We start from the raw sequence: 56,775 nt of genomic DNA on the forward strand, positions 1-56,775 counted from the left end.
CGCGCGCGTATGAGTAAGCAGAGCCGGGGCAGCGTCAGCGGCGGACGGCGGCGGCTCGGAGGTTGCCGGCCCGGTCGTAGGCGCGGACCACGACGGACTTGGCCCGGGCCGGGATCGCGAAGCCGTGCAGGTATCCGGCGTACCGGGAAATGACCTTGCCGTTGACCACGAGCTCGACGCGCGCGATGCCGGAGGCGTCCGACGCGCGAACCGTGACGAACCGGGCCCGCGGGTAGACCTTCATGGTCGGCGCGGTGTTGTCGGTTCGGACGTAGCGGCGGACCACCGTGACATTTCCGGCACGGTCAAAAGCGCGCAATTCAAGGGCGACCGATCCCGTACGCGGGGAAGTCGCCCACCGGAAGGAGTAGGGCGAGGTGGTGTCGGTCGCCACGAGGCGGCCCCCGGCGTACAGCTGGACGCGGGAAACCCCATGCTGGTCGGAGGCTGCCGCACCCACCGTGACCACGCCCCGGGCCAGCGTCGGCGTCGTGCCGAGCGCGAGCGCCGGACGCACCGTGTCGCCCGCGTAGGGCAACGCCGCCAGAGCCTTCAGCGCGTCCACCCGGCCGCCGGTCAGCGCGTTGCGGATGTCGGCGGCCGCGGGCGCCGGGTCGGTCGAGGCGAGCAGGCCCGCGACCCCGGCCACGAACGGCGTCGCCGAGGAGGTGCCGCAGTATTCGCCGATCACGCCGTTGCGCTGCTGGGCCGGGTTGCAGCCGGGCGCCGTCACGTCGACCCAGCTCGGGCCGTAGTTGGACCACGAGTAGCGGGCGTCGTGCTCGTCCACGCCGCCGACCGAGAGCACCGACGGGATCGCCGCCGGGTAGTGCGGCTGCGACGAGCCCTGGTTGCCGGCCGCCGCGACGACCAGCGCGCCCTTGTCGTCGGCGTAGGTCACGGCGTCGCGCAGCAGCGGGCTGTCGTCGTTGCCGCCGAGCGAGAGGCTGATGATCGTGGCGCCCTGGTCGGCCGCGTACCGGATGCCGTCGGCGATGTCGGCGTAGTTGCCGCCGCCCTTCGCGTCGAGCACCTTGACCGGCAGGATCTTGCAGTTCCAGCAGACGCCGGCGATGCCGATGCCGTTGTAGCCGGAGGCCGCCGCGACGCCGGCCGCCATCGTGCCGTGGCCGTTGTCGTCGCTCGGGTCGTCGTCGTGGTTCACGAAGTCGCGCCCGGGGAGCAGGCGGCCGGCCAGGTCGGGCAGCGTGCTCACGCCGGTGTCGACGATCGCGATCGTGACCCGGGAGCTGCCCTTCGTCGCCGACCAGGCCTCGTTGACCCGGGTGCGCATGACGCCCCACTCGCGGGCGTAGCCGGGGTCGGTGGGCCGGAGCGCGGCCTGGGCCGGGGCGGCGTGCGCCGCGGGAACCGCCAGCGCGCCGGCCACCAGGAGACCCGCCAAGATCCGTCGCATGCCCAACCCCCGGAAACGAAGAGAGCCGGCCATGATCGGCCGGCTCTCTCACGTTCGGTTCGCGGTCTGACCGTTCCGGTCGATCCCGGGTGCGATCGGGTTGCCCCTAACGGTGGCACACGATCTCGAGCCGGAGCTTCACCGGCCCGTTGTGCCCCGCCCCACGCCACCGGACCGGCCATGGCGGTCGGCGTCCACCCACAGCGCCTTGCTCGCGTCGACCTTGCCGTACGTGACCCAGGTCCCGATCTTCGCGCTGCTCGCCTCGATCGCGTACTCGAGCGACCAGTTCCGGTACGTCGGGTGCATGGTCAGCACGAGGCCCGCGATGCCGGCCACGATCGGCGACGAGAACGACGTGCCGGCCTCGCCGGTGCTGTAGTTCCCGTTGTTGTCCATGCCCGCGACGATGCCCGGCGCGGCCACGTCGACCCATTTGCTGTTCGTCGAGTTGAAGTTCGAGAACGACGCCCGCTCGGTGGTGTGCGCGGTGCAGGTCGGGTCGGCGTTGAAGTTCGGACACCGGGTGGTCGCGCCCACGGCGAGCACGTCCGGCAGCGCGGCCGGGTACGAGTGGGCCGAGCTGTTCTCGTTGCCGGCCGCCGCGACCACCAGCACGCCGTTCTGGTTGGCGTAGGCGACCGCGTCGGCCAGGACCTGGCTGTAGTCGGGGCCGCCGAGCGACATGTTGATGATCTTCGCGCCCTGACGGACGGCCCAGGTGATGCCGGTGGCGACCGTGCTGTCCGAACCGGAGCCGGCGCTGTTGAGCACCTTGACCGGCAGGATCTGGCAGGACCAGCAGACGCCGGCCATGCCCTTGCCGTTGTTGCCGCGAGCCGCGATCAACGACGCCACGGTGGTGCCGTGGCCGGCGTCGTCGGCCGGGTTCGCGTCGTTGTTGACGAAGTCGTAGCCGGCCGTCACGGCGCCGGTCAGGTCGCCCACGGGCGTGACGCCGGTGTCGATGACCGCGATCTTCACGGCCGAACCCGTGGTGCTGTGCCAGGCGCTCGGGAGGTTGACCTCCTTCAGCTCGGGCTGGAGGTTCTCGACCCACATCGGGTCGTCGGGGAACGAGTCGTACGCCTTGCGCACGTGGTCGACCTCGACGTACGAGACATTGGGGTCGGCCCGGAGCGAGGCGATCAGCGAGTTGCTCTGCGCGGCCGGGACCACGACGGTGGTCGCGTGGAGCGCGCCGATCTCGCGCCGGGTGACGCCGAGCGCGGACATCCTCCGGGCCACCGCCGCCCCCAAGGTGTTGCCGTTCTTGTAACCGACGACCAGGTGCACCGGCGGCGTGGTCTTCACGTCCGCCTGGGCGCTCGGCTGCGCCCCGGCCAGACCGGCGACGACCGCGGCCGCCGCCACGCCGGCCGTGGCGATTCGTCGTGGTGTGAGCTGCATCTATGCCCCGCTTCTCCCCGTGGATGGCGGGCGACAGCGTACGGGTCGATACGGTGCCGTCCCATAGCTGTTTCACGTTTCGGGATCTTGGGCCATTGAGCAGGTGGAAAGCGTCCTCTACTGTTCCGCTGTGCGGAATCGGAAGCTGTTCTGGTCGATCGTCGGCGCGATCGTGGTGGTGCTGGTCGGCGGCGGCGGGATCGCTTTCGCGGTCAGTCGCAAGTCGCATCCGGTTGCACCGGTCGCCGCTCCGTCGTCAGCCCCCGCGTCGCCGTCCGAGGCGACGCCCGCGCCGACCACGCCCCCGCCCTCCCCGGGCGCCGACATCACCGGGCCGCTCGATCTGGTGCTGCTCGGCGTCGACACCCGGGTGACCATTCCGGACTGGGAGCCGCACTCCGACACGATCATGCTGTTGCACGTCGAGCCCGGGCTGAAGAAGGCATACCTCTACTCGCTGCCGCGCGACCTGCGGGTCAAGATGCCAGCGTTCGCGAAGGCCGGGTTCGGCGGCGGGACGTTCAAGCTGACCGAGGCGATGAGCCGGGGCTCGGCGATCCCGGGGACCAAGAAGCACAGCGTCGAGCAGGGGTACCAGCTGCTGCTGAAGACGCTCACCGCGTACACCGGGATCAAGGATTTCCAGGCCGGGGCGATCCTCAACTTCGGCGGGCTCGAGGCGCTGGTCAACAAGCTCGGCGGCATCGACATGGTGGTCGACGAGAAGGTGAAGTCGCACCACCGCCGGCCGGACGGGACGTTCCGGACGCTGGTGCCGGGCGGCGGCGACTACTCCGGGCCACAGGCGACCTACCTGCCGGGCAAACGGCACTTCATCGGGTGGCAGGCGATCGACTACGCGCGGCAGCGGTACGGGCTGTCCGACGGCGACTACGACCGCACGCGTCACCAGCGGCAGCTCGTCCGGGCGATCCTCGGCAAGGCGATGGACCAGGGCCTCGCTGCCGATCCCGACAAGCTCCAGGGCGTGATCACGGCGCTCGGCAAGTCACTGGTCTACGTCGGGGGACGAACACCTCTCGAGTACGCGTACGCGTTGCGCGACCTCGAGCCGGCCGGCATCACGCTGGTCGGGCTGCCGGGCAGTGGCGTGGGCAGCGGCGGCGGCTACCTCGGCGAGCAGCTGAAGCCCGAGGGCAAGGGCTTCCTGACCGCGGTCGCCCACCGGCAGATCGCGTCCTACCTGGCGAAGCACCCGGCACTCGTCAACAAGTGATCAGGGCTTCGGCGGCGCCTTGGTCCCGTACAGCCAGGCCTGGAAGAACGCGTCGAGCTTCTGTCCGGAGATCTTCTCGGCCAGGTCGATCATGTCCTGGGTGGTGGCGTTGCGGTCGCGGTACTCGCTGGTCCAGGTGGTGAGCAGCCGGTCGAAGGCGTCGTCGCCGATGGTCTTGCGCAGCGCGTAGACGGTCATGCCGCCGCGGTCGTAGACGGCGCTGCCGAACAGGTGGGCCACGCCGGGGTCGCCGGGCGCCTGCGACCAGTCGTAGCCGTCGTACATGTCGCTGAAGCTCTTGGAGACCGGAATGCCGCCGTCGTGCTCCTGCCACAGCCACTCGGCGTAGGTGGCGAAGCCCTCGTTGAGCCAGATGTCCTGCCAGCGCTCGAGCGCGACGCTGTCGCCGAACCACTGGTGGGCGAGCTCGTGCGCGATCACCACCGGGTTCTCCTCGGTGAAGAACCCCCGGCCGTAGCTGGGCCGCGACTGGGTCTCCAGCGCGTAGTGGATGCGGTTGTCGTCGACCACGATGCCGCCGTACGCGTCGAACGGGTACGGTCCGAACTTGGTGGCCAGGAAGTCGGCGATCTCGCCGGTGCGCGCCACCGACTTGGCCGCCGGGCCGTCGGCCGGCATCGACTCCGGCACCGCGTTGATCATCGGTTTGCCGTCGTGCGTGCTCGTCTCCACCCGGTACTTGCCGATGATCACGGTCGACAGATAGCTGGCCAGCGGGGAGCTCTCGGTCCACCGCCAGGTCGTCCAGCCGCCGGCGCTGGTCTTCTCGCCGGGAACGCCGATGCTCAGCGCGGTCAGCCCGTCCGGGACGGTCATCGCCAGCTTGAAGGTCGCCTTGTCGGACGGGTGGTCATTGACCGGGAACCAGGTGCTCGCGGACTCGGGCTGGCCGAGGGCGATCGCGCCGTCGGTGGTGCGCAGCCAGCCGCCGTCGCCGAGCGTCTTGTTCGGGAGTTGCCCCGGTCTTCCGCCGTAGTCGACGACGACGGTGAACGCCTTGCCCTTGGGCAGCCCCTTTGCCGGGGTGATCACCAATTCGTTGCCGCTGGCCTTCGCGGTGGCCGGTGCGCCGTCCACGGTCACGGTCGTGGCGGTCAGATGCGCGAGGTCCAGGTCGAATTGCGACAAATCCTGCGTAGCGGTCGCGGTGATCGTCGCCTTACCCTTTAGATCCCCTTTTTTCGGCTCATATCGGACGTCGAGGTCATATCCCGCGACGTCGTAGCCGCCGTTGCCGTATGTCGGGAAGTAGGGGTCGCCGGCGCCGGGCGCGCCGGGACGGAAGTCGTAGCTCGGTTTGGCTTGCGACCCCGTCGAGCACGCGCCCAGCAACAGCGCCAGGAGGAGAGTTCCCGCTCGCCGCATTTACTTGTCGAGAACCAGCGCGACCTTCTGGAACTCCTTGACGTCGCGGTAGCCGCACTTGGCCATCGCGCGCCGGAGCCCGCCGAAGAGGTTGAGCTGGCCGTCGGCCCGGTTGGCCGGGCCGAACAGCAGCTCCTCCAGCGTGCCGTCGGGCTCGCCGGCGATGCAGAAGCCGCCGCGGGGCAGCGACGGGTGGCTGGCCGACGAGTGCCACCACGCGCCGCCGGCCGGGGCGCCCTCGGCCAGCGACAGCGGCTCGCCGAGCATGACCGCGTCGGCGCCGCAGCCGATCGCCTTCGCGATGTCACCCGATGTGCTGATTCCCCCGTCGGCGATCAGGTGGACGTAGCGCCCGCCGGTCTCGTCCAGGTAGTCGCGGCGGGCGGCCGCGGCGTCGGCGATCGCGGTCGCCATCGGCACCCGGATGCCGAGGACGGTGTCGCTGGTCGACCACTCGTCGGCGCCCACGCCCACGATCACGCCGGCCGCGCCGGTGCGCATGAGGTGCAGGGCCGTCTTGTAGTCGGTGCAGCCACCGACGATCACCGGCAGGTCGAGGTCGGCGATGAATTCCTTGAGGTTCAGCGGCTCGTCCGTCGTCGAGACGTGCTCGGCGCTGACCAGCGTGCCCTGGATGACCAGCAGGTCGACGCCGGCGTCGAGCACGACCGGGGCGAGCGCGAGCGTGTGCTGCGGCGACACCCGGACGGCGACGGTGATGCCGCCGTCCCGCATCGTCCGCACCCGCTCGGCGATCAGATCGGGCCGGATCGGCTCGGCGTAGACCTCCTGGAGGCGCTTCGTGGCGTCGGCGTCCTCGTCCAGCGACGCCAGCTCCTCCAGGATCTTGGAGGGATCCTCGTACCGCGTCCAGAGACCCTCGGCGTTGAGCACGCCCAGGCCGCCGAGGCGGCCCAGGGCGATCGCCGATTCCGGGCTCATGGTGGCGTCGGACGGATGCGCGACGCACGGGATCTTGAACGGGTACGCGTCGACGCGCCACTCGGTGGACACGTCGTCCACGTCGCGGGTGCGCCGGCTCGGGACGATGGCGATGTCGTCCAGGTGGTAACCGCGCTGGGCGGTCTTACCGAGTCCGATCTCCACGACGTCACGCATTTTCTTCAGCCCTCTGTTATCGGGAGTGGTAGTTCGGAGCCTCGACCGTCATCTGGATGTCGTGCGGGTGGCTCTCCTTGAGACCGGCCGCGGTAATCCTGATGAGCTGCCCGCGCTCCTGCAAGTCGGTGATGGTCTCGGCGCCCGAGTACCCCATCGCCAGCCGCAGGCCGCCGACCAGCTGAGCGACCACACGCGACAGCGGGCCGCGGTAGGGCACCTGGCCCTCGACGCCCTCGGGCACGAGCTTCTCCTCCGGCACATCATGCTGGAAGTAGCGGTCCTTCGAGTACGACTTCGCCTGGCCGCGCGTCTGCATGGCGCCGAGCGAGCCCATCCCCCGGTACGACTTGTACTGCTTGCCGTTCACGAAGATCAGGTCGCCGGGGCTCTCCTCGGAGCCGGCCAGCAGGCCGCCCAGCATGACGGTCTCGGCGCCGGCCACGATCGCCTTGGCGATGTCGCCCGAGTACTGGATGCCGCCGTCGGCGATCACCGGGACGCCGGCCGCGCGACAGGCGCGGGCCGCCTCCATCACGGCGGTGATCTGCGGGACGCCGACACCGGCGACGATGCGCGTGGTGCAGATGGCGCCCGGTCCCACGCCGACCTTCACCGCGTCGGCGCCGGCCTCGACCATGGCTTTGGCGCCCGCGAAGGTCGCCACGTTGCCGCCGACGATGTCGGTCTTTGTCTCGCGCTTGAGGCGGGCGATCATGTCGAGCACCTGGCGCTGGTGACCGTGCGAGGTGTCCACGATGATCACGTCGACGCCGGCCTCGATCAGGCCGCGGGCCCGCTTGTAGGACTCGTCGCCGACGCCGATCGCGGCCGCGACCCGCAGCCGGCCCTGATCGTCCTTGGTGGCCAGCGGGTACTGCTCGGACTTGGTGAAGTCCTTGACCGTGATCAGGCCGCGGAGCCGGCCGCTCTCGTCGACCAGCGGAAGCTTCTCCACCTTGTGCCGCTGGAGCAGGGCGAGCGCGTCGTCCTTGCTGACCCCGACGGGCGCGGTGAACAGCGGCGACTTGGTCATCACCTCGCGCACCTTGACGCCGTGGTCGGTGACGAAGCGCATGTCGCGATTGGTCACGATGCCGACCAGCGTGCCGTCGCCGTCCACGACCGGGACGCCGGAGATGCGGTAACGCGCGCAGAGGGCGTCGACCTCACGCAGCGTGTCGTCGGGGCTGCAGGTGATCGGGTTGGTGATCATGCCGGACTCGGAGCGCTTCACGAGGTCGACCTGGGCCGCCTGGTCCTCGGCGGAGAGATTGCGGTGCAGGACGCCGATGCCACCCTCGCGGGCCATCGCGATCGCCATGCGGGCCTCGGTCACCGTGTCCATGGCGGCCGACAGCACGGGGATCGTCAGGCCGATGTTTCGCGTCAGGCGGGTGTTGGTGTTGACCCGGCTCGGCACGATGTCCGATTCGCCGGGCTGGAGCAGCACGTCGTCGAAGGTCAGACCGAGCGGGACCGTACGGGCCGAGTCGCTTTCCACGGAGCATCCTTAACTGCCGGAAGACGGATGGTTCATCGTACCCATCCGGCCGGTGCGCTCTCGTGGACGGACAGGACGTGCGCGCCACCACACATCCGATGAGAGGTGAGTACGGTAAGGGGGTGCAGGATGAGCCCATCGACCCCTTCAACGGCGACCCGACCGACCCCGCAGCCGGGCTCGACGACCTCGGCGACGACGAGGAGACCGAGCCGCTGACCGAGGCCGAGCGGCAGGATGTCCTCGAGGACCTCTCCGACCTGGAGATCTACCAGGCGCTGCTGAGCCCGACGGGCATCCGGGGACTGGTCATCGAGTGCGAGGACTGCCACGAGCCGCACTACTTCGACTGGGATCTGCTTCGCGGCAACCTGCGCCACCTGTTGTCGAGCGGCCGTCCGCGCGTGCACGAGCCGGCCTTCGACCCCGACCCCGATCACTACGTGACCTGGGAGTACGCGCGGGGCTACGCCGACGGCGTGCACGACACACTGACGGAAGGGACCGACGACGAATAGTCGCCGGTCCCCCGTGCGTTGTTAAGCGACCAGACCGGCCCGGAAGCCCGCCGCCACCGCGTGTGCCCGGTCGCGGGCGCCCAGCTTGCGGAAGAGCCGCCGGGCGTGGGTCTTCACGGTGTCCTCCGAGACGAAGAGCTCGCGGCCGATCTCCGCGTTGCTCTTGCCGTCGGCCATCCCGCGCAGCACCTGGAGCTCGCGCTCGGTGAGCGTGAGCCGCCGCCCGGCCGGAGCCGGGTCGGCCACCCCGACCTGGGTCTCGTTGCCCGGCCACGCCACCATCGGCCGGCCGGTGGCCGGGTCGATCGGCGCGTCGCCACGCTGGGCCGGCACCATCGGCGAGTTCGGCAGCATGGCCGGCACCGCCGCGGCGTTCGGCGAGCCGATGCCGATGCCGTTCTGATAGGCGGCGCGAGCCGCCGGTGAGTTGTTGTTGCGCGCGCCGCCGGCGACCCCCGCCGGCTGCGCGTTCGTTCCGTTGATCGGCATGCCCTGCGGCCGGACCGGCAGCAGGAGAAGCAGCAGCGCCTTGGCGACGACGCTGACCAGATCGTGCTCGACGCCACGGATGACCCCACGGGCGCCGGCCGCGACGGCCGCCGCGGCGACCCGCGGGTCTTCGGCGCCGAAGAGCACCAACTGTGCCTGCGGGGCGCGGGCGAGTACGCGCCGGGTGAATCCGACGCTGTCGGGACGGGTCACGGCGGTGTCGGCGAGGACCACTTCGGCCGGCCGTTCAGCCAGCCGGATCATGGCCTCAGTCTCGCTGACCGCGGTCCGGACGACGCCGGTCATGCCGAGCCGGGCCGCGGTGGACGCGACGGTCTGGGCCGCCAGCGGGGTACGGACGCACACGAGGACGGTACGCACAGTGATCCTCCTTCTCTCTCAGAGGAGATCACGCGAGGGCCGCAGCATTACGCGCTTTAGATGGAAAAAATGGGAAAGATCAGTATCAGTTGCTTGGTCGATGTCATGCGGCTCGTGAAGACATCGAAGATGCGGGTGTGAGCCGGGGATCACCGGGGTAACACCGCGGCAGGCCTGAGCAAGGCCCCTCATTACCGAGGAGGGTGTTGGATGTCGAACGTTCGCAGACTGCCCGGGCCCATCGCCGACCTGTGGGACTGGCAGCGACTCGGCCTCTGCCGTGGTCGGGACAGCGCGCAGTTCTTCCACCCGGACGGCGAGCGCGGTTCGTCCCGCAACCGCCGGGAGGCCAAGGCCAAGTCCATGTGCGGCGCGTGCCCGGTGCGAGCCGAGTGCGCCGCCCACGCCCTCGCGGTGCGAGAGCCGTACGGGGTCTGGGGAGGTTTCAGCGAAGCGGAGCGGCTGCGGCTGCTCGCGGTCGGCTGGGAGGACCTCGCCGATCGGCATCACGGACGTGTCGACCTTGCTCGGCTCGAGGCTCGCCTCGGCCGGCCCCACAAGTCGGCCGTACCGGCACAGCGACAAGCGCCGGCGGCCTGAGACCGCTTGGCACGAGGCAGCACCCCGACGACCCGGTCCCCTGATGGGGGCCGGGACGCGTTGTTCGACGGTTCTTCAACAACCGCATCGGTGGACATGCAAGCCACCGTATGAGCGACTTGCGCGACGGAGTCGGACCCTTTGTACGTCCTTCAACCAATGGCACTCAGCCCACGGTGACCTGCACGGAATGCCATCCCGAGGCCCCGTTCGGAGCCGGCGGCGCCGGGGTGCTCGTCTGTGTCTGCCCGGATCCGTCGGTTGCCCGCACCCGGATCGTGTGCTTGCCCGCCGTCGCCTCCCAGCGGTAGCTCCACTGCCGCCAGGTGTCGCTCGAGACCGTCGAGGCCAGCGTCGCCTCGGCCCACGGCGCGCAGTCCACCTGCACCTCGACCCGCCCGATCCCCCGGTGCTGCGCCCACGCGACGCCGGCGATCACGACGGTCCCCGGGTCCCGCTGCGCGCCGTCGCGAGGCGTGTCGATCCGCGACTCGGTCTTGATCGGGGCCTGCTGCGACCACCCGCGCGGCACCCAGTACGCGTCGAAGTCCTCGAACCGGGACAGCTCGATCTCGGTGATCCACTTGCAGGCGCTGACGTACCCGTACAGGCCCGGCACCACCATCCGCACCGGAAAACCGTGGTCGACCGGCAACGGCACGCCGTTCATCCCCACCGCGAGCAGCGCGTCCCGCCCGTCCCGCAGCGTCGCCGTCGGGCTGCCGCAGGTCCACCCGTCCACCGAGCGCTGCACGACCTGATCGGCCCCCGGCAGCGGGTCGGCCTCGTCGAGCAGCTCCTTGATCGGCGTACCGAGCCAGAGCGCGTTCCCGATAAGGTCGCCGCCCACCTCGTTGGAGACGCAGGTCAGCGTGACGTACCGCTCGATCATCGGCCGCTGCAGCAGCTGCTCCCAGGTGATCGTGATCGGGTTGCGCACCATCCCGTGGATCCGCAACTGCCACGTGGCCGGGTCGACCTGCGGCGGGTACAGCGAGGTGTCGATCCGGTAGAAGTCCTTGTTGGACGAGATGTAGGGCGTCGCCCCCGGCGCCTGCACCCCACTCGGCAGCGGCGGCGCGGTCTGCCGCGGCGCCGGGAGCACGACCGCGCTGCGGGCCTTGGTGACCGCCTTGCGCGAGGTGAGCAGCCGCCCGCCGACCCCGGAAACGAGTGCGACGCCGGCCGTGATCCCCAAAGCCCGGAGAAAGCGGCGCCGGCTTTCCGCATTCATCAGCGCGTACGAGTCGGTGCGGCTCCCGTGGTCGTCATTTCCATCGCTGCCCGGCTCGGGGGCGGGCGGCCCGGCCGGATCGGGGCCGGGCGTCGGGTCGGGCGCTGGCTCGGGCGCCGGCTCGGGCTCTGGGCCGCCCCACGGGCCGGGCTCAGGGCCGCGCCGCGGGCCGGGCTCAGGGCCGCGCCGCGGGCCGGGCTCAGGGCCGCGCCACGGGCCGGGCTCAGGGCCGCGCCACGGGCTGGGCTCAGGGCCGCGCCGCGGGCCGGGCTCGAGGCCGGGCTCGGGTCCGCGCGCAAGGCCGCCGCCGGCCGCACTCGTCGCCGGGCTGTGGATGCCCGGGTCGGAATTGTCGTACCCGGGTCGTAACGTCACCCCACCCAGTGCCGGGGTGGGGGAGAGTAGGGCGACCAGCCGATCCGTCACCGCGATCTCGGCGTCGGCCAGTTCCAGCAGATAGTGCAACACCCAGACCGCGACACCCGCCCCGACCAGCGACGGCAGCGCCGCCAGGGGGCCGGCGTCGTGCCGGGTGAGCGCGGCGGCCACCCCGATCACCGCGAACAGCCCGATCCCGATCAGCCCGAGCCACCACCGCCGCACCGCCACCACGCCGACCCCGAACGCGTACGCCGCGAGCAAGATCGCCGTCCCCGTGATCAGCGCAGTCTTGTCATGCACGCCGAAGACCTGGACGCCGAAGTCCTTCACCGCCGGCGGCACGTTGTCGACCACCACGCCGCCGACCGCCAGCAACGGCGCCGACAGAGGCCCGGTCCAGACCGCCACCACCTCGGCGACGCCCACGGCCGCGCCGGCGGCCGCCACGCCGGAGAGCCCGGCGCGCACCGAAAGATTCACACCCTCATCGTGCTCCGCGGGCGGGCCGTTCGACGAACGCCGGAGCCGCTCGTCACCATTTCATAAGAAGTGCCTACAGAACCCCACCCGTTACTGGGTGGGGTGAGAATACGACCCGCCTACGACAATTCCCGGCCGCAATCCACAGGCCGCACGGCAATCCAAAGCGCTCAGCCGACGGGGTCTTCGAGGAGGTGTTCGAAGGCCAGCTCGGCCGCACCGATCAGGGCCGCGTCGTACCCGAGCTCGGGCGTGCGCAAGCGGATGTGCTCGCGGCAGGCCGGCAGCGCTATCGCGTTCAGGCGGCTGCGGATCTGCGCGGCCGCGACGAGGTAGACGTCTCGGAGGGTGCCGCCGAATATCACGGCCTCCGGATTGAAGATGTTGACCAGATTCCCGACGCCGAAGCCGATCCACTCGCCGACCTGGCGCACGGCGAACTGGGCCTGGCTGTCGCCGCGCACGGCCGCGTCGACCACGTCGAGCACCGCCTCGCGGCCCGTCTTCTCGGCCCGGCCGGCGTGCTTGAGCAGGGCATACTCGCCGATCTCGGTCTCCCAGCACCCGCGCGAGCCACAACTGCACTCCCGGCCGTACGGGTTGACCACCATGTGCCCGACCTCGCCGCCGTACCCACCGTGCCCGGCCACCCGCCGGCCGTCGGCGATGATGCCGGCGCCGACGCCCACGTCGCCGTAGAGGTAGACAACGTTGTCGCAACCGACCGCGGCGCCCCGGGCGTACTCGACCAGCGCCGACACATCGGCGTGGTTGCCGACGGTCAGCTTGCCGGCGTCGCCGAGCTCGGAGCGCAGCGCGGCGCCCACCGGCTCCTCGACCCAGCCGATCGTCGGCGCGAGGCGGACCATGCCGTCGTCGCGCCGGACCATGCCGGCCACCGCCACGCCGGTGCCGACGTAGCGGGCGTCGTCGGGCACCGCCGCGCGCATGTCGCGGACGAAGCCCGCGAGCGGCTGCACCGCGTCGAGCACCTGCATCCCGCGCGGCCGGTCGGTCTCCCGCCGGTCCAGGATCTGGCCGCCGAGCCCGACGCGGGCCGCCCGCAGGCGATCCACCTCGATGCTCAGCGCGTACGCGTAGACCTTGGACGACTCGGGCCGGACAACCAGCGAAGGTCGCCCGGCCCGGCCGGTCTCACGCGGCGCCTCCTCGCTGACCAGTCCCGCGGTGGTCAGCTCGGCGGTCAAGGCCCCGATGGTGCTCCGGTTCAGTCCGAGCCGGCTCGTGAGTTCCGCCCGGGAGGTCGCGCCGTGCACGTGCACGTACCGCAAGAGGGTCCCGAGGTTGTGCCGGCGAACGTCCTCCTGGGTGGGGCCGGCCCGCATCAGCGTGCCGTCCCCGAGCCCGGAATCTCCCTCATCGGTTGCCGGTCGAGGCCGCTCTGCGCCGGGCCAGTGCGTCGACGCTGGCGGCGACGAGCAGGATCAGACCGGTCACGATGTACTTCGTGCCGGACGAGTAGCCCATGAGGCCCATGCCGTTGTCGATGACCGTGATCACCGCGCCACCGATGACGGCGTTGATGGCCTTGCCCTTGCCGCCGAAGAGGCTGGTGCCGCCGATGACGGCCGCGCCGACCGAGTACAGCAGGATGTTGCTGCCGCCGGTGTTGGGGTCGACCGAGTTGGCCCGGCTGACGGCCAGGATGCCGCCGATCGAGGCCATGAACGAGCCGATCACGAAGACCGAGATGCGGATCCGGTCGACCGGGATACCGGCACGCCGGGCCGCCTCGGTGTTGCCGCCGACCGCGTAGACGTGCCGGCCATAGGTGGTACGCCCGAGCACGAAGGTCCAGATGATCAGGAAGACCGCGATGATCGGCGCGACGATCGGGACGCCCTTCACCGAGTTCAGCACCGGGTTGATGCTGCGCTGCTGGGTGAGGATCGCGGTCGCCACGAGCAGGATGAGCGCGAGGGCGCCGACGCGCAGGAGCACGATGCCGATCGGGTCGGTGACCAGGTTGCGGGCGGCGCGGCTGCGGACCCGGTTGAACTGCACGGCCGCGTACCCGACGATCGCGATGATCGTGAGGACCCAGCTCACCACCACCGACATGTTCCCGTTGGCCAGCTTCAGCACGAAGGTGTCGTTGATCGAGACGTTCTTGCCGCCGCCGAGCAGCTTCAGCAGGATGCCCTGGAAGGCCAGGAACGCGGCGAGGGTGACGACGAACGACGGAATGCCGAACTTCGACACCAGGAAGCCGAGCACGAAGCCGATCACGATGCCGGTGACCATGGCCGCCGGGATGGCCGTGTACCAGTTCCAGCCGTGGTTGGTCAGCAGGATCGCCATGACCGCGCCACACACGCCGGACGCGTAGCCGGCGGACAGGTCGATCTCGCCGAGCAGCAGGACGAAGACCAGCCCCATGGCGATGAAGACGTACTGGGCGCCTTGCGAGAACAAGTTCGCGAAGTTCAGCGCGCTGAAGAAGGTGTCACGGGCCGAGCCGAAGATGATGCAGAGGATCACCAGGCCGAGGACGGCGGGGAGGCTGCCGAGGTCGCCGCCGCGGACCCGGCCGATGTAGTCGTTGAAGTATCCCGCGACGGTCGGCTTGACGACCTTGACGCCGCCGGCCGTGGTGGTCGTGGTGGTGCTCACTGGTCGCCTCCCGGCGTGATGTCGACGACGTCGCCGCTGAAGTCGGAGGGCTTCTCGGGCGGCAGGCCGATGTTGCCGCTCCGGCCCGCGGTGATCAGCTCGACCACCTGGGAGTGAGTCACATCGGTGGTCTTGACCTGGGCGGCCATCCGGCCGAGGTAGAGCGCCGCGATCCGGTCGGAGACCGCGAAGACGTCGTTCATGTTGTGCGAGATCAGCACGACGCCGAGACCGTTGTCCGCGAGGCGGCGGACCAGCTCCAGCACCTGGGCGGTCTGCGCGACGCCGAGCGCGGCGGTCGGCTCGTCGAGGATCACGATGCGGCTGTTCCAGAGCACCGCCTTGGCGATGGCCACGGTCTGGCGCTGTCCGCCGGACAGGCTGGCGACGAGCTGGCGCAGCGACTTCACGGTGCGGACGGAGAGGCTGGCGAGCGTGTCGCCGGCCATCTGCTCCATGGTCGGCTCGTCGAGGACGATGCCCCGCTTCTTCTCGCGGCCGAGGAACATGTTCTGGACGATGTCCAGGTTGTCGCAGAGGGCGAGGTCCTGGTACACGACCTCGATACCCAGCGCGGAAGCGTCGCGCGGGCTGTGGATCGCCACCTGGTTGCCCTCGAAGGTGACCGTGCCCGAGTCGATGGTGTAGATGCCACTGACGCACTTGACCAGGGTCGACTTACCGGCGCCGTTGTCGCCGACGAGCGCGGTGACCTCGCCGGGGTAGACGCTGAGGCCGACGTCATGAAGCACCTGTACGGGCCCGAAGCTCTTGTCGATTCCGCTGAGCTCCAGAAGGGGTGTCGCGGCCACGGTGGTTCTCCTTCGCTTGGTGACCGGGTTCGTCGTCGTGGCTCCGCCACAGGCGAGAAGGGTGGGGTGGACCCAACTCCGGCGCCGCCCACGCCCGAAGGCGTGAGCGGCGCCGTTGTCAGCCGTTCGGGACTAGCCCGTCAACGTGGTGGGTCAGCTGATGCCCGCGTCCGTGCAAGCCTTCGCGAAGTCGGCGGTGCAGAGCTCGTCCTTGGTGACGAAGCCGTCGGCCACGACGTCCTTGACGTTCTCCTTGGTGATCGACTTCGGGGTCAGCAGCACCGAGGCGACGTCCTTCTTCGACTCCGGGTCGGTGACCTTGCCGGTGGCCGAGGTCGGCTTCTGGCCCTTGGCGATGTCGATGGCGAGCTTCGACGCCGCGTCGGCCTCCTGCTTGATCGCCTTGTAGACGGTCATGCACTGGTCGCCGGCGAGGATGTTCTGCAGGCCCTGAACGGTCGCGTCCTGGCCGGTGACCGGGACCTGGCCGTTGAGCTTGTTCTTCTTCAGAACGGCGATGGCCGCGTTGCCGAGACCGTCGTTCGCCGCCAGAACGCCCTTGATGTTCTTGTTCGAGGTCAGCATCTGCTCGAAGATCGTGCCGCCCTGGGCGTTGTCCCAGTCCGGAACGGACTGGTCCGGGCCCTTGACGAAGTCGCCCGAGTCGTACTTCGGCTTGAGGACCGAGTCGTAGCCCTGCTTGAACAGCGTGGCGTTGTTGTCGGTCGGGGAGCCGTTCAGCTCGGCGACGACCGGCTTGACGGCCTTGTTCGCGGTGAGGCAGTCGACCAGACCCTGGCCCTGCAGCTCGCCGACCTTCACGTTGTCGAACGACACGTAGTAGTCCGCGCCGCCGTTCAGCGTGAGACGGTCGTAGTCGATCGTCGCGATACCGGCGGCCTTGGCCTTGTCCAGCACGGCCTTGCCGGTGCCGGAGTCCAGGTTGACGATCATGAGGACCTTGACGCCGCTCGAGATCATGCCGTCGGCGATGGTCTGGAACTGCGTCTTGTCACCCTGGGCGTTCTGGATGTCGGCCTGGACACCGGCGGCGTCGAACGCCTCCTTGAGGTACTTGAGGTCGGCAGTCGCCCACCGCGCCGAGCTCTTGGTGTCGGGCAGGATGACGCCGACCTTGCCGGTGGCCGTAGTGCCGCTACCGCTGCCGCTACCGGAGTCGCTGCCCTTGTCGTCGCCACAGGCAGCCATGCTGCCGGTGGCCAACAGGCCGACCGCGGCAAGAGCGAACAGTCCCTTACGCATTCCTTGTGTCCTTTCGGGTAATCCGGGCCTTCGATCGGATTCGATGGTGTGCGCTGCCGGGAGTGTCGCTCCCCGAGACGCCGAATGATCAGGAGCTAGTTTGTTGTGCCCGGCAACGTATTCCCGTTGCGGCCCGTCGCACAAGCGGTGCACGCCGGGGATCTCGTAACCCGGCATAACAATCCGGCAACACGGCGGTGATCCAGGGATTTCGGCCCTTCCCGCAGCCTGAGCCCGGTCCCGGGCAATCGCTTCAGGTGGCTCACGTAGTGACGCTAAGTCACTCCCGTGCCCGATCTCTCCCATTCTCGGGAGAAAGATCCGTCCGGCCCGTAACGTTGTCGTAACGGCCACGGATTGATATCCCTTATGTCCGGATCGTGGCGGTAACGGCGTCGGTAAGTGCAATGAGATCACCGGGCGCGAGGGCCACCTGCAGCCCACGGCGCCCCGCCGAGATGAACATCCGGTCAAGAGCGAGCGCCGACGAGTCCACCACGGTGGGCAGCTTCTTGCGCTGCCCGAGCGGGCTGATGCCACCCCGCACGTAACCGCTGCTCCGCTCGGCCGCCGCCCGTTCGGCGAGGGCGGCTCGCTTGCCGCCGGCGGCGTGCGCCAGCGCCTTGAGATCGAGCTCGCCGGTGACCGGCACCACGGCCACCACCAGGGAACCGTCGACCTCGGCGATCAGCGTCTTGAATACCCGCCCGGGCTCGATGCCCAGCGCCAGCGCCACGAGCGCGCCGTAGTTCGGCGCGTCCGGCGAGACGTCGTAGGGGTGCAGTGTGTGGTCGACCTGCTGATCGGCCAGCACGGCGGTGGCCGGGGTGCCGGCCGCGGGCTTCCTTGCCATGGCAAAGAAATGTACTCGCGCGTGTTCTCGCCCGACGAGCGGACATTTTGCCCTTTTGCGCAGGTGAACCTGCCCCTCAGGACGCCCGGCAGAGCAGTGCCATGGGCGCGCCATCGATCCGCGTCAGCACCAAGGACGCCGCCTCCGGGCCACTGAGGCGAAGGTCGCGACGGAGCTGATCGGGCTCGAGGGCGGAACCCCGCTTGCGGATCTCGAGGCGCCCCACGCCGCGTTCCCGGAGCCGGGCGCGGAGACGCTTCAGCGAGAACGGCATGACTTCAAGAACTTCCAACCGGCGCCCGTACGGGGTGAGAGCCGCCCCGTCGGTGTAGACATACGCGATGTCGGGGTCGCCGAGCCGGCCGCCGATCGTGGCGGCGAACTCGGCCACCAGGTGCGAGCGGACCACCGCCGGGTCGGGGTCGTAGAGGAACGCCCCCACCGCGCCGACCGGCGCCCTTTCGTTGCCCGTGCCAACCAATTCGGCGCCCCCGGGCAGCAGGGTGGCCCGGCGCGGGGTGGCGGCGAGCGGGCCGCACCAGAAGGCGGCCTCGACCAGGTCGCCGCCGACGCTCACCCACTCCCCCTCGGCGCCCGGCGGCAGCAGGTCGTGGTCGATGCCCGGGGCCAGCTTCAGCACCGTGCGCGGGACCCGGTCGGCGAGGCCGGCCACGAAGTCCCACGGCGGCGAGTACGACTTCGGGTCGAACACCCGGCCACGACCGGCCCGCCGGCGGGCCGGATCGGCGAAGACCGCGTCGTAGTTCTCGACGGGCACCGTGGTGGCGTCCGCGCACTCGACCTTGACCATGGCGTCGAGACCGAGGGCGGCGACGTTGGCGGCGGCGAGCCCGGCGGTCAACGGATCGGCTTCCACCGCGTACACGCAAATGCCGGCCCGCGCCGCCGCAAGCGCGTCGGAGCCCAGCCCGCACCCCAGATCGGCCAAGGTCTCGACCCCGGCGGCCGCGAGGCGCGCCGCCCGCCGGTCCGCCACCACCGCCCGCGTCGCCTGCTCGAGCCCGGCCCGGGTGAAGAACATGTGCTCGGCCGCCGCGCCGAACTTCGCCACCGCGCGCCGGCGCAGCTCGACCTGGGTGAGCGCGGCGGCGGCCAGCTCCGGGTCGATGCCGCGGGAACGCAGCGCCGACGCCGCGGCCAGCGGATCACCCGCGCTCGCCTCGGCCGCCGAAACGGCCTCGGCCAGCGCATTCATCCCATCGGGGTCCCGCAACCGGGCTAACGTCTCGGGGGTCACGCAGGCATTCTCCCCGGCGTGACGACACTGGCACTCTGGTTGACGGAGTGCTAGTTCCGGCATAACCTCGCGATTAGCACTCTCAACATGAGGGTGCCAGCCGGAAGCCCCGACGGGCGGACGGTTAGGCACCAGGCGGACCGGCACCCGCGACGACGGCCCCGCCCGGTGGCATGAGGCATCGACCGGCCTATATCCAGGGCCGGCGGAAACCTGTACCCAGGAGGGTATGCCCGTGACTACCGCGACCAAGGTTGCGATCAAGCCGCTCGAGGACCGCATCGTGGTCCAGGCGAACGAGGCTGAGACCACGACGGCTTCGGGCATCGTGATCCCCGACACCGCCAAGGAGAAGCCGCAGGAGGGCACCGTCCTCGCTGTCGGCCCGGGCCGGATCGACGACAAGGGCAACCGCGTTCCGATCGACGTCCAGGTCGGCGACACGGTCCTCTACTCGAAGTACGGCGGCACCGAGGTCAAGTACGCCGGCGAGGAGTACCTGGTGCTCTCCGCCCGCGACGTCCTCGCGGTCATCGAGAAGTGACCTACTGACAGTGCTTGCCGCCCTGGCCCGGCTTACCGGGCCAGGGCGGTGGTGCGTGAAGGGACCTATACATGGCGAAGATTCTCAGCTTCTCTGACGACGCCCGGCACCTGCTGGAGCACGGCGTCAACACGCTCGCCGACACGGTCAAGGTCACTCTCGGCCCGCGCGGCCGCAACGTCGTCCTGGACAAGAAGTTCGGCGCGCCCACGATCACCAACGACGGCGTCACCATCGCCAAGGAGATCGAGCTCTCCGACCCGTACCAGAACCTCGGGGCCCAGCTGGTCAAGGAGGTGGCGACGAAGACCAACGACGTCGCCGGCGACGGGACCACCACGGCGACCGTGCTCGCGCAGGCGCTGGTCCGCGAGGGCCTGCGCAACGTCACCGCGGGCGCCAACCCGCTCGGCCTCAAGCGCGGCATGGACAAGGCGGCCGAGGCCGTCTCCAAGGCGCTGCTGGCCAAGGCGGTCGACGTCGACGACCACAAGGCGATCGCCAACGTCGCCACCATCTCGGCCCAGGACTCGACGATCGGCGAGCTGATCGCCGAGGCGATGGACCGGGTCGGCCGCGACGGCGTCATCACCGTCGAGGAGGGCTCGGCCATGCTGACCGAGCTCGAGGTCACCGAGGGTCTCCAGTTCGACAAGGGCTTCATCTCGCCGAACTTCGTGACCGACGCCGAGTCGCAGGAGGCCGCCCTCGAGGACGCGTTCATCCTGATCACGACGCAGAAGATCGCCAGCATCGAGGAGCTCCTCCCGCTGCTGGAGAAGGTTCTGCAGACCGGCAAGCCGCTGCTGATCATCGCGGAGGACGTCGAGGGCCAGGCCCTGTCCACCCTGGTGGTCAACTCGATCCGCAAGACCATCAAGGTCGCCGCGGTGAAGGCGCCCGGCTTCGGCGACCGGCGCAAGGCGATGCTGCAGGACATGGCGATCGCCACCGGCGGCGAGCTCATCGCCCCCGAGCTCGGCTACAAGCTCGACCAGGTCACCCTCGACATGCTGGGCACCGCCCGGCGCGTCGTGGTCGACAAGGAGAACACCACGATCGTCGACGGCGGCGGCAAGACGTCCGAGGTCACCGACCGGGTCGCGCAGATCCGCAAGGAGATCGAGGCGTCCGACTCCGACTGGGACCGCGAGAAGCTCTCCGAGCGCCTCGCGAAGCTCTCCGGCGGCATCGCGGTGATCAAGGTCGGCGCGGCCACCGAGGTCGAGATGAAGGAGCGCAAGCACCGCATCGAGGACGCCATCGCGGCGACCAAGGCGGCCGTCGAGGAGGGCACCGTCCCCGGCGGCGGCGCCGCCCTCGCGCAGATCGTTTCCGAGCTCGACGGCGACCTCGGCCTGACCGGCGAGGAGGCGATCGGCGTCGGCATCGTCCGCAAGGCGCTGGTGGAGCCGCTGCGCTGGATCGCGCAGAACGCCGGCCACGACGGCTACGTCGTGGTGGGCAAGGTCGCCGAGCTGGGTTGGGGCCACGGCCTCAACGCGGCGACCGACGAGTTCGTCGACCTCGCCGCGTCCGGCATCATCGACCCGGTCAAGGTGACCCGCAACGCGGTCTCCAACGCCGTCTCGATCGCCGGCCTGCTGCTGACCACGGAGAGCCTCGTGGTCGACAAGCCGGCCGCGCCGGAGCCGGCCGCGGGCGGCCACGGGCACAGCCACGGTGGCCACGGCCACCAGCACGGCCCCGGCTTCTGAGCAGTCAGCTGTTCCGGAAGGGCGCGCCACTCGGCGCGCCCTTCCGCTTTTCCGCCCAGCGCCGCGCCCGGCCCCAGCGTCCCGCCCGCCTCAGCGCGCCCCCCGCCCGCCGCCCGCCTCAGCGCCTCGCCCGCCTCAGCGCGCCCCCGCGCCCGCCTCAGCGCCTCGCTCCCGCCTCTTCCGCGAGCGATTCATCCGTATCGTCCGGAGTGCGCTCGCCGTGCCAGGAACGCCACAGCGACGCATACGGGCCGTTCGCCGCCACCAGCTCGTCGTGTGAGCCCAGCTCGGTGATGCGCCCGTCCTCGACGACCGCCACCCGGTCGGCGTCGTGCGCCGAGAACAGCCGGTGCGCGATCGCCACCACCGTCCGCCCCCGCAGCACCGCCGCCAGCGATCTCTCCAGGTCGCGCGCCGCCCGCGGGTCGAGCAGCGACGTCGCCTCGTCGAGCACCAGCGTGTGCGGGTCGGCCAGCACCAACCGGGCCAGCGCCAGCTGCTGGGCCTGCGCCGCCGACAGCTGATGCCCGCCCGAGCCCACCACCGTGGCCAGCTCGCCGGGCAACCCCAGCGCCCAGTCGAGCGCGTGCACCGCCGCCAGCGCGGACCGCACCTCGCCGTCGGTCGCGCCCGGCCGCACCATCGCGACGTTGTCGCGCACCGTGCCGATGAAGACGTGATGCTCCTGACTGACCAGCGCCACCTCGGTGCGCAGCTTGTCGAGCGGCAGGTCGCCGATCGCTGCCCCGCCCACCGTGATCGTGCCGCCGGTCGGCTGATGCACGCCGGCCAGCAGGCGCCCCAGCGTCGACTTCCCGGCCCCGGACGGCCCCACGATGGCCAGCCGCTCCCCCGGCTCGAGCGTGAGATCGATGCCGTGCAGCACCTCGCGCCCGGGCACGTAGGCAAACCGCAGGTCGCGCACCTCGACCCGCGCGCCGACCGGGGTGGGCGTCACGGCCGGCGCCGGCTCGGGGTCGCTCTCGGCCACGCCGAGCAGCCGGGCCAGCGACGCCGTGCCGACCTGAAGCTCGTCGAGCCAGCCGAGCAGCCGGTCGACCGGGTCGATCAGCATCTGCGCGTAGACGACCGCGGCCGTCAGCTGCCCGAGCGTGACCGCCCCCTTCAGGTAGAGCAGGCCGCCGACCAGCAGCGTCGCCACCACCGGCAGCACGTAGCCGAGCTCGACCATCGGGAACCAGACCGTCCGCAGGAACAGCGTGTATTTCTCCATCAGCCAGGTGCGGTGCAGGTCGTGGTCGGTGCGTTTGACGCGACTACGCCGGCGGCGCAGCGCGTCCACCGTGCGCGCGCCGTCGACCGTCTCGGCGAGCCCGTCGGTGACGGCCGAGTAGCGGTTGTTCTGCTCGAGATAGGCGGCCGGCGCGCGCTTCAGATACCACCGAGCGCCGACCACGATGATCGGGACGGCGACCAGCAGTGGGAGCGCGAGCAACGGCGAGACGACCACCATCGCCCCGACCACGAGCGCCACCGTGATCAGCGCGATCATCGTCTCCGGCACGGCGAGCCGCACGCACCGGGAAAGAGCATCAACATCCCTGGTCGTACGAGTGAGCAGGTCGCCGCTGCTGGCCCCCTCGACCGTGGAGAGCGGCAGCGCCAGCACCCGCTCGACGAACTCCTCGCGCAGCCGGGCCAGCAGCCGCTCGCCGAGCCGCGCCGACGCCAGGTAGGCGAAGCGGGTCAGCACCGCCTGGAGCACGACGAACCCGGCGATCAGCGCGCCGAGACGGTCGATCACCGCGGCGGCGCCGCCGTGCTGGAGGCTCTCCACCAGGTCGCCGAGCAGCCGCGGCCCGACCAGCCCGGCGATCGCCGCCAGCGCGTGCAGCCCGACGGCGCCCCAGAGCGCCCGCGGATAACGCCGGAACAGGTCGCGCACGTACCGCCGCACCTGGGCGTTGTCGGCGATCGGCAGGCGGCCGCTCACGGCTGGTCCTCCTCTTCTTCCCGCAGCACCACGCGGGCGTAGGCCGGCTCGCGATCGAGCAGGCCGTGATGGGTGCCGGTCGCGACCACCCGCCCGTCGTCGACGAAACAGACTCGGTCGGTGCGGTCGAGCACGAGCGGGCTGGACGTGCAGATCACCGTGGTGCGGCCGGCCCGCGCGGTGATCAGGCGGTCGGCGATGCGGGCCTCGGTGTGCGCGTCGACGGCGCTCGTCGGCTCGACCAGGATCAGCGTCTCGGGGTCGGCGACCAGCGCCCGCACCAGGCGCAACCGCTGCTGCTGGCCGCCCGAGAACGAGCGGCCGCGCTCGGCGACCTCGCCGTCGAGCCCGTCGGGCAGTGCCTCGACGATGTCGGTCGCCGCCGCCGTGTGCAGGGCCGCCGGCAGCAGCCCGCTGTCGTGCGGGTCGAGATCGTCGCGGAGCGGACCGGAGAACAGGTGGGCGTCGTTGTCCGCCACCAGGATCCGCTCGCGGACGGTGGCCAGCGCGAACTCGTCCAGCGGCCGGCCGCCCACGGTGCCGCCCTCGGCGAACCGGCCGAGCCGGTCGGCGATGAGCGCGGCGTCGGCGGGCTGCGCCGAGACGATCGCGGTGATCTCGCCGGGGCGGACGACCACGCCGGACGCCGGGTCGGCCAGATCGCCGGCGAGGCTCTCGGGCGCGGCCGGCGCGGGTGGATCGGGCAGGTCGGTGGTGGCGGTCAGCATGGCCACCACCCGGCGGGAGGCGACATGGCCCCGGGTGAGCTTGTCGAGGGCCTCGGTGAGCTGGCGCAGCGGGGCGACGAGGAACGCCGCGTACGCGTAGAAGGACACCAGCTGGCCGACGGTGATCTGCCCGTTCAGCGCGAAATGGGCGCCGAGCCAGGTGACCAGCACCAGGAAGATGCCCGGCAGCAGCACCTGGGCCGCCTCGAGCAGCGACTCGACCCCGGCCGTGCGGACGCCGGCCGCGCGCAGCTCCTGCGACTCGGCCCGGTAGCGCTCGGCCATCACCGCCTCGCCGCCGACGCCGCGCAGCACCCGCAGGCCGCCGACCAGGTCGGCGGCGCGGCCGGTGAGCAGGCCCTGCTGCTCGCGGGTGACCTGCTGCCGGTGATGCAGCGGCCGGATCAGCAGGCTCACCACCGCCATCAGGATCGGCACGCCGAGCACCACGACCAGGCCGAGCGGCACCGACGTGGTGAGCAGGATGACGGTCACCGTGACCACGGCGACCAGCGAGCCGGTGCCGCGGGCGGTGATGTCGATGGCGGCACCGATGGACCGGATGTCGGAAGTGCCGATCGCGACCACCTCGCCGGTGTCGAGCCGGCGGGGAAGGGCCGAGCCGAGCCGGCCCGCCTGGCGGACGGTGACCTGGACGGTCACGAACATCGCGCTGAGGAAGTTGACCACCGCGAACCGGTGGCGGGCCACTCCGGTGTAGGCCTGGCCGGCGCCGATGCCGAGCAGCGCCAGGCACCAGACGATCAGGTCGTGGCGATCGTGCCGGGTCGCGGCGTCGATGGCCCGGCCGATCAGGGCGGGGACGAGAGCCTGGCAGAGCATCCAGAGCACGGCCAAGACGATCGCGGCGGAGACGGTCAGACGGTAACGCCGGACCAGCCAGCCCAGGTAATGGGTGGCGGACCGGTCGTCGGGGGCGCCGGGGTCGGCGTCGGGCAGCTTTCGCATCAGGAACCCGACGTTACGGGCGGGGTACGACAGTTCGCGAAGCGTTTTCCCGGCCGGTGGTCAGCGGTCGACGGGGCTGAAATCCCAGACGTGCGGCGACCGGGCGACGAGCTTCGCCGGGGGCGCGGGCAGGCTCTCCGGCGTGCCGCGCCACTTCGAGATGACCACGATGCGGTGGTCGGTCGACGAGAAGACCTCACTCGACACGTGCTGCGGCAGCACCTCGATCCGAGGCACCGCCACGTCGCAGACCCAGGTCAGCAGCTCGTCGAAGCCGCTCGCCTGCGCCCGCACCTCCCACATCCGTGCGATCATGCTGGCTTCCTACCCCGCCACGCTGACCGTGGTCAATGCCATTGAGGAGTCTGCGGGCAGATCGAGACGTGAGGGCGCGACCCCGGCGGCCACCAGCCGGGAGCCCAGGGCGGCGACCATGGCCCCGTTGTCGGTGCACAACTGCGGACGCGGAACGCGTACGGCAATCTTGTGCTTTGCCGCTCGTTGCTCGGCCAACTGACGCAGTCGGGAGTTGGCCGCCACGCCACCGCCGATCACCAGCGTCTCCACCCCGTGGGCCCGGCACGCCTCGATCGCCTTGGCGGTCAGCACGTCGCAGACCGCCTCCTGGAAGCTCGCCGAGACGTCCGCCACCGGCACCGGCTCGCCGTCCCGCTCGCGCGCCTCCACCCAGCGCGCGACGGCGGTCTTGAGGCCCGAGAACGAGAAGTCGAAGCGATGCGCGGCAAGGTCTTTGGCGGCGGTCAGTCCACGCGGGAACGCGATCGCCCGCGGATCACCCTCACGCGCCCGCCGGTCGATGACCGGACCGCCCGGGAAGCCCAGCCCCAGCAGGCGCGCCACCTTGTCGAACGCCTCGCCGGCCGCGTCGTCGATCGTGGCGCCGAGCGGGGTCACACCGTTGGTCAGGTCGTCGACCAGCAGCAACGACGAGTGCCCACCGGAGACCAGCATCGCGATCGCGGGCTCGGGCAGCGGGCCGTGCTCCAGAGTGTCCACCGCCACGTGCGCGGCCAGATGGTTGACGCCGTAGAGCGGCTTGTCGGCGGCCAGCGCGTACCCCTTGGCCGCCGCCACCCCCACCAGCAGCGCGCCGGCCAGGCCCGGACCGCTGGTCACCGCGATCGCGTCGATGTCGGCCAGGGTGACCCCGGCGTCGTCGAGCGCACGCTGCATGGTCGGCACGATCGCCTCGAGGTGCGCCCGGCTGGCCACCTCGGGCACCACGCCACCGAACCGGGCGTGCTGGTCCACACTGGACGCCAGCGCGTCGGCGAGCAGGGTGTGGCCGCGCACGATGCCGACGCCGGTCTCGTCGCAGGAGGTCTCGATCCCGAGGACCAGGGGCTCGTCAGGCATTGCGCATCATCACCAGGGCGTCGGTGTTGCTGGGTTGGTAGTAGCCGCGCCGGATTCCCACCGGCTCGAAGTCGTAGGTCGCGTAGAGGTGCTGCGCCGGCGCATTGTCGACCGCGACCTCGAGCAGCGTCTGTTTGATGCCGCGCCGATCGGCCTCGCCGAGCAGGACCTCGAGCATCGCGCGGCCGACGCCCTTGCGCTGCCCGGTCCGGCGGACCGCGATGTTCTGCACCCAGGCCTCGTCGCCGGTCGCGGACAGTCCCGCGTAGCCGAGCAGGTCGTCGTCCTCGGCGGCCACGATGTAGAAGTTGTGCTGCGCGAGCTCGTTCCAGAACATCGCGGCCGACCACTTCTCGGCGCCGAACAGGTCTTCCTCGATCGGCAGCACCTCGGCGATGTGCCACCAGCGAAATCGCTCGATTCGCATCAGGTCAGCACGGGTTTGCGGCCGGCGGGCTCGACCGCGTCCGGGCGGCGGAGATAGAGCGGCGTGAGCGGCTCGCTCGGCGCGGCCGCGCGAATCCGCTCGGCCGCGAGGGCCACGAGGGCGGCGCCGGGCGGATAAAGAAGATGTTCCTCCACGGGTACGCCGAACAGGTCGCCGTATTTGAGACCACCCTCGCCGGCGACGCGGTCGAAGTCGCCCGTGACCTCGGCCGGCTTGGCCACGTCGGGCTCGCCGACCCGGACACCGTCCACATAGGTGGCGAAGTAGACCTCGCGACGGCGCGCGTCGGTGGCGACCAGCACCCGGCCCGGACCGGCGGCCCGGCCGAGCCCGTCGAGCGAGCACACGCCGTAGGTGGGGATGGCGAGCGCCTGCGCCATGCTCGCGGCCGTGGCCAGCCCGACCCGCAGCCCGGTGAACGGCCCCGGGCCGAGGCCGGCGACGATCGCCCCTATCTCCGAGACACGGACGCCGGCCTCGGCCAGCGTCGCCGCGATCTCCGGCGCCAGCTTCTCGCCGTGCGCGCGGGGGTCGACGGTGCGCCGCTCGGCGACGCCGCGCAGGCCGTCCGCGGTGACCTCGACCAGCGCCGCGGTGGAGGCGGGGGTCGAGGTGTCGAGAGCTAGAACGAGCACGTGCCGACCCTAGCGCGCGAGCCCGAACGGCCGGCCGAGTTGTCCACAGCCCCGGCTCCTAGCCCGCCAGCCCGGACAGCAGGTCGGGCTGCCCGCCGAGCTGGTTCCAGTCGATCAGGGGGCGGCCGCCGTCGGCGAGCGCCTTGTTCGCCGCGCTGAACGGCCGGGCGCCGCGGAAGCCCTCGCGATTGAGCGGGCTCGGGTGGCCGGCCTCGAGCACGACGTGCGCCGGGTTGGTCACCAGCACCGCCTTCTTCCTGGCATAACCGCCCCAGAGCAGGAAGACCACCCGCTCGTCCCGCGCGTTCAGGGCCCGGATCGTGGCATCGGTGAACGCCTCCCAGCCCTTGCCGGCGTGCGAGGCCGCGGCGCCGCCGCGCACGGTGAGCACGGCGTTGAGCAGCAGCACGCCCTGCCGGGCCCAGCCGGTGAGGTCGCCCGACGCGGGCGGCACGACGCCGACGTCCTCGGCGAGCTCCTTGAAGACGTTCCGCAGCGACGGCGGGATGCGGACGCCGTCACGCACGCTGAAGCTGAGGCCGTGCGCCTGGCCGGGGCCGTGGTACGGGTCCTGGCCGAGGATCAGCACCCGCGTCTCGGTGGGCGGGCACAGCCGGTAGGCCGCGAACAGGTCCTCGATCGGGGGATAGATGGCGTGCTCGGCGTACTCGGCGGCCACGAAGGCGCCCAGCTTCGCGGTGGCGTCGGCGTCGAGGAAGGGGGCCAGCTCGTCCCGCCACTCGGCCGGCAGCAGGTCAGGCAGGTTCACGTGGTCTCCAGTTCTTCGATGCGCTCGGCCCACTCGCCGCCGTGCGGGACCAGCTCCACCACCCGGGTGTCGTCGTCCAGCCGGTCGATGCGGACCTGCAGGTATTCGTCGTTGAGCCGCTCGACCAGCCCCGCGCCCCACTCCACGACGGTGACCGCGTCCTCGGCGGAGGCGTCCAGGTCGAGATCGTCGATCTCGGCGCGCGGGTCGGGCCGGTCGCCGAGACGGTACGCGTCGGCGTGCACCAGCGGAACCGGACCACGATGCACCCGCGCGATCACGAAAGTCGGCGACGTGATCGGCCCGGTCACCGCCAGCCCCGCCCCGATGCCCTGCACCAGCGCGGTCTTGCCGGCGCCGAGCGGCCCGGAGAGCACCACGAGATCGCCGGCGCGCAGGAGGCCGGCCAGCCGGCGCCCGAACGCCCGGGTGTCCTCGACGGCCGCCAGCCGCACCGTCTTCACGAGATCTTCTCCACCTTCACGAGATCTTCTCCACGAACGGCAGGATCGCGGCGTTGACCTCGTCGGCCTTCTCCAGCATGACGACGTGACCGCTGTCCGCGATCGTCACGAGCCGCGCGTCGGGCAACCGCTTGATGATCTCGTCGGAGTGGCTGACCGGGGTCAGGTAGTCCCGGTCACCGACCACGACCAGCACCGGCACGCCGCGCAGCGCCGCCAGGGCCGGGTAGCGGCTGTGGTTGTAGAGCGTGTTCAGGTATTTGGTGAGCGTCTCGACCGACGTCTTGGAGTTCATCCCCTCCACGAAGGAGACCAACGACGGACTGGGCTTGGCGTCGCCGAACCCATACCGCCGGGTGAGCAGCCAGGCCAGGTCGGAGGAGGCGAACCGGGCCCGGTCGATCGCGCCGCCGCCGAGGTGCGCGGCCGTGCCCCAGAGCGGGAAGAACGGCGCGCTGGCCCGGGCGACCAGCGACGGCAGGGCGAGCTTGGCACGGTCGATCAGCCGGGCCGAGGTGGAGATCAGCACGACGCCCGTGACCCGGTTGCCGAACCACTCCGGGTACTTCTCGGCGAACGCCATGATGGTCATGCCGCCCATCGAGTGCCCGACCAGGATGATGTGGCCGTCCGGCACGGTCGCGTTCAGCACCGCGGCCAGCGACTCGCCGAGGCCGGCGATGTCGTAGTTGCCGGACTTGAGCTTGCTGGACCGGCCGTGGCCCGGCTGGTCGTAGAAGACCAGCCGATGGTCGCCGCGCTCGGTGAACATCTTCCGCTGGAAGTAGAAGGTGCCCATGTCGAGCGCGAAGCCGTGCACGAAGACGATCGTCGGCTTGCTGGTGGGCGCCTTGGGCTCGACGACCTCGACGTGCAGGTGGGTGCCGTCGGCGGCGGTGACGGCGAGCTCCGCGTCGCTGGGCGAATCGGTGAACGGCTCATCAACGTACGGGTCGCCGGGCGCGTTGACCGACCGGCGCACCAGCGTGCGCTCCACCGCGAACGCCGTGGCCAGCCCCGCCGCCACCAGGCCGACCGCGGCCCCGGCGATGCCGACCTGCTTGGCCCGCCGGCGCGGGATCTTCGGGCTCACGCAGGCACCCCCGCCGGCCGGCGCACACTCTTCCCGCTCACGCCTGCACCCCGGCTGTGCCGTCGTAGAGGCGTGGGACGCGGGTGCTGCCGAACCGGGTCACGATCTCGTAGTTGATCGTGCCGACGACCTCGGCCCAGTCGTCGGCGGTCGGGCCGCCGTCGTCGCCGGGGCCGAACAGCGTCGCCACGTCGCCCGCCGCGACCTCCTCGTCGCCGACGTCGAGCACGATCTGGTCCATGCAGACGCGGCCGGCCACCGTGTGCCGTTTGCCGCCGACCTGCACCGGCCCGGCGTTCGAGGCGGCGCGCGGCACGCCGTCGGCATAACCGAGCGGGACCAGCGCCAGCGTCGTCTCCCGCTGGGTGAAGTAGGTGTGCCCGTAGGACACGCCCTGCCCGGCCGGGACCCGCTTGGTCTGCGCCACCCGGGCGCGGGCGGTCATGGCCGGCCGCAGCCCGAACGTCTCCCCCGCGATCGGCGATAGCCCGTAGACGGCGATACCCGGCCGCACCAGGTCGTAATGGGAGTCGGGCCTGGTCAGCGTGGCCGCCGAGTTGGCGATGTGCCGGTAGCGGGGACTGATGCCGAACCGCTCGGCGACGGCCAGCCCGTCGGCGAACGTCGCCAACTGGTGATCGATCGTCTCGTGGCCGGGGGCATCCGCGTACACGAAATGGCTCCAGACGCCGACCACGTCGATGTCGCCGTCGGCCTGCGCCTTCGCCGCCGCCTCCAGAACCGCCGGCCATTCGGCCGGGGTGGCGCCGGCCCGAGCCAGCCCGGTGTCGAGCTTCAGATGTACGCGCGCCTGCCGTTCCGCCCGGCGCGCGGCCCCGACGAGCTCCTCGACCAGCGGGACCGTGCTCGCCGAGAGGTCGATGCCGGCCGCCACGCCCTCGTGCAGCGGCATGCCCGGCGAGTGCAGCCAGGCCAGCACGGGCGTCTCGATCCCGGCCCGCCGCAGGGCGAGCCCCTCGTCGAGGGTCGCCACGCCGAGCCAGGCGGCCCCGCCCGCGAGCGCCGCCCGGGCCGACGGCAGCATGCCGTGCCCGTAGCCGTCGCCCTTCACGACCGCCATCACCTCGGCGGTCGTGCCGGCGCGCATCAGCGCCACGTTGTCCCGGATGGCGTCCAGATCGATCCGAACCTCGGCCTGCCACATGATTCCCAGCCTACTGATCGTTGGGTTCTACAAGAGCGCGGCGAGAGCCGGCCGCAGCGCCGCCGCCACGTCGGGCGACGTCACCGGACCGTCCTCGGCCGCCCAGCGCCCGGCGAGCCCGTGCACGTACGCCGCCGCGACCGCCGCCCGTTCCGGCGCGAGACCCGCGGCCAGCAACGAGCCGAGCAGCCCGGCCAGCACGTCGCCGCTGCCCGCGGTGGCCAGCGCCGAGCTGCCGGTCGGGTTGGCCCAGACCTCGCCGGCCGGGGTCGCCACGATCGTCCGGTCGCCCTTGAGCAGCACCACCGCGTTGATCCAGGCGGCCAGGCGGCAGGCGGACGCGGCTCGGTCGGCGCCCGGCGACTCGCCCGCCAGCCGTTTGAACTCGCCGTCGTGCGGCGTGATCACCAGGGGCGCGTCGCGGCGCAGGTCGTCGGCGTGCGAGCCGTCCACGAGCAGGGTCAACGCGTCGGCGTCGAGCACCACGGGTATCGACGTCGCCAGGACGCTGCGCAGCGTCGTGCGGGCCGCCTCGTCGGTGCCGAGGCCGGACCCGCACACCCAGGTCTGCACCCGCCCGGCCGCGCCCACCTTGTTGACCGCGACCACCGACGGGTGGGCCCGCACCACCTCGGCATGCGCACTCCCGGCATATCGCACCATGCCGGTCGGGCCGGCCAGCGCGCCGCTCACCGAGAGCAGCGCGGCGCCCGGATATTTGGCCGAGCCGGTCGCGATGCCGACCACGCCCCGGGTGTATTTGTCGCTCTCCGGCCCCGTGGACGGCCACCAGGAGACGATGTCGTCGGCGTCGGGCACCCGCACGGCCGGGTCGGCCCGCAGCACCGGGCCGAGCCCGATGTCGACCAGCTCGACCTGCCCGCAGAGCACCGCGGCCGGCCCGAGCACGTGGGCCGGCTTGAGGCAGCCGAAGGTCACCGTCACGTCGGCGGTGACCGCCTCGCCCGGCACGTCGCCGGTGTCGACCGCGACGCCGCTCGGCACGTCGACCGCCACCACCACGGGCCGCTCGCCGGTGCGCGAGCGCAGATCGCCGAGGCCGGCGACGATGCCGGCCGCGGGCTCGCGCAGGCCGCCGCTCGCGCCGATGCCCACGATGCCGTCGAGCACGAGATCGGCCCGGGTCGGCAGGTCGCGCACGGTGAAGCCGCCGGCCGCCCGCAGCGCCGCCAGGCCCGCCAGGTGCACCCGCTCGGGCCGCAGCAGCAGCGCCCGCACCTGCGCGCCGCGCCGGGCCAGCAGCGCGCCCGCGTAGAGCGTGTCGCCCCCGTTGTCACCGCTGCCCACCAGCAGGAACACCCGGGCGCCGTAGACGCCGCCGTCGTCCTCGAGGAGCAGCGCGCATCGCCGGGCCAGGCCGGCCGCGGCCCGCTGCATGAGCGTGCCCTCCGGCAACGTAGCCATCAGCGCCTTCTCGGCCGCCCGCACGTCGGCGACCCGCCATGCCTGCCGCATCTGCCCTCCCAAGCCGTTCGGTGGTGCCGTCGGTTTAGGCCCCGGGTACGACAGTTTCGCGTTTGCGCTGGTCAACGGCACGATCGGCCGGATCAGGACTCCGCTACCACCATCGCCGAGGCGATGCCGCCGTCGTGCGAGAGCGAGAGATGCCATCGGGTGACACCACGCTCCGCGGCGACCGCGGCGACCGTACCGGAAACGGTCAACCAGGGGCGGCCGTCCGGGTCGGCGACGATCTCGCAGTCGTGCCACCGCATCCCGGCGGGCGCGCCGAGCGCCTTCGCCACGGCCTCCTTGGCCGCGAACCGGGCGGCCAGCGACTCCGCCGAACGCGGGTTGCCGGAGCTGGTCATCCGCTCGCCCTCGGTGAACAGCCGGTCGCCCAGCTGCGGGGTCCGGTCGAGGGCGCGGGCGAAGCGTTCCACCAGGACGACATCGATACCGACAGCCACGATCACGGCCCAACTTTATCGGTGCTGGGGGCTAGCGCATCGCTGGGCGGTCGGCAAGACCTGTGGACAACGCGGCCGTACGAGCGAAGCCGGCCGTCCACAGCCGCCCCGGCCGGCCGCCCGCTGCCCCTAACGTCGGCGCATCCCGTTCCCGCATGGAGGTTGCCGATGAATCCCGATCTCGAGGTCGACACCGACGAGCTGTGCCGCGCCGCCTCCGCGCTGGCCGAGACCGCGGCCGAGGTGACGGCCGAGACGGCGTCGATACCGCCCGCCGAGCTCGTCCCACGATGGCGCACCTCCGACGCGGCGGCCCTCGCCGCCGAGGCGGCACGACAGCAACTGACCCTGCTCGGCGCCGACCTGGCCGAGACGGCCCGCCAGGTCCGGGCCGCCGCCGAGGCCTACCGCGAGGCCGACGCCCGCGCCGCGACCCGACTGCGGCTGTCCCGATGACCGCCCCGGCACCGGCCCCGCTGACGGCCGGGGTCTACGCCCGGTTGCGCGTCGCCGACCCGGGCCGCTGGCGCACGGTCGCCGAGGCCTGGCGGCGCTGGGCCACGCTGGCGGGCCGCCTCGCGGGCGCGCTCACCGACGGCCTCGCCCGCCTCGGCGCCGCCTGGTCCGGCGTCGCGGCCTCGGCCGCCGCGGCCCGGGTGACCGCGCTGCGCCGCGGGCTGGTGCTGTTCCAGGTGCTGTGCTGGCAGGCCGACCAGGCGGCCGGCGAGTTCGCGGAGTCGCTCGACCGCGCCCGCCTACTGCTGGCCCGCGCGATGGCCGCGGCCCGGCGCTCGGGCCTGACGATCGACGACGACGGCGTGGTCCGCGGCGGTCCGGCCCCGGCGGTGACGCCCGATCTCGACGCCGCCATCGCCATCGCGGACGCCGCCGACGACGCGGCGGCCGAGCGGCTGCACGCGGTCTCGCTGCTGCGGTGCCTCGGTGCCGGCGCCGGCCCCGGCCTCGGCCTCGCCGACTCGGGCCGGCCGAGCTGCACGGCGACGCCGGCCGAGGTGCGCCGCTGGTGGGCGGGCCTGACCCCGGCCCAGCGCCAGTGGCTGCTGGCGACCGAGCCGTCCTCGCTGGTCGCGCTCGACGGCATCCCGGCGACCGATCGTGACGCGGCCAACCGGTTCCTGCTCGACCAGCGCCGGGCCGAGGTCGATCGGGCGCTCGCCGCCGGGCCCGGGCCGCGGGACCGCCGGCGGCTGCTGGGCCTGCGGCACGGGCTCGACGCGCTGGCCGCCCGGCTGGCCGACGGCGCCGGGCCGCGGGCCTATCTCCTGCGGCTCGATCTGAGCGACGAGGGCCGCGTCGTGGTCGCGCTCGGCGACCCCGACCGGGCCGCCAACGTGGTCACGCACGTGCCCGGCATGACCGCCGGCCTGGCGTCGTTCGGGGGCGAGCTGAGCCGGGCGGCCCGGGTGGCCGAGCGGGCGGCCGAGCTGTCTCCGGGCTCGGCGACCAGTGGCGTGTTGTGGCTCGACTACGACGCGCCCGATTTCATCGACGAGGCCGCGAGCCCGCGCCCGGCCGAGGCGGGCGCCCCGGCGTTGCGGCGGTTCCAGGAGGGCTTGCGCGCCACCCAGCTGGTCCCGGCGGCGCGGCTGACGGTGGTCGGGCACAGCTACGGCTCGCTGCTGGTCGGCACGGCGGCGGCCGGGGCCGGCCTGCCCGTCGACGACGTGGTGTTCGTCGGCTCGCCCGGCGTCGGCGTTCCCCAGGCGCGCGACCTGAGCCTGCCGCCCGGCCACATCTGGGCGACGACCTCGAGGAGCGACATCATCCAGTACGCGGCACCGGCCCCCGCGGCCTTCCTGCACGACGTGGCGACGTCGGTGGCGTGGCCGCCCGCCGCCCCGCTGGTCTTCGGCACGCCCGAACGAGACCTGTGGTTCGGCCGCAACCCGAGCGACCCGGCCTTCGGCGCCCACACCTTCCCGAGCGCGGTGAACGCCGGCCACCTCGGCTACTGGGACCACGGCAGCAGATCCCTGGACGAGCTGGCCGCCATCACGCTGGGCACGGCCCGATGACCCGCAGCCGGGCCCGACGCGGCGAGATGCCGCGCGGGGTGCTGAAACGCCGAGGCACGAGCTGCGGCGGAATGCGTTGCGGACCCGCGGCCGACGACGGCGGAATGCGTTGCGGACCGCCGCCAGCCGGCGACGGCGGAGTGTGCTGGGGACCGCCGGCGGGAGGCAGCGGGACATGCTGCGGACCGCCGGCGGGCGACGGCCCGAAGGTGCCCGGCGGGCCCGACGCGCGGCGGCGGGCGCGAGCCCGCACGATGAGGGCCGAGCGGCGGAAACGCGCCCGGCCGCTGAGCGCGCGGCCCCTGAGCGTGGGATGGCCGGGCGGCCAGGAACGCTGAGGGGAAAAGCCCGGGCGGGCGAGCGTGTAACGGCCGGGGAGGGCCGCCCGCCCGGGCGAGTTCAGGCCGGAGCCGTCCGGCGTCCGAGCGGTGGCCGGAGCCGTCCGGCGTCCGAGCGGTGGCCGGAGCCGTCCGGCGTCCGAGCGGTGGCCGGAGCCGGGTGAAGCCAGGTCACTCCGCCGCCGGGCGGCTCGGGCGACCTGGGCTATTCGACGGTGACGGACTTGGCCAGGTTCCGGGGCTGGTCCACATCGAGGCCGCGGGCGGCGGCGATCTCGCAGGCCAGGATCTGCAGCGGGACCGTCGTCATCAGCGGGGCCAGCAGGGTGGGCGTGCTGGGCACGGGGATGAGGTGGTCGGCGTAGGCGCGGACGGCGTCGTCGCCCTCTTCGGCGATCACGATGGTGCGGGCGCCGCGGGCTCGGACCTCCTGGATGTTGGAGACGACCTTGTCGCGCATCACGCCCCGGCCGGCGGGGGACGGCACGACGCAGACCACCGGCGTGCCCTCGTCGATCAGGGCGATCGGGCCGTGCTTCAGCTCACCGGCGGCGAAGCCCTCGGCGTGCATGTAGGCGAGCTCCTTGAGCTTCAGCGCGCCCTCGAGCGCCACCGGGTAGCCGACGTGGCGGCCGATGAACAGGACCGTCGAGGCCGACTTCAGGTCGCGGGCCAGGGCTCGCACGTCCTCCATCTGGCCGAGCAGGCTGGTCAGGGCGTCGGGGGTGCTGCGCAGCTTCTCGACCACGGCGGCGACCTCGTCGGCGTACATGACGCCGCGGATCTGGGCCAGGTGCAGGCCGATCAGGTAGCAGGCGACCAGCTGGGTGAGGAACGCCTTGGTGGACGCCACCGCGATCTCGGGGCCGCCGTGGGTGTAGAGCACGGCGTCGGACTCGCGGGGGATCGTCGAGCCGTTCGTGTTGCAGATCGCCAGCACCCGGGCCTTCTGCTCCTTGGCGTGCCGGAGCGCCATGAGGGTGTCCATCGACTCGCCCGACTGGCTGATCGCGACCACCAGCGTGGACCGGTCGAGGATCGGGTCGCGGTAGCGGAACTCGCTGGCCAGCTCGACCTCGCAGGGGATGCGGGTCCAGTGCTCGATCGCGTACTTGGCGACCATGCCGGCGTGGTACGAGGTGCCGCAGGCCACGATGAAGACCTTGTCGACGTCGCGCAGGTCCTGGTCGGTGAGGCGGACCTCGTCGAGGACGATCTCGCCGCGGTCGGAGAGGCGGCCGAGCAGGGTGTCGGCGATCGCCCGCGGCTGCTCGGCGATCTCCTTGAGCATGAAGTAGTCGTAGCCACCCTTCTCGGCGGCCGAGGCGTCCCAGTCGATGTGGAACTCCTGGCCGGTCGCGGGCTCGCCGTCGAAGCCGGTGATCTCGATGCCGGCCGGAGTGATCAGCACGACCTGGTCCTGGCCGAGCTCGATCGCGTCGCGGGTGTGCTCGATGAACGCCGAGACGTCGCTGGCCAGGAAGTTCTCCCCCTGGCCGCGGCCGACCACGAGCGGCGAGTTGCGCCGGGCCGCCACCACCGCGTCGGGCACGTCCAGGTCGACGGCCAGCAGGGTGAACGCGCCGTCGAGCCGGCGGACGGTGCGGCGCATGGCCTCGGCCAGCAACTGCGGGCCGGGCTCGCCGCCCGCCTCGCGCAGCGCGCGCATCTCGGCGGAGATCAGGTGGGCCGCGCACTCGGTGTCGGTGTCGCTCGCGAACTCGACGCCGGTCGCCTCGAGCTCGGCGCGCAGCCGGGCGAAGTTCTCGATGATGCCGTTGTGGATGACGGCGACCCGGCCGTCGGCGGAGAGGTGCGGGTGGGCGTTGCGGTCGGTGGGGCCGCCGTGCGTCGCCCACCGGGTGTGCCCGATCGCCGTGCTGCCCGACGAGATGCCGTCGGTGGCCCGCTCGGCGAGCGCCTTCTCCAGGTTGGCCAGCTTGCCGGCCTTCTTCTCGGTCAGAATCCCGCCATCGACGACGGCGATGCCCGCGGAGTCATATCCGCGGTACTCCAGCCGTCGGAGGCCGTCGAGAACGATGCTCAGTGCCGGCCGGCTGCCGACGTAACCCACGATGCCACACATGCGGGGCAGACTAGCCGACGATCGCTCATCCGTCATGTTCGAGAGAGGTACTTTCAAGCATCCGAGTTGCTCGAAAGTGTGGTAACCGGTCGATGGTGGCCCGGACCGCCCGGGGAGCCGCCGGTGGCGTTGTTGGCGTACCGTCGGCTTGCGCGCCGACGGGCCGCGCCCGCACCGGGAGAGACGCTTGACCAACCACCCCGACACCCCGCCGCCGGACCCGGCCGCCCTTCCGCCGGTGACGCCGTACGCTGCGGACGCGACGACGCCGATCCACGGAGACAGCGCCCCGATCCCCGGAGGCAACGCCCCGATCTCCGGGCAGCCCTGGTCGACGCCGTCGGGCGATCCCCTCTCCCCCGAGCCCTACCGCCCGCCCGGCCCGGCTTCCTACGCACCGGGCTACGCGGCGATCCCCGAGCCCGACAACCCGCCGACGTCGCAGTTCCCGCCCCAGCCGGTGAACTACGCGCCCCCGGGATACGCGCCCGACTACGGAATCGCCGCCCACCAGCCCCCACCGGGCTACGGGCCTCCGCCGGGTTACGGCCCCCCTCAGCCCCCTCCCCGCCGGAGCAACGCCCCGATCATCGCGGTGATCGTCGCGGTCGCGGTGCTGCTCTGCGGCGGCCTCGCCACGGCCGGCGTGCTGCTCGCGCAAAACGTGACAAACACGGCCAAGAAGGCGGTCGACCCGTACACCAACCTGCCCACCCAGGTACCCGAGGCCCCCAACCTGCCGGACGACCCGCAGGCGCAGCACAAGATCACGGTGACGTACGAGGTGACCGGCGACGGACCGGCCTCGATCGCGTACATCGACGACATCGACCAGGCCCCGGTGCGCAAGACCGAGGTCACACTGCCGTGGAAGTTCACCACCACGATGGAGACCCCGGCCCTGCTCTCGGTGGTCGCGGTCCGGATCGGCACGACCGAGGGCACGGTCACCTGCCGCGCCACGGTCGACGGCGCCGAGGTGAAGAAGAGCACATCGAACCGGGGTACCGTCGCTACCGCGTCCTGCATCCACCTGGCATTCGAATAGAGGAGCGAGACCGAGTGACGACCGACCCGCTGGTCGAGCGCATGCGGGCGTTCGGCACCACGATCTTCACCGAGATGTCGGCCTTGGCCGTACGCACCGGGTCGATCAACCTCGGCCAGGGATTCCCGGACACCGACGGTCCCGCCGAGATGCTCGACGCCGCCGCCAAGGCCCTGCGCGGCGGCGCCAACCAGTACCCGCCGCTGGCCGGCATCCCGGCCCTGCGCACGGCGATCGCCGAGCACGAGCGCCGGTTCTGGGGCCTCGAGCGCGACCCGGACGGCGAGGTCGTGGTCACCGCCGGCGCCACCGAGGCGGTCGCCGCCGCGATCCTCGGCCTCTGCGAGCCGGGCGACGAGGTCGTCACGTTCGAGCCCTACTACGACTCGTACGCGGCCTCGATCACCCTGGCCGGCGCCGTCCGGCGGCCGGTAACCCTGCGCCCGGGCCCGGACGGCCGCTACCGGTTCGACGAGGACCACCTGCGCGCCGCGTTCGGCCCGCGCACCCGGATGGTGCTGCTCAACTCCCCGCACAACCCCACCGGCAAGGTCTTCACCCGGGCCGAGCTCACCCTGATCGCGGAGCTCTGCCGGGAGCACGACGTCTACGCCGTCACCGACGAGGTCTACGAGCACCTGGTGTTCAGCGACGCGAGCGAGCCGCACGTCCCGCTCGCGAGCCTCCCCGGCATGCGCGACCGCACCCTGCGCATCTCCTCGGCCGGCAAGACCTTCTCCTGCACCGGCTGGAAGGTCGGCTGGGCCACCGGCCCGCAAAAACTGGTCTCCACGGTCGCCCGGGTCAAGCAGTTCCTGACCTTCGTCAACGCCGGCCCGCTCCAGCCGGCCGTCGCGGTCGCCCTGGCCCTGCCGGACAGCTACTTCACCGGTTTCCGGGACGGCCTCCAGGCCCGCCGCGACCGCCTGGTCGCCGGCCTGACCGAGGCCGGCTTCGGCGTACTCCCGTCGGAAGGCACCTACTTCGTCACCGCCGACATCACGCCGCTGGGCGGAACGGACGGCGCCGACTTCTGCCGCGAGCTGCCCGGCCGCTGCGGGGTGGTCGCCGTGCCGACCCAGGTCTTCTACGACCATCAGGAGGCGGGCCGCCACCTCATCCGCTTCGCGTTCTGCAAACGCGAGGAGGTAATAGACGAGGCGGCCCAGCGCCTGACGAAACTGGCCCGGCCCTAACGAGCGGGGCTGGCCGCCGCGACCTCGTCGGCGATCCGCGAGGCGACCGTGCGGGCCTGCTCCTCGGTGCCGGCCTCGACCATCACCCGTACGAGTGGCTCGGTTCCCGACGGACGCAGCAGCACCCGCCCGGTCTCCCCGAGTTCCGCCTCGGCCTGCGCGACGGCGGACAGCACGGCGGGCGCCGACGCCCCCGATGCCCGGTCGCCGACCTTCACGTTGATCAGCACCTGGGGCAGCTTGTGCACGACCGCCGCCAGGTCGGCCAGCGACTTGCCACTGGCCGCCAGCTGGGCCATCAGGTGCAGGCCGGTCAGCACGCCGTCGCCCGTGGTCGCGTACGCGGGCATGACGATGTGTCCGCTCTGCTCGCCGCCCAGCGCCAGCCCGCCCGCGTTCAGCTCCTCGAGCACGTACCGGTCGCCGACCTTGGCCTCGATCAGCCGGATGCCGGACTGCTTCATCGCGATGCGCAGGCCCAGGTTGCTCATCACGGTCGCCACCAGGGTGTCGTCGGTGAGCGTGCCGGCGTCGCGCATGGCCAGGGCCAGGATCGCCATGATCTGGTCGCCGTCGACGATGTCACCCGAAGCGGTGACCGCGAGGCAGCGGTCCGCGTCGCCGTCGTGCGCGATGCCCAGGTCGGCGCCCTCGGCCAGCACCCGGTCGCGCACCTTGTCCATGTGCGTCGAGCCGCACTGCTCGTTGATGTTGAGGCCGTCCGGGTCGGCGTGGATCGCGATGACCTCGGCGCCGGCCTCCTCGTACGCGGTCGGGCCGACCTCGCTGGCCGCGCCGTTCGCGCAGTCCACCACGACCTTGAGGCCGCTCAGCGAGTGCGGGGTCGAGCCGACCAGGTGCTTGATGTAGTGCTCGGCGCCGTCCAGCAGGTCGTGCACGCGGCCGATCCCGGCGCCCGTGGGCCGGCCGATCAGCCCATGGCCGTCCGCGATCGCCTGCTCGATGCGCTCCTCGAGCTCGTCCGGCAGCTTGGTGCCGCCGGCCGCGAACAGCTTGATCCCGTTGTCGGGCATCGGGTTGTGCGAGGCCGAGAGCATCACGCCGAGGTCCGCGTTGGTCTGCGCGACCAGGAAGGCGACGGCCGGCGTGGGCAGCACGCCGACCCGGACCACGTTGGCGCCGGCGCTGGTCAGCCCGGCGACCACGGCCGCCTCGAGCATCTCGCCGCTGGCCCGCGGGTCACGCCCGACGATCGCCATCGGCTGGTGGCTGCTGTCGCTCTCGACCAGGACCCGAGCCGCCGCGACCGCGACGGAGAGGGCCAGTTCCGGGGTCAGGTCGCCGTTGGCGAGCCCGCGCACGCCGTCGGTTCCGAACAGTCGCCCCATGGCGGCTTCCTTTCAAACAACCGGGTGGAGGAATGCAAAACGGCCGGGCCCGCCCCCGACGTGGAGTGGGGGCGAACCCGGCCGCCTGTTAAGCGATCAGCGCTTCGAGTACTGCGGGGCCTTGCGGGCCTTCTTGAGACCGTACTTCTTGCTCTCCTTGACCCGCGCGTCGCGGGTGAGGAAGCCGGCCTTCTTCAGGGCGGGGCGGTCGTCCGGCTCGTTGGTGATGAGCGCACGGGCGATGCCGAGGCGCAGCGCACCGGCCTGGCCGGTGATGCCGCCGCCACGCAGGTTGGCGATCACGTCGAACTGCTCGGCCTTCTCGGCGGTGACGAGCGGCTCACGGATGAGCTGCTGGTGCACCTTGCTCGGGAAGTAGGCCTCGAGGTCGCGACCGTTGCAGGTGATCTTGCCGGTGCCGGGCACGAGGCGCACCCGAACGATGGCCTCCTTACGGCGGCCGACGGTCTGGATCGGACGGTCACCGGGACGCGGGGCGCGGACCGGGGCCGGCGCGGGCGTCTCGACCACGACGACCGTCTCAGCGGGCTCCTCGACGGTCTCGACGACCTCGGGCTCGATGATGTCGGACATGCTGCTGCCTTCTCCCGCGCTCACTGCGCGATCTGGGTGATTTCGAACGGCTTCGGCTGCTGAGCGGCGTGCGGGTGCTCAGCGCCCGGGTAGACCTTCAGCTTCTTGAGGATCTGCCGCGCGAGCTTGTTGTGCGGGAGCATGCCCTTGACGGCCAGCTCGATCGCCTTCTCGGGGCGCTTGGTGAGCAGCTCCTCGTAGCCGACCTGCTTGAGGCCGCCGGGGTAACCCGAGTGGCGGTAGGCCACCTTGGTCTGCCGCTTGTTGCCGGTGAGTGCCACCTTGCCCGCGTTGATGATCACGACGAAGTCGCCGGTGTCGACGTGCGGCGCGAAGGTCGGCTTGTGCTTACCGCGCAGAAGGTTGGCGGTGTGGGTAGCCAGGCGGCCCAGAACGACGTCGGAAGCGTCGATAATGTGCCACTGACGCTCGATCTCACCCGGCTTCGGGCTGTACGTACGCACAGAATTACCTTGTCTTGTCGTCGGTCTGGGGTCGCGCGCTGACCACGCCAAGACGGGAAAGCCTCAGGCGCGAAGCAGCTGTCACACAACAGCAGGCAACAATACCCGGCCGCGCGGCGCGTGGTCAAAACGAGGCGGTCCGCCGGACCCCCAAGGATAAGCGTGACAAGCATACTCCGTCGTCCGACGCACCCGACGGCGGGATCCGGAGCGGCGAGGCCGGTCGTGATCAGCGACACCAAGGGCCGCTCTTAGCAGGCTCGAAACAAACGGGACGCCCGGGCGAAATCCCCCGCGTGCACGCTTCGGTCATGGCCAATGGCGCGCAGCCCTCGACGACGCGGGACAGGCATAGCCCCCGCGGGCGCGGACGGCGCACTATTGATAGGCCACCGTCAGGGTTGAGGACGGACCTGGCGGTGACCGCCGGACCGGTTTTCCGGGTCGGCGAGGAGGAGTCGCGGTGTGCGCCGGACGGAGGTACGGCGGAGAACGCAAGCGTGACATGGGAGCGGGTCGACGCTGAGGACGGCGAGCTCCGAGCGTGCCCTTCGGTGGACCGGACGGCCACGCCGCGACTTCTCGATCAAAAACAAGAGATCAAGACCGGATGACCGACCGTACGGGGGGAACGCGTCGGACGGTCATCACGGCGGCCGCCCTGGCCCAGCCCACCGCGTCCCTGTCCGGTTACACGGTCGGGGTCACCAGCGACCGCCGCCGCGACGAGCTCGCCGGCCTGCTGGAGAGCCGGGGCGCCCGGGTGGTGCTGGCCCCGGCCCTGCGCATCGTGCCGATCGCCGACGACGCCGAGCTCCGCGCCGCGACCCGGGCCTGCCTGGACACCCCGCCCGACATCGTGCTGGTCAACACGGGCATCGGCATGCGCGGCTGGCTCGAGGCGGCCGAGGGCTGGGGCCTGGCCGAGCCGCTGCGGGCCGCGCTGGCCCGGGCCTACCTGATCGGCCGTGGCCCCAAGGCGCGCGCCGCGATCCGCTCGGCCGGGCTGCGGGAGCGGTGGTCCCCCGAGGGCGAGAGCTACGAGGAGGTCGCCGATCATCTCCGGGCCCGGGGTATCGCCGGCCTCACCGTGGCGCTCCAGCTGCACGGGGAGAGCCAGCCCGAGTACATCGAGGCGCTAGAGGCGGCCGGGGCCCGGGTGATCGAGGTGCCGGTCTACCGGTGGGCGCCGCCCGTCGACCCGGCGCCGCTGCACCGGCTGGTCGACCTGATCACCGGCCATCTCGTGGACGCCGTGACGTTCACCGCCGCGCCGGCCGTGCACGCGCTGCTGCGGGCGGCCGGGCCGGTCACCGAGCCGCTGATCGACGCGTTGCGTACCCGGGTGATGGTCGCCTGTGTGGGCCCGGTGACCGCCGCGCCGTTGCGCCGCCACGACGTCCCGATCGTGTCCCCGCCTCGCGCCCGGCTCAGCGCGCTGGTCCGCACGATCGTCGAGGAGCTGCCGAAACGGGCGGTCTCGCTCGAGGTGGCCGGCCATGCCCTGACCCTGCGCGGCCACGCCGCGGTCGTGGACGGCGACCTGAAGCCGCTCGCGCCGGCCCCGATGGCGGTGCTGCGGGCGCTGGCGTCCGTGCCCGGCCGGGTGCTCTCCCGGGCGGCGCTGCTGCACGCCCTGCCCCGCGGCGCCGACGAGCACGCGGTGGAGATGGCGGTGGCCCGGCTCCGGGCGGGCCTCGGCGCGCCCGGAGTGGTCCAGACCGTGGTGAAGCGGGGTTACCGGCTCCCGAACTGACGGCCGATCAGCCGACGACCGCCGGATATCCGCCGCTCTGCTCGGCCACCAGCGTGGCCATCGCGTGCTCGACGACCTGCACGAGCACGCCCTTCACCGAGTCGCGATGCCGGGCGTCGCACAGCACCAGCGGCACGTGCGGCGGGATGGCCAGCGCCTCGCGTACCTCGTCCGGCTCGTAGCGCGGCGCGTTGTCGAAGCAGTTGAGCGCCACGATGTAAGGGAGGTGACGATTCTCGAAATAGTCGAGAGGCGCGAACGCGTCCGCGATCCGACGGGTGTCGACCAGCACCGCGGCGCCCACGGCGCCCCGGATGAGCTCGTCCCACATGAACCAGAAGCGGGTCTGCCCGGGGGTGCCGAAGAGGTAGAGGATCAGGTCGTCGGCCATGGTGATACGGCCGAAGTCCATCGCCACCGTGGTGGTCTCCTTGCCGGGCACCTTGGACGCGTCGTCGACGCCCTGCCCGGCCGAGGTCATCAGCGCCTCGGTGGTCAGTGGCTCGATCTCGGAGACCGAACCGACGAGCGTCGTCTTGCCGACGCCGAAGCCGCCCGCAATGACGATCTTCGCGGAGGTGATCTCCTTGGGTTGCGCCCCCGCCCGCTCAGAGCTTGCGAAGTCCACTCAACACCCTTTCCAGCAGATCCATCCGCTCCGTGAAGCCCTTCTTGGGAGCGGCGCTGTGCAACGACAGCAGTCCGTCGGCGACCATGTCCGCGACCAGCACCCGGGACACGCCCAGCGGAAGCCGGGTGAGTGCCGAGAGCTCGGCCAGGGACTGCGGCTTCGCCTCGCAGAGCACGGCGATGCGGTACTTGTCATGCCCGGCGAACCGGGCCTCCTGCACGGCGGCCTGGCTGGCTACCAGGACCGCCTCGATCGGTATGTCGCGGCGTGGCTCGGTCCGTCCGCGGGTGACCGCGTACGGGCGCACCAGGTTGCCTCGCGGGTCCTGTGGCTGCCCCATGACGCGATCACCCCCTCCTGACCGTCGGCCGGCTGCTAATGGCTGACGGTCTCACGTGGCGCGGGCGTCAGCGCGGCGCCGACCCGCTCCACGAGCAGGGCCATCTCGTACCCGACCTGACCGACGTCGCAGCTGCGGGCCGCGAGCACGGCCATCGACGAGCCATCGCTGACGGACATCAGGAAGAGGTATCCGCTCTCCATCTCGATGATCGTCTGCTGGACGGTGCCCGCGTTGAACATGCGGGACGCGCCCTCGGTGAGGCTCACCACGCCGGAGGCGATGGCGGCGAGCTGGTCGGCTCGGTCGGTCGGCAGGTCACGCGACGACGCGAGCAACAGACCGTCCGCCGACACCGCCACGACGTGGGCGATGCCGGCGACGCTGTTGGCGAAGTTGTTGAGCAGCCAGCCCATGTCATGCATGGTGGGGGGCCTGGTCACTGGTCCTTCTCCTTAGCCTGGACGGCGGCGGACTCGGAAGTGCCGTCCGTACGCCCTCGTTGCACACCACGGTGGTACGCGGACAGGAGTCCACGGACCTCGTCGGGGCTGCGACGGTTCTGGGTTCGCGGCCCGCTCTGCACGCCGCCGGGCACGAGTTGCGCCTGCGGCACGCGCTTGGGCAGGCCCGAGCGCGTGGTGCCGGCATCGACCGGCTCCGCCGCCGCCATGGCCCGCTTCCATCCGTCGTCGGCCGCCGTCTTCCAGCGGTCCTCCGCGGCCGGCCGCGGCCTCGGAACCGACGATCCATTGTGCCCGTTCCCCGGGGACGTGGGTGCGGGCGGCGCCGCCTCGGCCGCCGGCGGCGGCGAGACCGGTGCCGGAGCAGGGGCCGGAGCGGCCGGGGCGGGAGCGGGAGCGGCAACGGGAGGAGGAGGCGACGCCGGGGTGGCGGGCGCTGCCGGGGTGGCGGGCGCCGCCGGGGTGGCGGGTGGCGGTGGCGAAGCGGCCGCGCCCGAGTTCGGCGGCGGCCGGTATCCGGCGGTCGGCATGCCCCACTCCTCCGCGGCCGCACCGTCATGGTTCCGGAACCAGCTCTGCTGCATCTGCACGAAGATCGGCGACTCGGACCGTTCCTCGGGCGCCGGCGCCCGCGGAGCCACCGGCGGCGGGACCGGCGGCATCGCGGCCAGGGCGGCCCCCCAGCCGCCCGTGTCCGGTTGCGCCGGCGCCGGGGGCGGCGCCATCGGGGTCGGGGTGAAGCCGTTCATCGTGGTGGTGTCGTGGGCGTTGACCGGCTTGGCCACCCGGGTGGGCAGCGGGGGCCGGTTCGGCGTGGGAGCGGGGTCGGACGCCGGGCGCTGCGACGGGAACTCGGGCAGCAGCGGGTGCGACGGCCGGGCCGGCTCGTTGTCGGGCCAGCGCTCGAAGGACGGTGACGGCGAGGGCGCGGGCGAGATGGCGGGCAGCGTCGCGGTCGCGGCCCGGGTGGCCATCCCGTCCCAGCCACCGGACGGGGCGGCGCCGAGCTCGGGGGTCGGGCCGGCGGGCAGCGCGCCGCCGCCGCGGCTCGGCAGCACGACGATGCTGGCCGGCAGGATCACCTGGGCGACGGTGCCGCCCTCGAGGTTGGCCCGCAGCTCGACCCGGATGCCGTAGCGGCTGGCGAGCCGGCTCACCACGGCCAGGCCCATCAGGCGGAACGCGGCGACGTCGACGTTCGGCGTCTCGGCGAGCCGGCGGTTGAGCTGGTCCATCTGCTCCTCGGACATGCCGAGGCCGCGGTCCTCCACCTGGATCACGACGTAGTCGCGGATGCGCCGGCCGTCGGCGACCACGGTGGTCGTCGGCGGGGAGAAGCGGGTGGCGTTGTCGAGCAGCTCGGCGACCAGGCGGACGACGTCGTTGACGGCGAGCGCCGCGATCGCGACGTCGGTGTCGACGGTGCCGAACTCGATGCGGTTGTAGAGCTCGACCTCGGACTGGCTGGCCCGCAGCGCGTCGACCAGCAGCGCGTCCTCGCGGCGCGGCGCGCTGGAGTCGGCGCCGGCCAGGACCAGCAGGTTTTCGTCGTTGCGGCGCATCCGGGTGGCCAGGTGGTCCAGCTCGAACAGCCGGGCCAGGCGCTTCGGGTCCTCCTCGGTGCGCTCGATGCTGTCCAGCTCGCCGATCATCCGGTCGACCAGGCTCTGCGAGCGGCGGGCCAGGTTGAGGAACATCGCCGAGACGCTGGTGCGCAGCGCGGCCTGCTCGGCCGCGATCCGGACCGCCTCGCGGTGCACCACGTTGAACGCCTGGGCGACCTGGCCGATCTCGTCGCGGTTGGTGAGCCGGATCGGGTCGCGGATCTGGCCGATGATCTCGTCGGCGCCGGTCTCGCCGAGCGTCCGGGCGTCGCGCAGCCGGGCCACGGCGTCGGGCAGGTCGCGGTTGGCCACCGCGAGCGCGCCCTCCCGCAGGCGGCGCAGCGACAGGTTGAGCGAGCGGGCCAGGATCACGGCGAGCGCGATGGCGACGATGAGCACGAGCAGCACGAGGGCGGCTTCGAGAGCGGCCTGGCGTACGACCGAGGCGCTCTGGTCCGACGCGAGGGTGACGTTCTCGGACTCCAGCTCCTGCTCGGCCCAGCGCATGAGGTCGACGACCGCGCCGAACGAGTTGGTCACCTCGTTCGCCGGAACCGGCACGCCCCGGCCGAGCTGGATCGAGATCTGGTCGGCCAGGTTGACCGCGTCGCCGGTGACCACGTCGTCCACGAGGGACTGCTGCTCCGGCGTGGCGAAGGCCGCGAACGTCTGCAGGCCCTCCTGCTGGCTGGTCTGCGCCGCGATGAACGCGCTGCGCTGCTCGGCGCTCAGGTCGCCGGAGACCAGGGCCGTGTACGCGATCGCGTCGAGCTCGGCCGCACCCGCCTTGGCCTTGCCGAACGCGCTGGTGGCCCGCAGGCTGTCGCCGACCTTGTCGTCACCCGCGTACTGGCTGACCGCGTCGCCGTAGCCGAGCAGGTCGGCGAGCACCACGCCGTAGCGCGACATCGCCTCGGCCACGCCCAGGCCGTCCCGCTTGCCGACCTGGTTGCGGGTGGCGTCCAGGGTGTTCAGGTTGTCGTCGATCTGCGCGAGGCTGCTCTGCACCGTGTCGGGCGGGCTGTCGAGCGCGCGCCGGCTCACCCGGTAGGCCTGGATCTCGGCATCGGTGGCCTTGACCGAGGCCGTGTACGCGTCCGGTTTGGATCCCGGCGTCGCGAGGAACTCGGCCGCCTCCATCCGCTCCGCGTGCAGCAGCTGGGTCAGCGTGGAGACGTCGGTGCCGAGCTCGGTGAGCTTCTCGACCTGGTCGGCCGCCGTGGCCTGCTGGCTCACGTCGACCAGGCGCGCGGTCGCGAGCACGATCACCGCGGCGAGCGGGACGAACAGAATCAGGGCCAGTTTGGCCCGGATCCGTGCGTCACGGAGCCGGGGGAAGACGCCACGGCCCGCCACCAGGGTCGAAGATCCGGTGCTCACGACTTCTCCTCTGTGATCATCCCCGTGTTTCTTCGCCCGCCAGAGGCTGCGGCCCGGCGATTTCATCAGAGAGTGTTGCCGTTTGGGAAGCCTGAGCCCGTCCGGAAACAAACTTGTTGTCCGATGAGTAACCACCCTTTCGGTTCCACTTTCGACACCGTCATCGCTTTGACGTGCACGAATGTCCTAGGGGCAACCGAGAGTGATTTTCCGGTTACCGGAGGCCGTCAAGATTCCAACCAATATGTGGGACGTCGATCCCGAACCGGTGCTCAGGACCGGCTTGACCAGCCGCCATCACGTTGGCAAGGTTTGGCGCGATCAGACGGACGTGTTGTCCGTATCGGCACACCCGCGGCTGGTCACCGTTGCCGCCGGCGTTCCGCGTAACCGCCCCTTTAGGAGGCACCCCCGTGAGGCTCCCCCGCCTCGCCACGGCATCCATCGTGGCCTCGACTCTTCTCGTCGCCGGGCTGACCGGCTGCTCATCGGACGACGGGGACGCGGGCGGTGACGGCGGCACGATCGTGATCGGGGCCGACCTGAACAACTCGTCCACGGTGGACCTCGCGTACGGCCGCGCCCTGCAGTTGCGGATCGACCAGGTGAACGCGTCCGGCCGGCTGGGCGGCCGCAAACTGCTTTTGCGCACCCAGGACAATCGCTCCGACCCGACCACGTCGCTGCGGAACATCAGCACGTTCGCCGACGACGCCTCGGTCGCCGCGATGGTCGGCGGGTCCTGCGACGCCTGCCTGGTGAGCGCGGCCAAGACGATCAACGACAAGAAGCTGCCGACCATCGCGCTGGCTGCCTCCGACGAGATCACCCAGCCGATCGCCGACCGGCAGTACGTCTTCAAGCTCGGCCCCAACTCGGCCGACAGCGCCGCCGCGATGGTCGCCGAGCTGCACCGGCTGCGGGTGCCGGACGCCGCGGTGCTCTACTCCGACGACCTCTACGGCCAGGGCGGCAAGGCCGCGCTCCTGGCCGAGCTGGGCAAGGCCAAGATCACGGTGAAGGGCACGAGCTCGGTGAAGCCGACCGCCACCGACGTCACCCAGGCGGTCGAGACGCTGACCGCGGCCAAGCCGGCCGCCCTGCTCGTGCTGGCCTCGCCCGACCAGGCCGCGCTCGCCGCCACCAGCGCGAAGCACGCCGGTTTCGCCGGCAAGATCTACTTCGACGCCGCGGCCGCCAGCGACATGTTCATCCCGCTCGCCTCGGCCGCGGCCACGAACAACACGACGATGGTGTTCACCCAGATCCTGGCGATCGACGACGTGATCGCGACGACGCCGGCCAAGGCCTCCCGCAAGCAGTGGTTCCGCGACTACATCTCGCGGTACGGCAGCTACTCGGGCGTGGCCTCGTTCGCGGCCGACGCGGTCGACCTGATCGCCGCCGCGGTGGCCCGGGTCGGCGGCAACCGCGACCAGATCCGGGCGATCCTGGAGACCTCGCAGACGGACGGCATCTCCGGCCCGATCCGCCTCACCCCGGCCAACCACTCGGGTCTCATGCCGCAGGCGCTGACGCTGCTCGTGGCCCGGGCCGGCCGCTGGCGGCTGGCCTCATAAGTGATCATGCGCTGGCTACAACCAGTAGTCACCAAAAGGGTTTCTTAAGAAACGGTCTCGGAGTGGCGTTGCGGGGCCCGGATCCGTAACCTGCCCCGCATGGCATTCCGGACCTCGGCCAAACTGTTGGGGGTCACGCTCGGCGTCGCCGCGCTGGCCGGCGCCAGCCAGCTCGGGCTGGCCTACGGCCTCGGCATCGTGGCGCTCAACCGCGCCCTGGATATCACCATGCGTGACCACTGGACGGCGGAGCTGGCCTGGGTCGCCTGGTTCGCGATGACCTCCGCGGTGGTCGGTGGCATGGCCGGCCGCCTCCACCTGCCCAAGGGCTCGGGCGCGGGCACCCGGCTCGTCACGGCGGCCGCCGCGGGCCTCGGCGCCGCGGTGGTGGTTCCGCTGACCATGCAGCCGGCGCGCGGGGCGCACGTGGCCGGGGTCCAGCCCGTCCTGGTGATCGGCATCTGCGCCGCGCTGGGCGCGGCGGCGGGCATCTTCGCGGCCTACGCGGCGCTGAGCCGCCAGGTGGCGCGCTGGAGCTTCACCGCCGTGGGCGTCGCCATCTGGGCGCTCGCGGTGCTGTCGGTGGCGCCCTCGATGGCGCCCGGCAAAACCCTTCCCTGGGTACGCCTGGGCGTGCTCGACGCGGGATTCCTCTCCTCCTCGGTGACCCAGCGGACGGCGCTGTTCACGATGCCGGCCGTGGCCCTGATCAGCGGGGTCGCCATCGGGCTCGCGGCGCGCGGCCGGGGCATGTCCACGCTGACCATCGCCCTCTCCGGCCTCGCCGGGCCGGCCCTGCTCACCACCGCCTACCTGATCGCCGGGCCGGGCTCGGCCGCCGACCAGTTCCAGGCCGTGCCCTACTGGGCGGCGATGACCGCGGCCGGCGCCGGCGTGCTCGGCTCGGTGCTCGCGGCCGTGCTGCGCCGCGGCCCGTCGAACGGCTCCGGAAACGCGGCCGACGCCCGGCCGACCCCGCACCGCCCGCCGCTGCCCAAGCGGGACGCGCGGCCGAACTCGGCGATCGCCCAGGCCGCGACCGTTGCCGCCCAGCGGCCCGAGGAGCAGCTCCGCCCCTCGGACACCGGCGTCTTCTCGATGAAGGACGTCCCCCCGTTCGACGGCTTCACGCCGCCCCAGCAGCAGCCGCACCAGCCGACGGCCACCGCGACGGCCCAGGTGCCGGGCCAGCCGCAGCGCGGCCGCGGCGTCGGCCGGGACCAATCCGACGGCGTTGCCGAATGGGTCTCGGGTCTGGGTAATTAGCGGTATCCAATAGACGAACATAAATGGAATGACCCGTCGGGGATGTACCGGCGGGTAGCGATTCCGCCGAGGATCGTGCCATGAACGTCGACCGGAAACCCCGTACCCGCCTCGGCCGGTTCGTCGCCGGCCTCGCTCTCACCCTCGGCCTGGCCGGAACCGGCCTGGTGGCCCCGGCCGTGGTCGCGCCCACGCACACCGACGCCGCCCAGGCCGCCGTCCACTCGTCCTGCACGATCTCCCGCTGCTCGGCAGCCCGCACGGCCCGCACCGGTTGGAGCTCGCTGGGCTGGCCGCTCGGCTCCGGCTGGTACTCCTGGCCGTACGGCCAGTACAACTACACCGGCGGCACCTTCCAGAACCGGGAGGGCGAGCTGCCCGCGGGCGCCAGCTACAACGAGTACGACGTCTACCCGCGGGCCCGCGGCGCCTCCCGGGACGCGTACCGGATCGTGGTGAACCGGTCCACGAAGGAAACCTGGTTCACCCCCGACCACTACGTCACGTTCTACAAGCTCTGAAGCCTTCTACAAGCTCTGCGGCTGAGGTGGGGGCGGCGACGGCCCCACCTCCACGTAGACCTTTCCGCCGGCGGCGCGGAACTCGTCCGATTTGTCCCGCAAGCCCTGCTCGCGGATCTGGTGGGAGATCCGCATCGAGCAGAACTTCGGCCCGCACATCGAGCAGAAATGCGCGGTCTTGGCGGGCGCGGCGGGCAGCGTCTCGTCGTGGTACGAACGTGCCGTCGCGGGGTCGAGGGCCAGCTCGAACTGGTCCTCCCAGCGGAACTCGAACCGGGCCTTGGAGAGAGCGTCGTCCCAATCCTGGGCGCCTCGATGGCCCTTCGCGAGGTCGGCCGCGTGCGCCGCGATCTTGTAAGCGATCATGCCGGCCTTCACGTCGTCGCGGTCGGGCAGGCCGAGGTGCTCCTTCGGCGTCACGTAGCAGAGCATCGCCGTGCCGAACATGCCGATCATCGCGGCCCCGATCGCCGAGGTGATGTGGTCGTAGGCGGGCGCGATGTCGGTGGTGAGCGGGCCCAGGGTGTAGAACGGCGCGCCGCCGCACAGGGCGACCTGGAGATCCACGTTCTCCTTGATCTTGTGCATCGGCACGTGGCCCGGCCCCTCGACCATCACCTGCACGTCGTGCTCCCAGGCCAGGTGGGTCAGCTCCCCCAGCGTCCGCAGCTCGGCGAACTGCGCCTCGTCGTTGGCGTCGGCGATGGACCCCGGCCGCAGCCCGTCGCCGAGCGAGAACGTGATGTCGTATTCCGCAAAGATCCGGCAGAGCTCCTCGAAGTTCGTATAGAGGAAATTTTCCTCATGGTGCGCGAGACACCAGGCCGCCATGATCGACCCGCCGCGCGAGACGATCCCGGTGACCCGCTCGGCCGCCAGCGGCACGTACGGCAGCAGCACCCCCGCGTGGATGGTCATGTAGTCGACGCCCTGCGCGGCCTGCTCGATGATCGTCTCGCGCAGAAGCTCCCAGGAGAGCTCGAGCGGGTCGCCGTTGACCTTCTCCAGCGCCTGGTAGAACGGCACGGTCCCGATCGGCACCGGCGAGTTCCGGATGATCGCCTCCCGGGTCTCGTGGATCCGCGGCCCGGTCGACAGGTCCATCACCGTGTCGGCGCCCCACCGGGTCGCCCAGGCCATCTTGTCCACCTCCTCGGCGATCGACGAGGTCACCGCCGAGGTGCCGATGTTCGCGTTGACCTTCACCAGGAACCGCGACCCGATCACCATCGGCTCGCTCTCCGGGTGGTTCCGGTTGGCCGGCAGCACGGCCCGGCCGGCCGCGATCTCGTCCCGCACGACCGCGGGGTCGACGCCCTCCCGGATCGCCGCGAACTCCATCTCCGGCGTGATCACCCCGGCGCGGGCGTGCGCCAGCTGCGTGCCGCGCGTGATCCACGGCGACCGCAGCGGGGGCAGCCCGTCCTCGGGGTCACTGCCCGGTCCGGACGTGTCGTAGAGCCGCACGGGCGCGTTGCCGTCGCTCAGCTCGACCTCGTTGAAGGGGACGCGAATATCCGGCCGCGAGCCCTCGACGTACACCTTCCGCCTCATCTTTTCCTCCCCAAATTGGTGCATAACGGACGGTTGGAGGCAGCAAGAATCCCTGACACCGGGCCGATGAAAGATCAGGCGAAGTGGTTCAGCGGCCCGGGCCCGGCGCCCAGCCGCCATTCACGACCACCCCGCAGCGCGGCCGTCACGTATTTCTTGGCCGCGCTCACCGCCGCCGGCACGTCGTCGCCGAACGCCAGCCGCGTTGCGAGCGCCGACGAGAACGTGCATCCCGAACCATGGTTGTTACGCGTGTCGATCTCGTCGCCGCGCAGGATCGTGGTCTCGCCGCCGTGGCGCAGCACGTCCACCGCGAGCTCGCTGCCGGTCACCACCACCGCGCGGGGTCCGGCCGCGGCGAGCCGGACGGCCACCGAGATCATTTCCTCGGCCGTCTCGACCGAGCTTTGCGTGAGGGCGGCGGCTTCCGGCCGGTTGGGCGTCAGGATGCTCCCGTACGCGAGGAGCGGCCCCACCTGTGCCGCATCCGCGAGCTTGGCGCCCGAGGTGGCCACCAGCACGGGGTCGACGACCAGGTTGGGCAGCCGATCCCCGTTTCTCCGGACCAGCTCGGCCACCCTCCGGTCCCCGATCATGCCCACCTTGACCGCCGCCACCGGGAAATCCGCGAGCACCGCCTCGAGCTGTGCCTCCACCACGTCGATCGGCACCGGGTGAATCGCGGTGACCCCCAGCGTGTTCTGCGCGGTGATCGCCGTGATCACAGAGACGCCGTACGCCCCCAGCGCCGCGATCGTCTTGAGATCGGCCTGAATCCCGGCCCCGCCGCCCGAGTCCGACCCGGCGATGGTCAGGACAACCGGCGGCGTCATCGCGGAACACCCCGCTCCACAACGCCGGCGGGTCGCCGCTCCTCCGGCCGTGTCATCGCGGAACACCCCGCTCCACAACGCCGGCGGGGTCGCCGCTCCTCCGGCCACGTCATCGCGGATCGGTCCATTCCGCGATTCCGGCGGCGACCGCGGCGGCCGTCGGTCTCTTGTCCCGGGCGGCGCGGGCAACCCGGGCGGAGCCGAAGGCGACGGCCAGCTCACGGGACGCCCGCTCGGGGTCGGCGGCCCGCATCACCGCCCCCATCACGGCGATCCCGTGGGCGCCGGCCGCCGCACAAGCCTCGGCCCGGGCCGGCGTGTCGATGCCGCCGAGCGCGAGCCACGGCACGTCTCCCGCGAGCGCGGCGGCGTCGGGCGGCGGCAGGGCCGGACCGTAGCCGGGCTTGCTGAGCGTGGGGAAGACCGGCGACAGCGTCACGTAGTCCTCGACCCTCGGGTCCGACGAAACCCCACCCCGTTCACTGGGTGGGGCCACGTTAGCGCCCGGGTACGACAAATCCCGCGCCGTCGTCCACCGCCCGAGGGACAGATGCGGGGCGTCGTGGCAGGAACGGCCGATCAGCGCGACCTCGGCCTCGGGCAACGGGTCGGCCTCGGCCAGATGGACCGCGTCCGCGCCGAGCGGGTCGGGACCGGCGACGATCAAGCGGCCCGGCGGCACGAGGTCGCGCAGCTGCAACGCCAGGGCACGTCTTTCGCCGTACGGAAGATCGCGTTCCCGGAGAATGACCCACGCCACGCCGCCGCGGACCGCCCGCTCGACCACCGGGATGAGCGAGCCGCAGGCGAGCCGCCGATCGGTGAGCAGCACCAGACCGCTCGGCGTCACCACCGCGCGATCCCGTCATCCGAAGTGGACGCCACCGCGTGGAAGCGGCGCGGTATCCGGCCCGCGGCGTAGGCCAACCGACCCGCCACCACCGCATGCCGCATCGCCGCCGCCATCCCGGCCGGATCGTCGGCCCGGGTGATCGCGCTCGCGACGAGCACCGCGTCGCAGCCCAGTTCCATCGCCAGCGCCGCGTCCGAGGCGGTTCCAATGCCCGCGTCCAGCACCACCGGTACCTCGACCGACTGACGGATCAGCCTGATGTGGTGCGGGTTCGAGATGCCCAGGCCCGAGCCGATCGGCGAGCCGGCCGGCATCACCGCGACGCAGCCGACGTCGGCCAGCCGGCGGGCCAGGATCGGATCGTCGCTGGTGTAGGGCAGCACCCGGAACCCGTCGGACACCAGCGTCTCCGCCGCCCGGAGCAGCTCGACCCCGTCCGGCAGCAGGGTCCGCTCGTCGCCGATCACCTCGAGCTTGACCAGGTCGGTCTCGAAGGCGTCGCGGGCCAGGTGGGCCGTCTTGATCGCGTCGCCGGCGGTGTAGCAGCCGGCCGTGTTCGGCAGCACCCGCACGCCGAGCCGGTCGAGCATCGGCAGCAGGCCGGGCCCGGGCCCCATGGAAGCTGGCACTGTGACCCGGCGCAAAGCCACGGTGACCAGCTCGGCGCCGGACGCCGTGATCGCCTCCTCCAGAGCCGCCAGGCTGTTCGCGCCGCCGGTGCCGAGGATCAGCCGCGATTCCCCGAAGAGCATCTCAGCCTCCCTGCGCCGCGGTGAGCACCTCGACCGCGTCGCCGTCCGCGAGGCGGCTCGTCGCCCAGGTCGAGCGGGGCACCACCGTCCCGTTGACCGCCACCGCCACCCCGCGCCGGGCCTCGGTGAGCCGCTCGACCAGGGCCGCCACCGACAGGGCGTCCCCGCTCTCGACGTGCTCCCGCCCGTTGACCGTCAGCCGCATCGGAACCTCCCCGGCGTGAACGCGTCGAGCAGCGGATCGGGTTCTTCGTTCCGGACCAGGCCGGCGATCAGGTCGGCGGTGATCGGCGCCAGCAGCACCCCGTTGCGGAAGTGCCCGGCCGCCACGATGACCCGGTCGTCGATCCGGCCGAGCAGCGGCGCGTTGTCCGGCGTGCCCGGGCGATGGCCCACGGTCGTCTCGGTGAGCTCGCACTCGGCCAGGGCCGGCACCAGGTCTATCGCGGCCCGCAGCAGGTCGTGCACGCCGCCGGCGGTGACCAGCGAGTCGGTCCGCTCCTCCTGGGTCGCGCCCACGACGATCTCGCCGTCGGCCCGCGGCACGAGATAGACGTGCCGGCCGTCGACGGTCGCGTCGAGCACGTGCCGCAGCAGGCCCGGCTCCCCGCGCAGCCGCAGCACCTGCCCCTTGACCGGCCGCACCGGCAGCCCGGTCAGTCCCGCCGTCCCGCAGCCGGCCGCCACCACGACGGTCTCGGCGTCCATCTCGGACAGTGCCTCGACCCGCTTGGCGACGATCCGCCCGGCCAGCCGGTCGCGCAGGGCCGCCACCACCCGCCGGGGATCGACCTGCCACTCGCTCGCCGAGAAGACGCCGGCCCGCACCCGCGGCGACAGGGCCGGCTCGCGTTCGCGCAGCTCGGACGGGCGCAGCAGGGGAAGCTGGTGCCGAGTCCAGACCCGGGCCGCCTCGGCCAGGTCGTCGGCGGTCATCGCCAGGCTCAGCGTCCCGGCGTCGTCGAAGCCGACCTCGACGCCGAGCGCGGCCGCGAACGCCGGCCAGCGCTCGCCGGAGGCCTCCAGCAGCCGGGTCAGCGCCTCCTGCTCGTGGGCCGACTCGCCGCTCGGGGCGAGCATCCCGGCCGCCACGTGCCAGGCCCCGGGCCGCCCGTCGTCGAAGACGGTGACGTCGGCGCCGCCTTCGAGAAGCCGCCACCCGATGGCGAGCCCGATGATGCCGCCGCCGACGATCGCCACGCTCATCGCGTCGCCACCTCGTTCAGCGCCCTCAGGAAGGAAACCGTCGCCCCGGCCGGGTCGCGCGCGACCGCGGAGATCGCCGCCACCCCGTGACCGGGCAACTCGCGCACCCGCTCCGGCGTGATCCCGGCAATGGCGATCACCGGGACGCCCGGC

General features: G+C 71.9%; 53 protein-coding genes (1 of these 53 running past the window's edge). 13 read left to right on the forward strand and 40 right to left on the reverse strand.

Going from position 1 to position 56,775, the window contains the following annotated elements; all coding sequences use genetic code 11:
* Window positions 1-34: 34 nt before the first annotated feature.
* A complete protein-coding gene (locus ACZ6TB_RS38970; protein ID WP_465563639.1) occupies window positions 35-1,417 on the reverse strand; it encodes a S8 family serine peptidase in 1,383 nt (460 codons plus the stop codon).
* Between the two features lie 138 nt (window positions 1,418-1,555).
* Entirely contained in the window at window positions 1,556-2,827 is a 1,272-nt protein-coding gene (locus ACZ6TB_RS38975; protein ID WP_465563642.1) for a S8 family serine peptidase, read from the reverse strand.
* A gap of 130 nt (window positions 2,828-2,957) precedes the next feature.
* Between ACZ6TB_RS38975 and ACZ6TB_RS38980 the strand changes: the two genes are divergently transcribed.
* A complete protein-coding gene (locus tag ACZ6TB_RS38980) occupies window positions 2,958-4,064 on the forward strand; it encodes an LCP family protein (RefSeq protein ID WP_465563645.1) in 1,107 nt (368 codons plus the stop codon).
* On the opposite strand, the gene ACZ6TB_RS38985 is transcribed toward ACZ6TB_RS38980, so the two are convergent.
* Genes ACZ6TB_RS38985 through guaB form a run of 3 tightly spaced genes read right to left on the reverse strand, consistent with a single transcriptional unit; the run spans window position 4,065 to window position 8,073 of the window.
* Window positions 4,065-5,450, reverse strand: coding sequence for a M1 family metallopeptidase (locus ACZ6TB_RS38985; protein WP_465563647.1), 1,386 nt, complete (start codon window positions 5,448-5,450; stop codon window positions 4,065-4,067). It abuts the gene before it with no gap.
* On the reverse strand, window positions 5,451-6,569 hold the full coding sequence (locus ACZ6TB_RS38990; RefSeq protein WP_465563650.1) for a GuaB3 family IMP dehydrogenase-related protein: 1,119 nt from the start codon (window positions 6,567-6,569) through the stop codon (window positions 5,451-5,453).
* 16 nt (window positions 6,570-6,585) lie between these two features.
* Entirely contained in the window at window positions 6,586-8,073 is a 1,488-nt protein-coding gene (guaB, locus tag ACZ6TB_RS38995) for an IMP dehydrogenase (RefSeq protein WP_465563653.1), read from the reverse strand.
* 122 nt (window positions 8,074-8,195) lie between these two features.
* Here guaB and ACZ6TB_RS39000 point away from each other — a divergent pair, with 122 nt between their 5' ends.
* Complete coding sequence (locus ACZ6TB_RS39000; protein ID WP_465563656.1) at window positions 8,196-8,591, forward strand: DUF5319 domain-containing protein; 396 nt, start codon at window positions 8,196-8,198, stop codon at window positions 8,589-8,591.
* 21 nt (window positions 8,592-8,612) lie between these two features.
* Here the strand turns inward: ACZ6TB_RS39000 and ACZ6TB_RS39005 are convergent, their stop codons facing one another.
* Window positions 8,613-9,461 carry a response regulator transcription factor gene (locus tag ACZ6TB_RS39005; RefSeq protein ID WP_465563659.1) on the reverse strand — a complete coding sequence of 283 codons (849 nt, stop codon included), beginning with the start codon at window positions 9,459-9,461 and terminating at the stop codon, window positions 8,613-8,615.
* 210 nt (window positions 9,462-9,671) lie between these two features.
* On the opposite strand from ACZ6TB_RS39005, the gene ACZ6TB_RS39010 reads away from it, so the two are divergent.
* Complete coding sequence (locus ACZ6TB_RS39010) at window positions 9,672-10,061, forward strand: WhiB family transcriptional regulator (RefSeq protein ID WP_203782312.1); 390 nt, start codon at window positions 9,672-9,674, stop codon at window positions 10,059-10,061.
* Window positions 10,062-10,227: 166 nt separating this feature from the next.
* On the opposite strand, the gene ACZ6TB_RS39015 is transcribed toward ACZ6TB_RS39010, so the two are convergent.
* The 7 genes from ACZ6TB_RS39015 to ACZ6TB_RS39045 all read right to left on the reverse strand — a co-directional run bounded on the left by ACZ6TB_RS39015 (window position 10,228) and on the right by ACZ6TB_RS39045 (window position 18,934).
* Window positions 10,228-12,156: a molybdopterin-dependent oxidoreductase gene (locus ACZ6TB_RS39015; RefSeq protein WP_465563662.1), complete on the reverse strand. Its 1,929-nt coding sequence runs from the start codon at window positions 12,154-12,156 to the stop codon at window positions 10,228-10,230.
* A gap of 170 nt (window positions 12,157-12,326) precedes the next feature.
* Window positions 12,327-13,502 (reverse strand): ROK family transcriptional regulator, encoded by a 1,176-nt coding sequence (locus ACZ6TB_RS39020; protein WP_465563664.1) that lies wholly within the window; start codon window positions 13,500-13,502, stop codon window positions 12,327-12,329.
* Window positions 13,503-13,533: 31 nt separating this feature from the next.
* Window positions 13,534-14,790 (reverse strand): sugar ABC transporter permease, encoded by a 1,257-nt coding sequence (locus ACZ6TB_RS39025; RefSeq protein ID WP_465563667.1) that lies wholly within the window; start codon window positions 14,788-14,790, stop codon window positions 13,534-13,536.
* A complete protein-coding gene (locus ACZ6TB_RS39030) occupies window positions 14,787-15,602 on the reverse strand; it encodes an ATP-binding cassette domain-containing protein (RefSeq protein ID WP_465563669.1) in 816 nt (271 codons plus the stop codon). Before ACZ6TB_RS39030 ends, ACZ6TB_RS39025 begins: the two co-directional genes overlap by 4 nt.
* 153 nt (window positions 15,603-15,755) lie before the next feature.
* A complete protein-coding gene (locus tag ACZ6TB_RS39035) occupies window positions 15,756-16,865 on the reverse strand; it encodes a sugar ABC transporter substrate-binding protein (protein WP_465563671.1) in 1,110 nt (369 codons plus the stop codon).
* Window positions 16,866-17,232: 367 nt separating this feature from the next.
* The gene (gene ybaK, locus ACZ6TB_RS39040; protein ID WP_465563674.1) at window positions 17,233-17,718 is read right to left on the reverse strand and encodes a Cys-tRNA(Pro) deacylase; all 486 of its coding nucleotides are present in this window, start codon (window positions 17,716-17,718) and stop codon (window positions 17,233-17,235) included.
* Window positions 17,719-17,794: 76 nt separating this feature from the next.
* Window positions 17,795-18,934 carry a class I SAM-dependent methyltransferase gene (locus ACZ6TB_RS39045; RefSeq protein WP_465563842.1) on the reverse strand — a complete coding sequence of 380 codons (1,140 nt, stop codon included), beginning with the start codon at window positions 18,932-18,934 and terminating at the stop codon, window positions 17,795-17,797.
* Window positions 18,935-19,205: 271 nt separating this feature from the next.
* On the opposite strand from ACZ6TB_RS39045, the gene groES reads away from it, so the two are divergent.
* Both groES and groL read left to right on the forward strand, forming a co-directional pair.
* The gene (groES, locus tag ACZ6TB_RS39050) at window positions 19,206-19,520 is read left to right on the forward strand and encodes a co-chaperone GroES (protein ID WP_084297906.1); all 315 of its coding nucleotides are present in this window, start codon (window positions 19,206-19,208) and stop codon (window positions 19,518-19,520) included.
* Window positions 19,521-19,591: 71 nt separating this feature from the next.
* The gene (gene groL, locus ACZ6TB_RS39055) at window positions 19,592-21,238 is read left to right on the forward strand and encodes a chaperonin GroEL (RefSeq protein ID WP_465563676.1); all 1,647 of its coding nucleotides are present in this window, start codon (window positions 19,592-19,594) and stop codon (window positions 21,236-21,238) included.
* A gap of 157 nt (window positions 21,239-21,395) precedes the next feature.
* Here groL and ACZ6TB_RS39060 read toward each other — a convergent pair whose 3' ends face one another.
* The 12 genes from ACZ6TB_RS39060 to ACZ6TB_RS39115 form a co-directional block, all read right to left on the reverse strand.
* Window positions 21,396-23,192, reverse strand: a complete 1,797-nt coding sequence (locus ACZ6TB_RS39060) for an ABC transporter ATP-binding protein (RefSeq protein ID WP_465563679.1) — start codon at window positions 23,190-23,192, stop codon at window positions 21,396-21,398.
* A complete protein-coding gene (locus tag ACZ6TB_RS39065) occupies window positions 23,189-24,889 on the reverse strand; it encodes an ABC transporter ATP-binding protein (protein ID WP_465563682.1) in 1,701 nt (566 codons plus the stop codon). The genes ACZ6TB_RS39060 and ACZ6TB_RS39065 overlap by 4 nt, the downstream gene beginning before the upstream one ends.
* A gap of 60 nt (window positions 24,890-24,949) precedes the next feature.
* Window positions 24,950-25,204, reverse strand: coding sequence for a hypothetical protein (locus ACZ6TB_RS39070; RefSeq protein ID WP_433300721.1), 255 nt, complete (start codon window positions 25,202-25,204; stop codon window positions 24,950-24,952).
* Window positions 25,205-25,213: 9 nt separating this feature from the next.
* The gene (gene tsaD / locus ACZ6TB_RS39075; RefSeq protein WP_465563684.1) at window positions 25,214-26,266 is read right to left on the reverse strand and encodes a tRNA (adenosine(37)-N6)-threonylcarbamoyltransferase complex transferase subunit TsaD; all 1,053 of its coding nucleotides are present in this window, start codon (window positions 26,264-26,266) and stop codon (window positions 25,214-25,216) included.
* On the reverse strand, window positions 26,259-26,693 hold the full coding sequence (gene rimI / locus ACZ6TB_RS39080) for a ribosomal protein S18-alanine N-acetyltransferase (protein ID WP_465563687.1): 435 nt from the start codon (window positions 26,691-26,693) through the stop codon (window positions 26,259-26,261). The genes tsaD and rimI overlap by 8 nt, the downstream gene beginning before the upstream one ends.
* Entirely contained in the window at window positions 26,693-27,349 is a 657-nt protein-coding gene (tsaB, locus tag ACZ6TB_RS39085) for a tRNA (adenosine(37)-N6)-threonylcarbamoyltransferase complex dimerization subunit type 1 TsaB (protein WP_465563690.1), read from the reverse strand. The genes rimI and tsaB overlap by 1 nt, the downstream gene beginning before the upstream one ends.
* A gap of 58 nt (window positions 27,350-27,407) precedes the next feature.
* Window positions 27,408-28,118, reverse strand: coding sequence for a uracil-DNA glycosylase (ung, locus tag ACZ6TB_RS39090; protein ID WP_465563693.1), 711 nt, complete (start codon window positions 28,116-28,118; stop codon window positions 27,408-27,410).
* Entirely contained in the window at window positions 28,115-28,573 is a 459-nt protein-coding gene (gene tsaE / locus ACZ6TB_RS39095; protein WP_465563847.1) for a tRNA (adenosine(37)-N6)-threonylcarbamoyltransferase complex ATPase subunit type 1 TsaE, read from the reverse strand. Before tsaE ends, ung begins: the two co-directional genes overlap by 4 nt.
* Before the next feature lie 25 nt (window positions 28,574-28,598).
* Complete coding sequence (locus ACZ6TB_RS39100) at window positions 28,599-29,675, reverse strand: alpha/beta fold hydrolase (RefSeq protein ID WP_465563696.1); 1,077 nt, start codon at window positions 29,673-29,675, stop codon at window positions 28,599-28,601.
* Between the two features lie 37 nt (window positions 29,676-29,712).
* Window positions 29,713-30,840, reverse strand: a complete 1,128-nt coding sequence (gene alr / locus ACZ6TB_RS39105) for an alanine racemase (RefSeq protein ID WP_465563698.1) — start codon at window positions 30,838-30,840, stop codon at window positions 29,713-29,715.
* Window positions 30,841-30,867: 27 nt separating this feature from the next.
* Window positions 30,868-32,316 carry an NAD(P)H-hydrate dehydratase gene (locus ACZ6TB_RS39110; RefSeq protein ID WP_465563701.1) on the reverse strand — a complete coding sequence of 483 codons (1,449 nt, stop codon included), beginning with the start codon at window positions 32,314-32,316 and terminating at the stop codon, window positions 30,868-30,870.
* Between the two features lie 92 nt (window positions 32,317-32,408).
* Entirely contained in the window at window positions 32,409-32,777 is a 369-nt protein-coding gene (locus ACZ6TB_RS39115) for a holo-ACP synthase (RefSeq protein ID WP_465563702.1), read from the reverse strand.
* A 162-nt stretch (window positions 32,778-32,939) separates the two neighbouring features.
* On the opposite strand from ACZ6TB_RS39115, the gene ACZ6TB_RS39120 reads away from it, so the two are divergent.
* Both ACZ6TB_RS39120 and ACZ6TB_RS39125 read left to right on the forward strand, forming a co-directional pair.
* Entirely contained in the window at window positions 32,940-33,227 is a 288-nt protein-coding gene (locus ACZ6TB_RS39120; RefSeq protein ID WP_465563705.1) for a hypothetical protein, read from the forward strand.
* Window positions 33,224-34,807 (forward strand): alpha/beta hydrolase, encoded by a 1,584-nt coding sequence (locus ACZ6TB_RS39125; protein ID WP_465563708.1) that lies wholly within the window; start codon window positions 33,224-33,226, stop codon window positions 34,805-34,807. Before ACZ6TB_RS39120 ends, ACZ6TB_RS39125 begins: the two co-directional genes overlap by 4 nt.
* A 543-nt stretch (window positions 34,808-35,350) precedes the next feature.
* On the opposite strand, the gene glmS is transcribed toward ACZ6TB_RS39125, so the two are convergent.
* The gene (gene glmS / locus ACZ6TB_RS39130; protein ID WP_465563711.1) at window positions 35,351-37,231 is read right to left on the reverse strand and encodes a glutamine--fructose-6-phosphate transaminase (isomerizing); all 1,881 of its coding nucleotides are present in this window, start codon (window positions 37,229-37,231) and stop codon (window positions 35,351-35,353) included.
* A 187-nt stretch (window positions 37,232-37,418) separates the two neighbouring features.
* Between glmS and ACZ6TB_RS39135 the strand changes: the two genes are divergently transcribed.
* Window positions 37,419-38,279 (forward strand): MmpS family transport accessory protein, encoded by an 861-nt coding sequence (locus ACZ6TB_RS39135; protein ID WP_465563714.1) that lies wholly within the window; start codon window positions 37,419-37,421, stop codon window positions 38,277-38,279.
* A gap of 14 nt (window positions 38,280-38,293) precedes the next feature.
* On the forward strand, window positions 38,294-39,475 hold the full coding sequence (locus ACZ6TB_RS39140; RefSeq protein WP_465563716.1) for a pyridoxal phosphate-dependent aminotransferase: 1,182 nt from the start codon (window positions 38,294-38,296) through the stop codon (window positions 39,473-39,475).
* Here the strand turns inward: ACZ6TB_RS39140 and glmM are convergent.
* The 3 genes from glmM to rplM form a co-directional block, all read right to left on the reverse strand.
* Window positions 39,472-40,824, reverse strand: coding sequence for a phosphoglucosamine mutase (gene glmM, locus ACZ6TB_RS39145; protein ID WP_465563721.1), 1,353 nt, complete (start codon window positions 40,822-40,824; stop codon window positions 39,472-39,474). The genes ACZ6TB_RS39140 and glmM overlap by 4 nt on opposite strands.
* Before the next feature lie 96 nt (window positions 40,825-40,920).
* The gene (rpsI, locus tag ACZ6TB_RS39150) at window positions 40,921-41,418 is read right to left on the reverse strand and encodes a 30S ribosomal protein S9 (protein WP_465563722.1); all 498 of its coding nucleotides are present in this window, start codon (window positions 41,416-41,418) and stop codon (window positions 40,921-40,923) included.
* Window positions 41,419-41,438: 20 nt separating this feature from the next.
* Complete coding sequence (gene rplM, locus ACZ6TB_RS39155) at window positions 41,439-41,882, reverse strand: 50S ribosomal protein L13 (protein WP_030436545.1); 444 nt, start codon at window positions 41,880-41,882, stop codon at window positions 41,439-41,441.
* A gap of 610 nt (window positions 41,883-42,492) precedes the next feature.
* On the opposite strand from rplM, the gene ACZ6TB_RS39160 reads away from it, so the two are divergent.
* On the forward strand, window positions 42,493-43,638 hold the full coding sequence (locus ACZ6TB_RS39160) for a uroporphyrinogen-III synthase (protein WP_465563725.1): 1,146 nt from the start codon (window positions 42,493-42,495) through the stop codon (window positions 43,636-43,638).
* Between the two features lie 7 nt (window positions 43,639-43,645).
* On the opposite strand, the gene ACZ6TB_RS39165 is transcribed toward ACZ6TB_RS39160, so the two are convergent.
* From ACZ6TB_RS39165 to ACZ6TB_RS39180, 4 genes are read right to left on the reverse strand one after another with little or no spacing between them, the layout of a single operon-like run.
* Entirely contained in the window at window positions 43,646-44,266 is a 621-nt protein-coding gene (locus ACZ6TB_RS39165) for a GTP-binding protein (RefSeq protein WP_465563728.1), read from the reverse strand.
* Window positions 44,247-44,609: a DUF742 domain-containing protein gene (locus tag ACZ6TB_RS39170; RefSeq protein WP_465563730.1), complete on the reverse strand. Its 363-nt coding sequence runs from the start codon at window positions 44,607-44,609 to the stop codon at window positions 44,247-44,249. The genes ACZ6TB_RS39165 and ACZ6TB_RS39170 overlap by 20 nt, the downstream gene beginning before the upstream one ends.
* A 35-nt stretch (window positions 44,610-44,644) precedes the next feature.
* Window positions 44,645-45,052: a roadblock/LC7 domain-containing protein gene (locus ACZ6TB_RS39175; protein WP_465563733.1), complete on the reverse strand. Its 408-nt coding sequence runs from the start codon at window positions 45,050-45,052 to the stop codon at window positions 44,645-44,647.
* The gene (locus tag ACZ6TB_RS39180; RefSeq protein ID WP_465563735.1) at window positions 45,049-48,057 is read right to left on the reverse strand and encodes a sensor histidine kinase; all 3,009 of its coding nucleotides are present in this window, start codon (window positions 48,055-48,057) and stop codon (window positions 45,049-45,051) included. The genes ACZ6TB_RS39175 and ACZ6TB_RS39180 overlap by 4 nt, the downstream gene beginning before the upstream one ends.
* 413 nt (window positions 48,058-48,470) lie before the next feature.
* Between ACZ6TB_RS39180 and ACZ6TB_RS39185 the strand changes: the two genes are divergently transcribed.
* The 3 genes from ACZ6TB_RS39185 (at window position 48,471) to ACZ6TB_RS39195 (ending at window position 51,424) form a co-directional block, all read left to right on the forward strand.
* Window positions 48,471-49,637, forward strand: a complete 1,167-nt coding sequence (locus tag ACZ6TB_RS39185) for an ABC transporter substrate-binding protein (RefSeq protein ID WP_465563738.1) — start codon at window positions 48,471-48,473, stop codon at window positions 49,635-49,637.
* A 99-nt stretch (window positions 49,638-49,736) separates the two neighbouring features.
* Window positions 49,737-50,903 carry a hypothetical protein gene (locus ACZ6TB_RS39190; RefSeq protein WP_465563741.1) on the forward strand — a complete coding sequence of 389 codons (1,167 nt, stop codon included), beginning with the start codon at window positions 49,737-49,739 and terminating at the stop codon, window positions 50,901-50,903.
* 80 nt (window positions 50,904-50,983) lie between these two features.
* The gene (locus tag ACZ6TB_RS39195) at window positions 50,984-51,424 is read left to right on the forward strand and encodes a ribonuclease domain-containing protein (protein WP_465563744.1); all 441 of its coding nucleotides are present in this window, start codon (window positions 50,984-50,986) and stop codon (window positions 51,422-51,424) included.
* 6 nt (window positions 51,425-51,430) lie between these two features.
* On the opposite strand, the gene thiC is transcribed toward ACZ6TB_RS39195, so the two are convergent.
* The 7 genes from thiC to ACZ6TB_RS39230 form a co-directional block, all read right to left on the reverse strand.
* Window positions 51,431-52,978, reverse strand: coding sequence for a phosphomethylpyrimidine synthase ThiC (gene thiC / locus ACZ6TB_RS39200; RefSeq protein WP_465563747.1), 1,548 nt, complete (start codon window positions 52,976-52,978; stop codon window positions 51,431-51,433).
* Window positions 52,979-53,052: 74 nt separating this feature from the next.
* Entirely contained in the window at window positions 53,053-53,811 is a 759-nt protein-coding gene (thiD, locus tag ACZ6TB_RS39205; RefSeq protein ID WP_465563750.1) for a bifunctional hydroxymethylpyrimidine kinase/phosphomethylpyrimidine kinase, read from the reverse strand.
* A gap of 109 nt (window positions 53,812-53,920) precedes the next feature.
* Entirely contained in the window at window positions 53,921-54,664 is a 744-nt protein-coding gene (locus ACZ6TB_RS39210) for a thiamine phosphate synthase (RefSeq protein ID WP_465563753.1), read from the reverse strand.
* Window positions 54,658-55,416, reverse strand: coding sequence for a thiazole synthase (locus ACZ6TB_RS39215; protein ID WP_465563755.1), 759 nt, complete (start codon window positions 55,414-55,416; stop codon window positions 54,658-54,660). The genes ACZ6TB_RS39210 and ACZ6TB_RS39215 overlap by 7 nt, the downstream gene beginning before the upstream one ends.
* A 1-nt stretch (window position 55,417) precedes the next feature.
* Entirely contained in the window at window positions 55,418-55,621 is a 204-nt protein-coding gene (thiS, locus tag ACZ6TB_RS39220) for a sulfur carrier protein ThiS (RefSeq protein ID WP_465563758.1), read from the reverse strand.
* The gene (gene thiO / locus ACZ6TB_RS39225) at window positions 55,612-56,622 is read right to left on the reverse strand and encodes a glycine oxidase ThiO (protein WP_465563761.1); all 1,011 of its coding nucleotides are present in this window, start codon (window positions 56,620-56,622) and stop codon (window positions 55,612-55,614) included. The genes thiS and thiO overlap by 10 nt, the downstream gene beginning before the upstream one ends.
* Window positions 56,619-56,775 carry the 3' portion of a thiamine phosphate synthase gene (locus tag ACZ6TB_RS39230; RefSeq protein ID WP_465563764.1) on the reverse strand. Its footprint extends 434 nt past the window's final position, so the window shows 157 of its 591 coding nt (coding positions 435-591); its start codon lies off the right edge, out of view; it ends in the stop codon at window positions 56,619-56,621. Before ACZ6TB_RS39230 ends, thiO begins: the two co-directional genes overlap by 4 nt.

Source organism: Actinoplanes sp. NPDC051537 (assembly GCF_055586105.1).

Excerpts from the sequence above, each read along its gene's own strand:
- ACZ6TB_RS39065 (WP_465563682.1), bottom strand. The coding sequence starts at position 24,889 with ATGCGAAAGCTGCCCGACGCCGACCCCGGCGCCCCCGACGACCGGTCC.
- ACZ6TB_RS39070 (WP_433300721.1), bottom strand. The coding sequence starts at position 25,204 with ATGATCGCACGGATGTGGGAGGTGCGGGCGCAGGCGAGCGGCTTCGAC.
- groES (WP_084297906.1), top strand. The coding sequence starts at position 19,206 with ATGCCCGTGACTACCGCGACCAAGGTTGCGATCAAGCCGCTCGAGGAC.
- ybaK (WP_465563674.1), bottom strand. The coding sequence starts at position 17,718 with ATGGCAAGGAAGCCCGCGGCCGGCACCCCGGCCACCGCCGTGCTGGCC.
- ACZ6TB_RS39110 (WP_465563701.1), bottom strand. The coding sequence starts at position 32,316 with ATGCGGCAGGCATGGCGGGTCGCCGACGTGCGGGCGGCCGAGAAGGCG.
- ACZ6TB_RS39045 (WP_465563842.1), bottom strand. The coding sequence starts at position 18,934 with ATGAATGCGCTGGCCGAGGCCGTTTCGGCGGCCGAGGCGAGCGCGGGT.
- thiO (WP_465563761.1), bottom strand. The coding sequence starts at position 56,622 with ATGAGCGTGGCGATCGTCGGCGGCGGCATCATCGGGCTCGCCATCGGG.
- ACZ6TB_RS38990 (WP_465563650.1), bottom strand. The coding sequence starts at position 6,569 with ATGCGTGACGTCGTGGAGATCGGACTCGGTAAGACCGCCCAGCGCGGT.
- ACZ6TB_RS39190 (WP_465563741.1), top strand. The coding sequence starts at position 49,737 with ATGGCATTCCGGACCTCGGCCAAACTGTTGGGGGTCACGCTCGGCGTC.
- ACZ6TB_RS39170 (WP_465563730.1), bottom strand. The coding sequence starts at position 44,609 with ATGGGGCAGCCACAGGACCCGCGAGGCAACCTGGTGCGCCCGTACGCG.
- ACZ6TB_RS39215 (WP_465563755.1), bottom strand. The coding sequence starts at position 55,416 with ATGCTCTTCGGGGAATCGCGGCTGATCCTCGGCACCGGCGGCGCGAAC.
- rimI (WP_465563687.1), bottom strand. The coding sequence starts at position 26,693 with ATGCGAATCGAGCGATTTCGCTGGTGGCACATCGCCGAGGTGCTGCCG.
- ACZ6TB_RS39020 (WP_465563664.1), bottom strand. The coding sequence starts at position 13,502 with ATGCGGGCCGGCCCCACCCAGGAGGACGTTCGCCGGCACAACCTCGGG.
- alr (WP_465563698.1), bottom strand. The coding sequence starts at position 30,840 with ATGTGGCAGGCCGAGGTTCGGATCGATCTGGACGCCATCCGGGACAAC.
- ACZ6TB_RS39010 (WP_203782312.1), top strand. The coding sequence starts at position 9,672 with ATGTCGAACGTTCGCAGACTGCCCGGGCCCATCGCCGACCTGTGGGAC.
- thiD (WP_465563750.1), bottom strand. The coding sequence starts at position 53,811 with ATGACGCCGCCGGTTGTCCTGACCATCGCCGGGTCGGACTCGGGCGGC.
- ACZ6TB_RS39125 (WP_465563708.1), top strand. The coding sequence starts at position 33,224 with ATGACCGCCCCGGCACCGGCCCCGCTGACGGCCGGGGTCTACGCCCGG.
- glmM (WP_465563721.1), bottom strand. The coding sequence starts at position 40,824 with ATGGGGCGACTGTTCGGAACCGACGGCGTGCGCGGGCTCGCCAACGGC.
- ACZ6TB_RS39195 (WP_465563744.1), top strand. The coding sequence starts at position 50,984 with ATGAACGTCGACCGGAAACCCCGTACCCGCCTCGGCCGGTTCGTCGCC.
- ACZ6TB_RS39035 (WP_465563671.1), bottom strand. The coding sequence starts at position 16,865 with ATGCGTAAGGGACTGTTCGCTCTTGCCGCGGTCGGCCTGTTGGCCACC.
- ACZ6TB_RS39120 (WP_465563705.1), top strand. The coding sequence starts at position 32,940 with ATGAATCCCGATCTCGAGGTCGACACCGACGAGCTGTGCCGCGCCGCC.
- rpsI (WP_465563722.1), bottom strand. The coding sequence starts at position 41,418 with ATGTCCGACATCATCGAGCCCGAGGTCGTCGAGACCGTCGAGGAGCCC.
- ACZ6TB_RS38985 (WP_465563647.1), bottom strand. The coding sequence starts at position 5,450 with ATGCGGCGAGCGGGAACTCTCCTCCTGGCGCTGTTGCTGGGCGCGTGC.
- groL (WP_465563676.1), top strand. The coding sequence starts at position 19,592 with ATGGCGAAGATTCTCAGCTTCTCTGACGACGCCCGGCACCTGCTGGAG.
- tsaD (WP_465563684.1), bottom strand. The coding sequence starts at position 26,266 with ATGCCTGACGAGCCCCTGGTCCTCGGGATCGAGACCTCCTGCGACGAG.
- glmS (WP_465563711.1), bottom strand. The coding sequence starts at position 37,231 with ATGTGTGGCATCGTGGGTTACGTCGGCAGCCGGCCGGCACTGAGCATC.
- thiS (WP_465563758.1), bottom strand. The coding sequence starts at position 55,621 with ATGCGGCTGACGGTCAACGGGCGGGAGCACGTCGAGAGCGGGGACGCC.
- ACZ6TB_RS38975 (WP_465563642.1), bottom strand. The coding sequence starts at position 2,827 with ATGCAGCTCACACCACGACGAATCGCCACGGCCGGCGTGGCGGCGGCC.
- thiC (WP_465563747.1), bottom strand. The coding sequence starts at position 52,978 with ATGAGGCGGAAGGTGTACGTCGAGGGCTCGCGGCCGGATATTCGCGTC.
- ACZ6TB_RS38970 (WP_465563639.1), bottom strand. The coding sequence starts at position 1,417 with ATGCGACGGATCTTGGCGGGTCTCCTGGTGGCCGGCGCGCTGGCGGTT.
- ACZ6TB_RS39160 (WP_465563725.1), top strand. The coding sequence starts at position 42,493 with ATGACCGACCGTACGGGGGGAACGCGTCGGACGGTCATCACGGCGGCC.